Raw genomic sequence first — 47,795 nt, 5'->3', positions numbered from 1 at the left:
TGCCATTGCGCTCGGCGTCCGATTGTGGTGGCTTTGTGTGCGAATTCGCACACAAAGCCACCATCCAGTCCAACATCAGCTTTGCGTGACCTTGCCTCCCGTCAATTCGGTCACTCGCACTGACTCGGTGCCGTCGGAGCTGTGCCGCGTCGACCAGTTCTCCAGGGCCACGCGGCAGGCATGGTCCAGGTGGTGCAGGCCGGAGAGGTTCAATTCGATGGGCCGGTCCCTGGGCAGCGCTTCGAGGCTGTCGAGGATCTTCGGCAGCCTGAGGAAGGTCGCATTGCCCGACAGGTGCGCCTGGACGGGTCCGGCACCCTTGTCGATGACCTCCAGTTTGACGTGTGAGCCGTCCCAGGCCGTCTTGGCCACGGACAGGGCCAGACCGATCAGCACGCCCTCGAACATGTTCACCGCGACGATGGCCACTGCCGTGACCAGCAGGATCAGTGCCTCGCCCCGGTGTTCGCGCCACAGCGACGCGATCGTGCGCAGCGGGATCAGCCTCCAGCCCGCGTGGATGAGGATGCCGGCGAGGGCGGGCAGCGGAATGAGTCCCAGGACGGACGGGAGCAGTGCCGCGAACAGCAGGAGCCATACGCCATGAAGGATCCTGGATGCCTTGGTCTTCGCGCCGGCCTGGACGTTGGCGGAACTGCGTACGATGACCGCGGTCATCGGCAGCGCGCCCAGCAGCCCGCACACGGCGTTGCCGGCGCCTTGGGCCATCAGTTCCTTGTCGTACTCGGTGCGTGGCCCGTCGTGCAGGCGGTCCACGGCCGCGGCGCTGAACAGGCTCTCGGCGGAGGCGATCAGGGTGAAGGCCAGGACGGTTCCGAGCATGCTCACGCTCGCCAGTTCGCCGAACGCGTCGGGCCCGGGCGCCTGGACGGCACCCAGCAGACCGCGCACCTCAACGGTGGCGATCGGCGGGCTGAACACCAGCGAGGCGAGCGTGGCCAGGACGACCGCCGCCGGCGCACCGGGAACGGCACGTACCCGGCTCGGCATCCGCTTCCACAACACCAGCACGGCGATGGTCCCGGCTCCGACCGCCAGCGACACCAGGGCCCTGGTGCTGAAGGCAGCCTCGACCAGCACCTCGGGAAGTCCGGCTATCTTGCCCAGGCCGGAGACCGGGGCTTTCAGACCGGCCGCCGCGTAGAGCTGGCCCGCGATGATCATGAGCCCGATACCGGCGAGCATGCCCTCGACGACCGCGACCGAGATGGCCCGGAACCAGCGCCCCAGCTTCAGCGCGCCCATGGCGAGTTGAAGCAGCCCGGCGGCCAGCACGATCACGCCGAGCGCCGGCAGGCCGAAGGTCTGGACAGCCTCGAATACCAGCACCGTGAGACCGGCGGCCGGGCCCGACACCTGGAGACTGCTGCCACGCATCATGCCCGTGACGAGACCGCCCACGATGCCGGTGATCAGTCCCAGCTCCGCCGGAACACCGGAGGCCACGGCCACGCCCACGCACAGCGGCAGGGCGACGAGGAAGACGACTACCGAGGCGGCGAAGTCCTGCCGCACATGAGGGAGTTTCGTTCGGTGGTCCATCGTGGTCCTCACATCCGCGCACTGCTGGTGGAAGGACCGGGCGTGATCGATGAGGGATTTCATTGTGGTAATTCCTCCTGGCGCGCCCATGGGGGCGCGTCGGCGTACGTTGCGAGAGACGGGAGCACGGCGAGCACAGCGGTACGACTTCGCATCGGCGTCCTCGGCAATGCGGAGCGGGAGCAGCAGGTCTGTGCGCGCCGCAGGTCCGCTCAGCAGCGGAACACCTGAAGTACGTCCGGAGAGTGGGAGGTTGAGGAGCCCCCTGCCGGACCGGCACGGCACTGCGCGGGGAGAACCGCTGGTGGGCGCTTCCCCGCGTGGTCGCCTGTCAGCAGGGAACGTGAGAGCGGGACGGGCACGGAGCCAGCCGCAGCGCGAGGCCTCTCGTGCGGGCGAAGCAATCCGTCCGGGGTGCTGTCACGGTCGGGTGCGTCGCAGGTGACGTCATCCCAATCCGTCTCGTGCACGCTCTCCGCCGCGTATGTCGCCTGCGGTCCGGCAGTGGACACGGGGATGTACTCAGATTCCGGCGATGCGGTCGGGGCGAAGAACCGCAGGGCCAGCAGGAGGACGGTCGTCAGGGTCGTCACGAACCGGGTCGCCGTCTTGCGCACTCCGCTTCTCCTCTCCTGCTTCGTCCGCACCGCCGGCGCATCTCGGTCTGCCCGTCGGCTTCCCGGGTTGTCATGCGACCGCCTGCGTGGCCGCTCCGACGCCGACCGGGTCCGGATGATGGATGGGACCAGCGCCTCGGGACAAGGGCAGGCCGGTTCCCTTGTTGGCCTGGGCGACGATCTCGGCGGTGATGGAGACCGCCGTCTCCTGCGGGGTGTGCGCGCCCAGGTCGAGTCCGATCGGGGAGTTGAGGCGAGCGAGGTGCTCTTCGCGTACGCCGGCCTCGCGCAGGAGTCCCAGCCGGTGGTCGTGGGTGCGTCGCGAGCCCATCGCGCCGATGTAGCCCACCGGCAGGCCGAGCGCCAGCCTCAGCAGGGGAATGTCGAATTTGACGTCGTGGGTGAGGACGCAGATGGCGGTACGGGCGTCCACGTCGCAGTCAGCCAGGTACCGGTGCGGCCAGTCGGTCACGACCTCGTCCGCGTGCGGGAAGCGCGCGGGGGTGGCGAAGACGGGCCGGGCGTCGCACACGGTGACCCGGTAGCCCAGGAAGTGGCCTGCCTCGCTCAGCGCGCCCGCGAAGTCGACGGCGCCGAAGATCAGCATCCGGGGCCGAGGAGCGTTGGTGTGCACGAGCACGGACAACCGCTCGGGGCACGTATCGCTGTCTCCGCCGACCTCGATACGGCCGGTGCGGCCTGCCCGTAGCAGCGCGCGGGTTCGCGACGCCACAGTCTGGTCCTCGCGCTCCCCGCCCAGGCTCCCGTCGTACGGTCCGTCGCCCGGAACGTGGAGGGTACGGCCGAGAAGGTCTTGCGGGCCGTCCACGACCTGGGCCACGGCTGCGGGACGGCCTGCCGCCACCTCCGCGAGGGCTGCGGTGAGGTGGGGCTGATGCGTGGGTTCCACGCGCTGTACCAGGATCTCGATCTCGCCGCCGCAGGTCAGACCTACGGCGAAGGCATCGGAGTCGGAGTAGCCGAAACGCGTCAGCACAGGAGCGCCATCGGATTCGAGAGTCTCCTGGCACAGTTCATAGACGGCTCCCTCCACGCATCCGCCGGACACACTGCCGATCACGTCACCGTTGGAGCCCACGGCCAGCGCGGTGCCGGGCGGCAGCGGCGCGCTGCCGCTGACGCCCGCGACAGTGGCGAGCGCGAAACGACGCTCCTCGCGGCACCAGTCGTACAGCGTGCCCGCGATGTTCAGCATGGAATGGTCTCCCTGGGGCGGTGTGAACAGGCCGCCGCCGCACGTGCGGAGGCGCGGAGTGAGCGGCGGCGGCCCTGATGCACGGCGCGGCGTGTCATCCTGCCGGACGGAGATGAGGAACCTGGTTCTCCGAGCGGGGCTTCCGCGACGATGGGTAGTTCGCGGGTTCGGCGGTCAGTGGGGGTGGCGGACCGCGTGGGCGATGGGTGATCCAACGCCCCGTACCGAACAGGCCCTTCGTCGCGAACCCGTTGGTGACTCGGCTGCTCGGGGGGCTGTTCACGCTGGATCTTCAGCGTCCCTCAAGCGTGGTGGCTTCGCACGTTCCGTGGCACGCCGCCTTGTGCCAGGCAGTGGTGTTCCATGGTGTGACAGGGCACCCCTCCCGCCTGCCTCTGAGTACAGGAGGGAGGGGCCGACATACATGGTTACCGGCGGAAGGCGGACAGATCGAACTGTGGGTCCCCGATGGTGGTGAACCAGGTGCGGATCCGCTCCCGCTTGTCGCTGAAGGTCAGACCCAGTTGCAGCAGGATCCGTGCCTTCTGCGGGGAGAGGTCGGCGGCTCCGATCACTCCGGGTGTTCCGTCGTCGTACATGCCCTCGCCCCCGGTCCGGGTGGCCGAGACGAAGAGCACGCCCTTCTTGATCGCCTTAACCTCGGCCGCGCTCTGGGCGGTCGAGATGCCGCCCGGGCCGTGACCTGAGGTCACGATGCCCTTGTTGCCGGCGGCCACCAGGGCGTCGATCGGAGCCGGGGAGGAGTCGATGTACCCGCCCACGATGTCCACCAGGGGCAGGTCTGCCGCCTTCTTCTTGGACAGGTCGAACGGCGTCTTCCAGGAGGTCTTGCCACACTCCATCACTCGGGCGGGCGCCCGCATCGTACGGATGTGGTCTTCGTTGACGACGCCCAGCGCACCGTAGTTGCCGCCGCCGAAGGTATCCATCCGGTAGCCGTCGGTCCTGGTGACCTCCCGGGCGGCAAAGAACTGGTCGTTCATCAGCATGACGGTGCCGTAACAGGTCGTCCTGCCGCTCGCGGCCAGCCGGATCGAGCTGAACATGTTGGTCGAGCCGTCGGTGGTGAAGGTCTTCGACTGATGCATCGACCCACTGATCACGACCGGCTTGTCGGAGCGCCCGGTCAGGTCGAGGTAGCGATTTCACGCAACTTCGGGTTCCGGTCGGTCGGCGGAACCGGCTTGACCGTGACCTTCGGTGTGCCCGCCGTCGCGGCGACGGCGGCGGCACGGGCGGACTGGGCTGCCGTACTGGCACCGGCGGTTGACGCCGAGAGCACCGCCACTGCGACACCGGCTGCCGCCACTGCGGCTGCTGGGGTCATGTAGTGCTTTTTGAGACCGGGATACATCTCGCTCCTTGTCGGAGAGATCCCTCATGGCGCCGCAAAGTGAACCAATCCAGATAATTCCGGTCACAGTCACTCAAGTTAACGATCTTTAAACGCTCCGCCGAGGCGTGCCTCAGGGGGCGTCCCCGTTTCGCGCGTGGACGCGTCGGCCCACCCCGCAACAATGAAAGACCTGGTGAGGGAAGGAAGGCGCCGTGAGCCGACCAACTCGGGCTGCGGCCTAACTTGTCGCACGGCATCGCACAGCGACGGGGCCACCGGCACGAACGGTAACCGCACCCATCCGGGCTACGTCACACGCGGCCACGCGGTGAGCGCGGACTCAAGGCGAACAGCGGGCTGCTGGCACCCGGGCACAGCCACGACGGAACTCACCGCTCCGGCCCTGATGCAGGGCGCTCGGAGGTGGATGGCGACGCCTCGTCCGGCACGTCCGCCGACTGCCGGCGCTGCGACTCGGCCTCCCCCTCCGACGGCTCGTACGCGGCCATGTCGAGGAGTACGAGCGCGTCGTGGGCGGGGGTGGCGGGCTCGGCGTAATAGGTGACCAGGCGGTGGCCGGGGGTCCCTTCCACGTGCATGCTCTGGTAGTTGAGGGTGAAGGTGCCGACGTCGGGGTGGTGATAGGTCTTTTGACCGTGTGCGTGCGCCTTGACGTCGTAGCGCTCCCAGAGACGGGCGAAGTCCGGGCTCTTGAGGAGGAGTTCTCCGACGAGGCGGGCGAGGTCCGGGGCGTCGGGGTCGGTGCCGGCCAGGGCCCGCAGTCGGGCGATGCAACCGAGGAGGGTGTGTTCCCAGTCGTCGAAGAGTTCACGAGCGGCGGGGTGGAGGAAGGCGTAGCGCGCGATGTTCCGCTGATTCGCCGGCCAGTCCTCGATGCCGGTGAACAGTCGCAGCCCGGCGGGGTTCCAGGCCAGCAGGTCGTTGGTACGGCTGGTTATGTAGGCGGGACCCGGTCTCAGGCTGTCCAGGAGAAGACTGACGCCCGGCCGCAAGGTTCCGCGGGCCGCGATCGACGGTTCGTACCCCGTCCGGGTGGCGAGGACGGCGAGGCTGCGCAGGTGCTCGCGCTCGTGGCCCTCCAGCCGAAGCGTACGGGCGAGAGCATCGACGACCGACGGGCTGGGGTTGGTCTCCTTGCCGCGCTCCAGGCGTGCGTAGTAGTCGATGCTGATACCGGCCAGAGTGGCCAGCTCCTCACGGCGTAGCCCAGGCGTACGGCGCAGCCCGCCACCCGCCGCGAGGCCGACATCCTGGGGAGTCACCTGGGCGCGGCGGGCCCGTAGGTAGCGCCCCAGCTCGGTGCCCCCGCCGACAGGCTGCTGCTCACTTCTCATACCGTCCAGTATGCCGGGCATGTGACCTGCGAGGCAGGCGCGTGGGGTGCCCTGTCACAGCACGGAACACCGCTGCCCGGTACGACGCGGCCTACCAGACGGCGTACGAAGCGCAGATGCTGGGGGATGTTGACGACATCGCCCCCGTACCTGGCACCAAGCGCGTCGCGCGCGTCGAGGAGAACACCGCCGCCGACGGCATCACACTGACCGCCGAACAACTGGACAAACTCAACCACCTCACCCCGACCGCGGGCGAACGTCTCGAAGAGGAGATGAGCCGGCTCGTCAACCTCTGACGCGGCCATCGCACCGGAACTCGGGTGCATCGGAGTCGTCAAGGACAAGCCGGACGAGGCCCTGGCCCACTTGGCGATCTACGCCGGATGGCCGAGCTCGACAAGCGTGGCTTTTCGGCTCAAGGACATCATCTACGGCCGGGGATACGGACGACAGGAGGTCGAACAGCAGATATGCGTGCCACCACATTGAGCCTGGGCGGTCCCGAGGCCGGTGTCCTGGGTCTGGGCTGCATGGACATGACCCATAGGTACGACCTGAACACTCCACGCGACGGTCGAACGTCGGTCGCGGTGCTTCACCAGGCCCTCCACCTGGGCATGACCCTGATGGACACGGCTGACGTGTACGGGCCCTACGCACCAACCTCGCCATCGTCGGCCGGGTCCGGGATATCGCCGAGCGGATCGGCACCACCCCTGACCAGGTGGCGCTCGCGTGAGTGCCGGCCCAAGGCGAGTACGTCATCCCGATCCCCGGGACCAAGACCCCGAAGTACCTCGCGGACGACGCGAGCGCCGCGGACATGGAACCGAGCGCGGCGGACCTGGCCGACCTGGACGCCCTGCCCACACCGGAGGGCGGCCGCTACTGAGTGGTGGCTCCCCACCAACCTCACACCATTTCAAGGAAGATCGGAAGATTCTCATGCGAGCAACAGTGATGTACGCCGCCGGTGACGTCCGTGTGGAGAACGTCCCTGACCCGAAGATCCAGAATCCCACTGACGCCATCGTCCGGGTGGTACTCGCCTGTGTCTGCGGCAGCGATCTGTGGCCGTACGCCTCCATGCCGGCCTCGGAGCAGGGCAGGCGTATGGGGCACGAGTTCCTCGGCATCGTCGAGGAGACCGGCTCCGAGGTGTCCGGGGTGAAGGCCGGTGACCTGGTCGTCGCCCCCTTCCTCTGGGCGGACAACACCTGCGTCTTCTGCACGGAAGGTCTCCACACGGTCTGCCCGCACGGCGGTCAGTGGGGCCCAAACGGAGTCGACGGCGGCCAAGGCGAGGCCGTACGGGTGCCGCAGGCCCAGGGAACGCTGGTCAAACTCCCGGTGGCCGAGGACTCCGCCCTCCTGCCGTCACTGCTCAGCCTCTCCGACGTCCTCTGCACCGGCCACCACAGCGCGGTGAAGGCCGGAGTCGGCCCGCGCACGGCCGTGACGGTGATCGGCGACGGCGCGGTCGGCCTCTCCGCGGTACTCGCCGCGAAGCGGCTCGGGGCCGAGCGGATCATCCTGATGGGCCGCCACCAGGACCGTACCGACCTGGGTCGCGACTTCGGCGCCACCGACATCGTTCCGGAGCGGGGCGAGGAAGGCATCGCACGTGTACGGGAGCTGACCGGCGGCCTGGGCACCCATGCCGTTCTGGAGTGCGTGGGCGCGCTGTCCGCGTTCGAGATGAGCTTGGGCGTGGTTCGCGCAGGCGGTGCGATCAGCCGGGTCGGCGTACCGCAGTACGCCGAAATCCCCTTCGGCTTCCCGGACTTCGCGAAGAACGTCACCCTCACCGGCGGTGTGGCCCCGGCCCGTGCGTACATGGAGGAGCTGCTGCCCGATATCCTCGAAGGGAAGATCGAACCGGGTCGGGTCTTCGATCGGACCATCGCCCTGGACGACACCCCTGACGCCTACCGCGCGATGGCCGACCGCGAGGCGCTGAAGGTCCTCATCAAGCCCTGACCACGCGTATACGTGTCACAGCGGCGACGGCCGGCACTCCCATGTCCGTCTTCGCGGGAACTGCCGTCCGTCGTCAGCTCCGCTTCCTCCTTGCGCCTCTCGAAACGGCTTCGGTGACCTCCGTGTCGAGGAGGACCATCTTGTCGTAGGCGGGCGTGCCGGGTTCGGCGTAGAACGCGACGAGGCGGTGGCCCGGGGTACCTTCCAGGTGCATGGACTGGCATCCGAGGGTGAGATCGCCGACCTGCGGATGGTGGAAGGACTTGTCACCGGCGGGGTGCGGCTGCACGTCGTAGTGGTTCCATCGGCGCGCGAACTCCGGGCTTTCGAGAATGAGTCCCTCGATGAGCCGGGCGAGGCCGGGGGTGTCGGGTTCGGTACCAGCCAGTGCGCGCAGACGGCCGACGCAGGTGCGGACCTCCTCGCCCCAGTCCGCGAACAGCTTGGGCGCACGCGAGTCGAGGAAGAGGTACCGCAGCACATTGCGTTCCTCGGGCGGCTGTTCCTCCGTCCCCGCGAACAGCCGGAGCCCGCCGGGGTTGGTGGCGAGGATGTCCATGGTGCGGCTTACCACGTAGGCAGGGTTGGGGCGCAGCCTCTCCAGCATCAGCTCGATGTCGGGCCGTACGGTCCGGTCGGCCGAGACCGACGGTTCGGGATCCGGCCTCCTGCCGGCGTGCACCACCAGTTCACGCAGGTGGTCACGTTCGTGCGCCTCCAGCCGGAGCGCCCGGGCGAGGGCATCGACAACGGATGGGCTCGGGTTCGTCTCCTGGCCGCGTTCGAGACGCGCGTAGTAGTCGATGCTGATACCGGCCAGGGTGGCCAGCTCCTCACGGCGAAGCCCGGGCGTACGACGAAGCCCTGCGCCGGGCGTGAGGCCGACGTCCTCGGGAGTCACCTGTGCCCGGCGGGTTCGCAGGAAGGTCCCCAGCCCGCTACCGCCGACGTTCCGCTGCTCGCGTGCCATGCAGTTCAGTATGGCAGGCGAGGCATCCGAGGCCCGCGTGGTGATCGATCACGTCGTTGCCCACGTCGCCGAGCGCTTCACCGGCGTGCCACTGCCATGTTCGCGTAGCGGCAGCACAGCAGCCCTGAGGCGCGAGACCTCAGGGCCAGGGTGCGGAAGAGCGTGTCTTACCTGCGGTCGTATTCCTCGTCGCCGACGAGTTCGCCCCACTCGGTCGCGCCGTCCCCGTCTCCATCGGTGTCCACCATGGCAAGGTGGATCATGAAGTCCTCGCGGGTGGCACCGTGCCAGTGCCACTCCCCCGGGGGCGTGAAGATCGTGTCGCCGGGGCGCATGACGATCAACTTGCCACCGCGTGCCCGGACCAGCCCAATGCCCTCTGTGACGTGCAGGGTCTGGCCGAGGACGTGCCGGTGCCAGGCCGTGCGGGCACAGGGTGAGAAGCGCACCATGCTGGCGCGCAGCCGGGAGGGCTCCACACCAGCCGTGATGTTGTCGACCCAGACGTCACCGGTGAACCTCTCCGCCGGCCCCTTGCCGGTCGGCTGCTTCGGCAGCTTCTCCGTTGTAGGGCGCGCGCCGGACGCGGCTGCGCCTGCCTCGGCGGCGTGGGCGGAGGAGCCGCCAAAGGTGAGTCCCGTCAGCGCTACGGGTGCGGTGATTCCTGCGGAGGCACGTAGCACGGAACGGCGGTCCCAGTTGCTGCTCATTGCCGACATGACTGTCGTCCTTTCTCCTTCGGATGCCACCGCGGTCTTCACTGCCGCGGCGGTCGTGCGTGGGGAGGGGCAGGTCGGTTGAGGGGGATCCAGGGACCGTGGTCAGCGAAGTCGTCTGTCCTCGGTAGCGACGGGGCCGCTATCCGGCTGGCCCGCTGATGAGGAGAATTCCATTCCGAGTGGAGAAGATCCAGGCGCGTGGGGTGTCCTGCCACAGCGCGGAACACCAGTCCCTGGCACAGCACAGCCTCCCGTGCAAACTTGAGCGGCGCGCCCGCGGTGCTCTGCGACCATGCCTCGCCCATAGCAGATAAATGATCAGCCCGGCCGAAATGTTGGGTGCCCTGTCACTACGTCGATCGGCACTCCCTGGCAGTACACGGCCTGTCACAGGGTGAGTCCGTCCGGCAAGGTGGTTGCGGAAGGCGAAGGTTCCGCGCGGTCGTGGTTGGGCGCCCCATCCGTGGGAGCGGCCGGCGGGCGCGACCGAACAGCCAAAGCCAGTACGACCGCTCAGCGGCGTACAGCCTTCCGGCACCGGGGATTTCCGGGGCGCCGCTTTGGGGAAGGTGCGCTTCCGCTCCCCCCGGGACGAAAGCCGAGTGAATGGGAACGGCCGGAGGGAGCCGCATGCCGCGCGAGAAGACAACCCGATTCGGGCTGGCTCTGGCGGCTCTCCTGGTCGTCCTGCAGTTCGTCGGCCTGATGGTGCCCGGCACGACCGGGCACGACAGGTACAGTCCTGCCACGGTGACGACGGCGCCGTCCGCGAACATGGTCACCGCCGACCTGGTAGACGAGTTCGCCACCTGCGGCGACGGCGAGCGGACCCTTGACCCGGCCCCCTGGCTGGGGGGCCGCGACCGCCACCGCCCCTCCCCCGAGCCCGACACCAAGCCTTGCGCCGGCGGCATCTGGGCAACCGAGTTCACGGCCCTGCCTCCTGGCGGCCTCACGGTGTCGCGCCTCAAAGCGAAATCCTCGGTTTCGCACTCGCTCACATCACTCCAGGTCTTCCGCTGCTGATCTGTTCAGCAGCTACGGCGATTCTCGGGGCTCCCCTCCGCTGGTGAGCGGCATCTGCTGGTGAGCTCTTCGGGGCCGCAGCCCACAGGCCTCACGCGACCTATGGCTCCCGCGAGTTGCGCGGCTGTCGAGCTCCGGCGCCGTCGGCAGTGGTACGCGGTGATGTCCCGGCCTGTGTGCGGCAGCGACACGCACGCTGCTTCCCCCTGTGGGGAGGACACTGCCTACCCGGTCGACGCCGAGGGCGTACGCACCGGTGCTCTGAAGCAGTGGCCGGGACCGCGCGTACTCGAAGACCGAGGCATGTCGGACCGTGAACTCACCGACCCCGCGCGGCCGGTTCCGCGAGTGCACACGGGATCCGTACTCGCCCATGTCGCGGCTTCCGATACCTCCCAGGTGCGGCGACGGCGCCCTGGGCCACCGAACGGAAACGTCCGTCCACGCCATGGTCTTGCAGACGGCCCGGACGCACGAATAGGCAGCACACGCAACGCAACAGAAAGAACACTCGATGAGTCAGACCTCAACATCGATCGATCGCAAAAAGTCCGCTGCCCGGGCAGGGAACCAGTGCGAGTCCTCACGCAAGGAGGCGCGCGCGTGAAGCCGAAGCACAAGGTGATCGTCCTGGTTTCCGTTGCCTTCTTGGCCCTGGCGGCACTCGCCTACGTCAATCTGCAGCACGTGCGGGAAACAGGCCGGCGAGGGATTTCCTTGGCGAGCGAAGGCAGAGGGCCTGACGTCGGCCACCAGTCGAGCGAGTTCAACCTGACAGCTGAGGCGGATCTTTAGCCATGCTACGCAAACTGCTCTTCTGGAGCATCGCGGTCGTATTCCCCCTCCCACTGGTACTCACCTACGATTACCAGGCCACCGAACCCGACTCCCTGAAGTTCTACATCTTCCTCGGTCTGATTGCTTATACATGGTGGCTGCTCTCCATCCTGCTCAGCGTGAGACCGTCCTGGCTGGACCGTTCCGTTGGGCTGCCTTCCATTTACGGCCTTCACGGGATGCTTGGTGTGCTGGCGATCGCCACGGCCTATGTGCACCGCGATTACGGCTACTCACCGAGCCGCCTGGCGCGAGACCTGGGAGATTGGGGGTTCTACGGGGCACTCGGAGTACTGTGCTTCTCGGTGTTCTTCATGAGCGGATGGTTCGTCGACAGATCGAGTCTGCTACTGACCGCCAAGCGGATTCTGGAGGTTGTATTCCGTCGCCAACTCTCCGTGTGGGTCCACCGACTCAACCTGGTGGTCGTGGCGATGATCTGGCTGCACGTACACCTGCTCTTGAGGGTGAACCAGCATTTTGCGTTCATGATGCTCTTCGACTTGTACACAGTCGTAGTGATGGGCATCTACACCTGGAAGAAATGGATCGCACCCGACACCTATCCGACGGGTACCGTCATAAGCAATGAGATGCTCGGTGGGGCAACGCGACGGGTTTCGGTGAAGGTCGACAGGAAGGCGTCAACTCTGCAACCGGGTGACTTTTTCTTCCTCAGCTTCGAGGGATCTCCTTCCGTAAGCCGAGAATGGCATCCTTTCTCGGTGACCGACGACAACCCGGAGACCTTGACCTTCACAATTCGCCAGCACGGAGACTTCACTCGCCGTGTCGAAGATGTCGAGGTGGGAACCCGCGTGCGCTTGGAGGGACCATTCGGCCGCTTCGAATCGATCATCCAGGACCGAGACCACGAAGCTCCGCTCGTATTCCTCGGGATGGGCGCGGGAGCAGCGCCATTGATCAGCTTGACAGCAGCCCACCACACCACACGAAAGATTCACCTGCTGTGGGCCGTGCGGAACCCGGAAGACGCCTATTACCGTGACGTCCTCAAGGAATACCAGGCGGCATCCGGCGATCATTTGCAGGTCACCATCAGCATTGGCCGGTTCCGCCGTGAAGATCTCACCAACGCGCTCTCCGCGCAGGAAGTCACGAAGGGCTCATTCTTCATCGTGGGCCCGAACCCCGCCGTATTGGCAAACCAGCGCCTGCTGCGGCGAATTGGAGTCCCTGCGCGGCGAATACACCAAGAACGACTGACCATGTAGGCGGCGCACCACTCACCGCCCGGGTCGGGTACATAAAGACAACTTTACGTCTCAGAATTCCCGAGACCACAGCCTCGTGCAGTCTCAGGGATAACGAGACATTCCACACGCCACAGATACGGAGTTCAAAGAGATGAAATCCACGACACGCCGTCATTTTCTCGCACTGGCCACCTCCACTCTGGCCGGGGCAGCCGTGGCCGGCTGTTCGACAGGAGGGTCGGGTAACACGTCCAGCGGTTCCGCCCCCTCGAAGCCTCTCCCTCCGCTGAACGAATCACGCGCTTTGGTCACCTATTTTTCGGTGCCAGAGACCGATGACCCGAACAACATGTCCGATGACGAAGAGAACAGCACTCACGTAGTTGACGGCAAAGTTCTCGGCAATACCCAGCACGTCGCACAGATCATTTCGGAACGCACTGGCGCCGAAATGTTCCGCATTGAGACGGCAGAAGAACTTCCCCTTGACCACGAAACGCTCGAAAATCTCGCACTCGAACAGCAGGAGGCCAACGCAAGGCCGAAACTGAAATCCCCGATCCCGGATCTGGAAAAATATGACACCGTGTTCATCGGCTACCCGATCTGGTGGTACGAGCTACCGATGCCCATGCATACATTCCTTGAACAGAATGACTTCAGCGGAAAGAACATCGTACTGTTCAGCACTCATGGCGGAAACCGCCTGTCGGGAACCGTTGAAACCATCACCGATAAGCTTGCCGACTCCAACGTGATAAGTAACGCTTTGACGATATCGCGCGATGACATGGACGACGCCGAGGACGAAGTGGTGAAATGGCTCGACGGCCTCGACTGAAGATCGGCGAGGCGCAGGGAGTGCTCTGTCGCACTACGTAAGGCCGGCGTGCGGCACGGCTCTTCCCCGATCACGTTCCGAAATGTTCAAGTCTCCGACGTCATGCACTGGCGTCTCATCAGGAAGACGTCTCCGCTGTGGTCATAGGCTCCATCTTGGTTTACCTCGCCGTGCTGGCCGCGTTCGGCGCGCTCCACTGGTATGTGTGGTGCCGTGCCGTCCGCGACACGGCACCCCCGGGCTCTGTCCTCCGCCGCATCGGAAGCGTCATTCTCGTGGTGGGACCGCTGCTCACGGTCGCCACCCTGGTGGCCGGCCGTACAGAGGCCCCGTTCCGGGTCGAACAGATCCTGGCCTGGCCCGGATACCTGTGGCTGACGGTTTGGATGTACTTGCTGCTCGCACTGCTGGCAGGGGAGGCGATCCGTCCCCTGCTCTTGCGTTGGATCGCACGACGGGACACAGGGGAAGTGGAGGGCGAGGGCACCCTGGAGCAAGGGGCCGAACCCGTGCCGGTCAGCGAGTCCCAGTCCCTGACCGAGGCTCGGGAAGCCTCCGATGCCGAAGCGGGTACGGGGGCCAGGCCCGTCGCTGCGGCGGAGCACCCGCCCGCCGCGCGGGCCGGTGCGTTCTCCGGGGCCGGTCCCGCTGCCCCATCACGCCGCTTGTTCGTCGCCCGGGTCGTAGGGGGTACCGCTGCGGCGGTCGCCGTCGGCACGGTCGCCAACGGCGCGTACGGGGTCCTTCGCGGCCCAAAGGTGAAGCGGGTCACTGTCCCCCTGGCCAAGTTGCCGCGCAGTGCACACGGATTCCGGATCGCCGTGGTCAGCGACATCCACCTGGGTCCGGTTCTGGGACGTGGCTTCGCTCAGCGGGTCGTCGACACCATCAACTCAACCCAGCCCGACCTGATCGCGGTCGTCGGCGACCTGGTCGACGGCAGTGTCGAAGACCTCGGCCCGGCTGCGGCTCCGCTCGCGCAACTACGCGCCCGTCACGGCGCGTTCTTCGTCACGGGCAATCACGAGTACATCTCGGGTGTCGAGCAGTGGGTCGAGAGGGTGAGGGAGTTGGGGCTGCACCCGCTGGAGAACGCGCGTACCGAGCTGCCGGGCTTCGATCTGGCCGGGGTCGACGATGTCCGCGGCGAGCGCGTGGGCAAGGGGCCGGACTTCCACAAGGCCCTCGGGGACCGGGACCGCTCCCGCGCGGCTGTGCTCCTCGCTCACCAGCCCGTCGTCATCCACGACGCCGTCCGGCACGGCGTCGACCTCCAGCTCTCCGGCCACACCCATGGCGGGCAGCTCTGGCCGGTCAACTACGTCGCCGAGTTGGCCAATCCGACCGTCGCCGGGCTTGAGCGCTACGGCGACACCCAGCTCTACGTGAGTCGCGGCGCAGGAGCCTGGGGGCCACCGGTTCGGGTGGGCGCCCCGTCCGACATCACCGTCGTCGAACTCGCCTCACGACAGGCATAGTCACCCGAGCCCCGAACACGTCACGCTGCGGCTTCCTCCCTGATTTCCCGGAGGGCGTCGTTGAAGCCATCGGTCGTGACGCTGGAACCGGCGAGAAGGTCGAGGTGGACTTCATCGAGGCGCTTGCCGGTGGCCACACCGGGAAGCGCCTCGGCGAAGCGCTTCTGGTACCAGCGTGAGACGAAGCCCCTGGCGCAGGGTCTGCCGGTCAGGCGAAGAGCTCCCCGGCGAAGTCCGGGGACGCGTCGACACGACCGTCCGAACCCATACGAACATAGGTGAAACGGTATGCGGTAGCGAGCTGATGAGGTTCGGTGAAGAACAGGGCAGTCGCCAGGGCGTCGGCCACGGCCGTGTCGTCTGCGACGACCCAGGTGGCGAGGGTTTCGCCGGTCGGCCGGCCTGTGCGGCCGTCGAGAATGTGATGCAGGCCTGCGCCCCACGCACGCCGGTTTGTCGCGGAGGCGCACAGAGCTTGCTGGTGGAGATACGCGATGCCGATCACGCGGCCGGGGTCCTGTGGATGCTCCAGGCCGACCCGGAGGGTGTTCTCGCCGTCATGGCGCAGGTCTCCGCCGGCGTCGACGACGAACCGGCTGATGTCCGCTTCCCGGAGCAGCGAGGCCACGAGGTCGACAAGGTGCCCCTTGCCCGCAGCACCGACATCGATCACCAAGGGACCACGGGTGGTGAGCACGGCGCCGTTCCGGGCCACATCCGTGCTCCAGGAGGGCCGGACGCCGGCGTGCAGCGCCCGCACGGAAGCGGGCGCCGGGGTGAGAGTGTAGGTCCTGTCGTAGCCGAGAAGTTCGAGGTCACGGCCGACGAGTGGGTCGACGGCCCCGTCGGTGAGGTCGGCCAGCCGGTCGTACAACTCGAAGAGGAGACGACTGTTGTCCGGGAAGGTGAATCGGCCACCAGCGGGGGCTGTGGCTACGCGTGAGATGAGCGAGTCGGGCCGGAACCGGGAGTACACGGCATCGAAGCCGTCGACGCGGCCGAGCAGTTCGCGGCGCAGATCAGTGTCCAGCGGGCGGTCCGTCTCGATGCTCCAGTGCGTACCGATGACATCGAAGGTGAATGTCGGGCGGCTGCCGCACCCAAGCGTGGCCGGGGCTGCGTCACGGTCGGAGTGGATCACGGGCTCGCTTCCGTCGGATACGGCGGCAGGCATCGGACGGTGATATCGGCCACTGGGCCGCCGGCCCCACATGCCACCGTTCCTGCTGGTCGGGTACGCGTGCGGAGCTTGGAGGCCGTCGACCGCGCGCACTCGCTCGCTTGCCGTCGGCCACCAACCTTCAGCTCTGCAGCGTGACCGCTACGCCAGTCACGTGCCAGGCAGCGTTGTGCCAGGCAGCAACATTCCGTGTTGTGACAGGGCGCCCTACGTGCCTCCCCCGCAGGTCACCCGTGGCGCCGAGGCACTACACGCGGCTTCCCTCGCCGGTCGTCCCGCACCGTTGACCATCGCCGAAATGATCACGCCCGCGTTTCACCCAGGGCCTGCTTCGCCGTCTCCGGTCCCCACAGGAGCCCGATGGCGCCTCCGATGATCAGTAGCACCATGCATGAGCCAAGGGCCGTCGCGATGCCGTACGTGCCGACGACGACGGGCATCAGGAAGGTCGTGACTGCCGAGCCCATCCGGCTCGCGGCGACGGCGAGGCCCACACCGCGGCCGCGCAACTGGGTCGGGAAGAGTTCGGCGGGATAGACGTACACGACGTTTCCGGTGGAAACGATCACGAGCGCGAAAATCCCGAAGAGCAGGACCGAGACAACAGGGTTGGGAGCGGCCACGAAGGTCATGGGGATCAGCAGCACCGCCGCCAGGAGGAAACCGCCGAAGAGCAGCGGCCGGCGCCCGAAGCGGTCGACGAGGAAATAGCCGAGGAGGGCGCCGACGGCCACGCAGCAGTTGTAACCGAGAGCACCCGCGTAGGGATCCTTTACGCCCAGGGTTTCGAGCACTCGCGGCGAGAAGGTACCCAGAGCGAAGTTCGGCATGACGGCGACCGCGTAGGACATGCAGGCGATGAAGGTCCGGCGCCCCATGCCCGCGACGAAGAGATCACGCATGCGCCCGGTGACATGGGGTTCCGCGACGTCAATCGTCGGCAGGGCGATCTCCGGGCCGAGCTTCGTCGTCACGATCTCCCTGGCCTGCTCGACTCTCCCGTGCTGCATGAGCCAGCGCGGGGACTCCGGTATCCGCATACGCAGCAGGAAGACCACGACGGCGGGAATCGCCGAGCTGACCAGGGCGAGCTTCCACCCGTAGTCGGGGACGGCCCTCAACGCGAGGCCGGCGACGTACGCCGTCGCGAAGCCCGCGGCCCAGGCGATGCCGAGCATGCTCAGCGCCCTGCCCCTCCAGTGCGCGGGTACGTACTCGGCCAGGAGCGCCTTGGAGGCGACGTAGTCGCCGCCGAGCAGAATGCCGAGCACCAGCCTTACGGCGAACAGCGACCACCCCGGTTCGGCCCAGAATTGCGCGAGGGACGCGAGTGCGAACACCAGCATGAGGGGGCCGTAGAACGGCTTGCGTCCGAACTTGTCGACGAGGCGTCCGCAGGTGAGAGCTCCGAAGAATAGACCGATGAGCGTTGCCGAGGCGAGCAGCCCCATCCAGACGTCGTCGATGCGGATGGTCTCCGAAGCGGTGGTGAGCGCGATCCCGCTCACACCGAGCACATAACCGTCCGAGAACGAACCTGTCGCGGACGCAATACTCACGCGCCAGTGGAACCGTTTGACCGGTGCCTCATCGAAGGCAACCGTGCGTATGGAGGATGACTTCATCGTCATTTTTCTGTTCTTTCGTAAGGCCGGAGGCCGATTTCCCCCGTCCGTGACGACGGGGACACCGACAGCGAGGAGGCCTCACACGAACGCCTCGGCGCAGTCGACGGAACCCGAGTTACGGGCCTGCTGAGTCAAGCCACGAGACCGTCGAAGCGTCCAATATCTATTCCCGAAGACCGCTATATCGAGGTCGTATAGCCGATTCCTCCCGTTCAACCGCACGTCATGGAACTCTCGTGGACGGTGCCTGCGAGAGGCGGGCTCCGTACTCCCGGCGAACCCACACCGACACAGAGGTCGACGATGCTCCAGCAGTCCCATTGCACCTACCGCGGGTACCGCACCGCCGGGATCCGTCTCACCGAGCCGCTGCTGAAGGACCTGGAGTTCCACCGCACCGAGAGGTTCGGTGTGACGCTCGACGCGATCCACTCGTTCGACAAGGCACACCTCGTGATGCTCGTCGAGCAGGGGCTCATCGGCGCTTCGGACGGTCGCGCGATGCTCAGGGAGATCAGGCGTATGGAGTCGATCGGCGTCGAGGAGGCGCGATTGCAGGCACAAGGCGGCGAGCATTCCTGCGAACAGTTCCTCATTCGGTCGCTCGGCGAGGAGATCGGTGGCCAGCTCAACCTGGCGAGAAGCTCCGGGGACCTCGGCGAGGTCTCCCGGCGGATCACGCTCAGGACCAGGATCACCACCGCGCTGACCACATTGCTCACTCTCCGCAGGGCGGTGATCGAACTCGCGGAGCGGCACACCGACGCCGTCTTCCCAGCCCAGACATTCCTCCAGCACGCGCAGCCGACCTCCCTCGGACACTGGTTCGCCATGTGGGCGGCAGTGCTCTCCCGGGACACGGACCGCCTGCTCGCGCTCTACGAACGGGTCAACGAGTCGCCGGCGGGAGCGGGCATCCTCACCGGCAGCGACTTCGCCATCGAACGCCACCGCACCGCGGCGCTGCTCGGCTTCGACGCCCCGATGGCGAACACGTACGACGCCATCATGAGCCACGACGTGAGCGTCGAGGCGCTCAGTGTGATCGGTATCGTCTGGAGCGGCCTCGCCCGCATGAGCGACGACATCGAGCTGTGGTTCTCCAGCGACGCCGGGTTCATAGACGTCCCCGACCGCTTCTGCGACACCTCCAGCGTCATGCCTCAGAAGCGCAACCCCGGTCTGCCCCAGCAGATCAAGGCGCAGTCCGCCAAAGCGCTCGGCGCACTCACGGCAGGCTATCTGGCGGAACGCGGGGCCTCCGGGCAGCCGATGCTCGAACGCCTGGAGGCGGAACGGTCGTTGTGGGAGCTGTACGACGATCTCGCACCACTCACGCACAACCTGGGTCTCATGCTCACCGCGCTCACTCCCCGGACCGAGCGGATGCTTGACGCGGCGGCAGCGAGCTGGTCGACAGCGAGCGACCTCGCCGCCCTGCTCGTACGCGAAGCCGGGCTCCCCTGGCGCTCCGCCCACCAGATCACGGGCATCGTCGTCCGGCTGAGCACCGAACGGAAGATCCCGCCCAACGAGGTCGGTCAGGAACTCGTGGACGAGGCCGCCGGCCTCTACTTCGGAAAGAAGCTCCCGCTCGATCCGGCAGCGCTCGCGGACGCGCTCGACCCCGTGGCCTCGGTCGCCCGGCGGACCGTGTACGGCGGACCGGCCCCGGCTGCCGTCGTCGCGGCTTGCGAGGAGACGCGTGCGAAACTGGACGATGACGGCGAACGCGTGCGCCGGCGCAGTGATCGGGTCGGCCGGGCGGCGCTGGACCTGGAGTCGGCGATCGACACGATCATCGCGGCGGCCTGACGCTCCAGCCGCACGGTAGGTGCCATCGACCGGGATGGAGGGAACGAACCCGTGAGCCTCACTCGACTCGGCTACTTCGTGGCCGTCGCGGAGGAACTGAGCTTCACCCGGGCCTCCGCCAGACTCCACATCTCCCAGCCCCCACTCACCCAGCAGATACGCCGACTGGAGCAGGAACTGGGCGAGGAGCTGATCGTCCGGACCACGCACAGGATCTCCCTGACCCGGGCAGGCCGCGCGCTGCTGCCCGAAGCACGCCGGATACTCGAACAGCACAGGAAGCTGCCGGCGCTCGTACACGAGGCCGCACGAAGCCGCTCGGACGTGTTCTCCCTCGGATGCGTCCCGTCCGGAATCATCGGACTCGTGCCACAGCTCCTCGGCGCCTTCGCCGAAGCGGAGCCGGGCGTCTCCCTACGCGTCCAGGAACTGCACATCGAGGATCAGCGCCACATGCTCCGCACCGGCGACCTCGATGTCGGTGTCTTCCGCAGCTACCAGCCGCCGGAGGACTGGATCTCGTCCGAACTCACCCCCGACGACTACGTGGTCGCGCTGCCCGCCGGCCATCCGCTGGCCCAGCTTCCGACGGTGGAGTGGGGTGCTCTGGCGGCGGAGCGGTTCATCACGACCGACCGTGCGGGAGCGGTCATCGAATTCGACTCGGTCGCCGCCGCTTGCGTCGCCAGCGGTTTCAGCCCGAACGTCGTCGTCGAGGACGTCTCCGGCTACAACCGTCTCGCGCTCGTCGCCTCCGGGCTCGGCATCACCGTCGTGCCCGGCCGTGTCACCGCGCAGCGCCAGGAGGGGGCCGTCTACCGCCCGCTCCTGCCGCGACGCCCCGCGGTACCCCTCCGCATCGCCGTACGCCCCGAACGCTTCGACGAGCACGCCGAACGTCTTCTGGAGACCGCCTGCTCCGTACCGACGCCGCCGCTGTAGTCGCCGGGGACACACAGGCTGCGGCCGAGAAGCTCGTCGGAACCCTGCACGATCTGGGCCCCGGCGGCGGCCCGGTCGCTCGCCTCGCCGAGGGCGGTGATCAGGTGGCAGGGTGGCCAGCGGGCCTGGCCAGGACAAGGACGTCGATCTTGTCGACACAGGGCAGGCCGACGGAGAAGGCACTGTCGTCGGACAAGCCGGAGCGGGCTTGCGCCGAAATACCGTCGTGGTCGGCACATGCCGGCCCAGCTCGTAGAGGGCGGCCTCCGCGCGGCCGAGGGAAGAGTGGACCGCCGCCGAGCCGTTGAGACATGGGGGGGTCTCGGCGGCGGCCCTGGTTGTCCGACGGCGCCGTCCGCCGGACAGTCGAAGGCACCCGGGGGTGCTCAGAGCAGGGCGTCGGCGGTGATGGGCAGTTCGCGTACTCGGCGCCCCGTGGCGTGGAAGACGGCGTTGGCGATGGCGGGTGCCACACCGACCAGGACGACCTCACCCAGGCCCTTGACGCCGAGCGGGTCGGCCTCCATGTCCTCGCCCTGGAGGTAGATCGCCGTGAGGTCGATGATGTCGGCGTTGACAGGTACGAGGTAGTCGGCGAGGTTGGCGTTGACGATGCGGCCGTCGCGGTGATCGGTGACCGTGTGCTCCAGCAGCGCCTGTCCGATGCCGCCGACCATGCCTCCGATGGCCTGGCTCTCGGCGAGTTTCGGGCTGATGATCCGGCCCGCGTCGTAGACGCCGAGCATCCTCCGTACCCGGACGAGGCCCAGCCGCGCGTCGACGGCGACCTCGGCGAACACCGCGGCGTAGGCCTCGATGGTGAACCGGTTCTGTACCGGGGTGTACGTGCCGAGCACCTCCAGACCGGCGCGGTCGTCACGCCCCAGGAGCTGCTGGTAGGTCTCCCCGCGGGACGGGTTGTCCGGCAGGTGCAGCCGGCCGTTCCGTACCACGACGGTGCCGGGGTCGGCGGCGTACAGCGGCGATCGCTCGTCCTCGACGGCGAGCCGGATCGCCTGCTGTCGCAGTTGGTCGGCGCCGTTCAGAACGGCGGATCCGACGCTCGCCATGGTCAGGGAACCACCGTGCAAAGGGGCGTTGGGCATGAGGGAGTCGCCCAGCCGGAAGGTCACCCTGCGCATGGGCAGGCCCAGGGCGTCGGCGGCCACCTGGGTCATGGAGGTGTAGGTACCCGGCCCCATGTCGATGGTCGCGGACTCGACCACCGCGGTGCCGTCGGTGTCGAGCCGGACCCGCGCCTGGGCCGCGTTCCGCAGCGTGTGGTAGACGCCGGTGGCCATGCCGGTGCCGATCAGCCAGTCGCCGTCGCGGGTGGCGCGGGGCTTCGGGTCGCGTCGGTCCCAGCCGAACTCGCGGGCCCCGGTGGTGAAGCACTCGCGCAGCCTGCGCGTCGAGAACGCGTTCCCGTTCGAAGGGTCCGTCTCCGGCTCGTTGCGCAGGCGCAGTTCGATCGGGTCGACGCCGAGCTCGTAGGAGAGTTCGTCCATCGCCGACTCGATGGCGAAGGCGGCGGTGGCGAACCCTGGCCCGCGCATGGCCACCGGGGTGTTCACGTCCAGCCGCGCCGTCCGGTACGTCTGGCTGACGTTGGGTGTGTCGTAGAGCACCTGTCCCAGCGGCATGATCCCGCGCTCGCCGAACGGCTCGTACATCGAGGTCTCGGTCCGCATGGTGTGGGTCATGGCACTGACACGCCCACCGCGATCGCTGCCCAGGCTCAGCTGGTACTCGCACGCGGGCCGGAAGCCCGTCCCGAAGTACTGCTGCCTGCGGCTCAGTACGAGTTTGACCGGTCGGCCCGTCTCACGGGCGGCGAGGGCGGCGATCGTGGTGTGCGGCCAGGTCCGCAGACCACTGCCGAAGGCGCCGCCGACGAACGGCGCGATGACCCGTACGGACTCCAGGGGGATCCCGAAGACCGCGGCGAGTTCCGTCTGGGTGCCGCCGATGACCCACTGGGTCTTGTCCCACACGGTGAGCCGGTCGCCGTCCCAGCGGGCGACGGTGGCGTGCGGCTCCATCGGATTGTGATGGTTGCGGGCGTGCCGGTACGTCATCTCCATGCGTACGGCCGCGGAGTCCAGGGCCGCCTGCGCGTCGCCGCGCGCGTAGGTCGTGGGGGTGTTTGTCGGGACGTCGGGATCGCTCAGGTCGGTCGACGGCGTCTGGGCGTCGTAGACGACCTTGACCAGGCTCGCCGCGTGCTGCGCGGCCTCCAGCGTGGTGGCGACCACGGCCGCGACGGGCTGCCCGTGGAAAAGGACCTGGTCGTCCTGGAAGACCCGCAGGCGCCGCCCGCCCGCCGGGTTGTTCGAGCCCGCGTTGTCGCGGTACGGCAGTGTGGGTGCGTTGCGGTGGGTGATGACCCTGATGACTCCGGGCTGCGCCTCGGCCGTACCGCTGTCGATGCCGGTGATCCGGCCCCGGCCGATGCCGCTGTCGACGATGACGGCATGGACCACGCCCACGGGGTGGTGGTCGGCGGCGTAGTCGGCACCGCCGGTGACCTTCAGACGTCCGTCGACGCGGGGCAGCGGGGCGCCGACGGCAGCTTGCGGCTGGGGGCTCATCGGCTTCCTCCTACGATGCGGAGCTGGCGTTCGACGGTGCGTTTGAGCAGGTCGACCTTGAACCGGTTGTGTTCCAGCGGGCGGGCGCCTTCGGCCGCCCGCTCGGCGGCGGCCGTCCAGAGCGCACCGGAGGGGCGTTCGCCGATGAGGTGGCGCTCGACGGCGGGCAGCTTCCACGGCACGGTGCCGACGCCGCCGGCGGCGACCTTCGCCTCCCGGATGACGCCGCCCCGGACATGCAGGGCGACGGCGGCGGAGGTGAGGGCGAACTCGTACGACTGCCGGTCACGTACCTTCAGGTATCCGGAGCTGAGGGGGCGGGAGTAGGCCGGAATCTCCACCGCCGTAATCAACTCGCCTCTACGCAAGGACTGTTCGCGGTTGGGGGTGCTGCCGGGTCGCAGCAGGAAGTCCGCGAAGCCGATGCTCCGTTCCCGCCCGTCCGAGCCGAGCACGTGGACGCGTGCCTCCAGCGCCGCAAAAGCCACCGCGGCGTCGGAGGGATGCGTGGCCACGCAGTCGCCCGAGGTGCCGAGGATCGCGTGGGTACGGTTGACGCCCTTCAGGGCGGCACAACCCGAGCCGGGTTCACGCTTGTTGCAGGTTGCGGTCACATCACGGAAGTACGTGCAGCGGGTGCGCTGCATGATGTTGCCGCCGATGGTCGCCATGTTCCGCAGCTGGGCCGAAGCGCTCAGCTCCAGCGCTTGCGAGATCACCGGGTAGGTGGTGCGCACCTTGCGGTCGGCGGCGGCCTCGGCCATCCGTACCAGGGCGCCGATACGCAGACCGCCGCGCCCCGTGACCGTGATGCCGCGCAGCGGAAGGCCGCTGATGTCGACGAGCGTGCCTGGACGTTCGACGGTCTCGCGCATCAGGTCGACGAGCGTGGTACCACCGGCGATGTAACGACCGCCGCTGCGAGCCTCGTTGAGGGCTTCACGAGTGCTGGAGACCTTGGTGAAGGAGAAGGGATGCATGACGGTGAGCCCTCATTTCCCGCGTGCGGCGTGGTCGACCGCGCGGACAATCCTGGTGTAGCAGCCGCAGCGGCAGATGTTGCCGCTCATCCACTCCCGGATCTCGTCGGCGGAGCCGGTGTGGCCCTCCTTGATGCAGCCGACGCCGGACATGATCTGGCCTGGCGTACAGAAACCGCACTGGAAGGCGTCCTGGTCGATGAATGCCTGCTGCAACGCGTGCAGGTCCTCGCCGTCGGCGAGCCCCTCGATCGTGGTGACCTGGGCTCCGTCCAGCCGTACCGCCAGCGTCAGGCAGGAGTTGACCCGCCGGCCGTCGACCAGGACCGTACAGGCGCCGCACGCCCCGGCGTTGCAGCCCTTCTTCGATCCCGTCAGATCCAGGTGCTCGCGCAGCAGGTCGAGCAGAGAGGTCCGGTTGTCGACCGTGACGGTGTGCCGCACACCGTTGACGGTCACCGAGACGCGACCATGGGGTGGTTGGGCAGCGGACTCGTCACCGAGGGCGTCCGGTCCCGCGAGCAGACCGCCGGCGACCACGGCACCACCGGCGAGGGTGGTCGTCGCGATGAAGGTTCGTCGCGACGTGGTGAACGGGGGCCCGGTGGAGGGAGAAACAGGTGACTCGGGAAGTTCGGTAGACATGCCCACTCTCTCGATTTCGCTGTCCAGGAATAGACGGGTTCCGCTCATGGGCGTGCGGCGCATGGACGTGCGGCGCGTCAGCCGGTGGCTTCCTCCTTGATCCGCCGGAGCGCGGCGTTGAACCCGTCGGGCGTGAGGCTCGAACCCGCGATGTGGTCGAGCCTCACGTCATCGATGTCCTTGCCGACGACGAGGCCCGGTACCGCGTCGGCGAAACGCTCCTGAAAGTCACGTGACGTCGGATCCGTCGCCTGCGGGGTCACCGCGACAGAAGTGATCGCGTCGTCGTCGAGGGTCAGGGACACCCTGATGGTCGATGGCCCGCTCCCGTACTGTCCTGCCGCGGTGTAGTCGCCGTTCTCGTACGTCGGACCCCTGCTCGATGACGATCTGGAGCCGGCGACACCATCGCTCCGGCCGGGCGGCGCCTCCTGCCCGTCCGCGGCCGTCGCCGAGCATCCGGCGACAGCCGCGGACACGGAGATTCCCACCATCGTCGCCATCGCGATCTTCTTGCTCAGAGCTGTCATGTCTTATGCCGTCCCTTCCACAGGCTCGATTGACCGACTCGATACGAGCGACGGCCGGAAGACGGACACGGTCCGGGCCGACGAACCTGACGCGCTGGGCTTCAGCGACGTTCTCGGCGGCGCGAGGCCCCGACGACGCTTCGGTGCCGAGCGGCATCAGGCTGACAACGAGGCGGGCCCGGCCGGTTGCCCGTCATGCTCTCCATCCTGCGTTCAGCCTGTTGGTTCGGCGTGCCGGATGGCAGGCCGTGTTGTGCCAGGCAGTGATGTTCCACGGTGTGATACGGCGCCCCTGACACCTGTCCATCAGGTCAAGAAAATGCAAAACTGAGGGGCTTGACAGGAGCAACGGAGCGGCAGCAGTGAGGCACTGCTACCCGCTGTGCGTCTCTTCGTGGAGGTCAGAGCGGTGCCCAAGACAGTGCGGGGCACCTGACGCACAGGACGGCAACCAGACTGCCCGGTGTGTTGGTACCGCTGAGGGACGCCCTTCCCAGCGCCCCGTCGTCACGGCACCAGGGCAGAGACGGTCTCGACGACGCAGGCGGGCTTGTTGGCACCGTCCCGCTCAATGGTGACCTGCGCCGCCGCCAGGTAGCCGCCGCCACCGGGCAGCAGCGACAGCAGTTCCACCCCCGCGCGCACCGTGACATTCACCGGGACCGGAGACGGGAAGCGCACTCCGTTGGCACCGTAGTTGATGCTCATCTCCAAGCCCGCGAAGGTTTCGATCTGCTGGTGGGTAACCTTGTGCCGGTCGGAGTGCCCGAGGTGGGTGCCGACCGCGTGCGTCAGTTCCTCGATGCCGTCGAAGATCCGCATCGTCATCTCGGTCTCGATGAAACCGGGGGCGATCGCGTTGGCCGTGACGCCGAACCTGCCCAGCTCAAGGGCGAGGGTTTTGGTGAAGCCCTGCAGGTGTACATGGGGTTCAACTCCTCCTTCTTTCCGGGCCTTCGCGTGCGATCGGTGCACGAGCAGGGGCGGGGAGGGCTTGATCGGGTCACTCTGCGATGGGTTGTCCGGTTGTTCGGCCGCTGCCGTTCAACGAACGTGTTGAACGGCAGCGGCTTCGACGTGCGCCTCGTCCAACGCGCGGCCTCGGGTCTCGCTGACGTTCAGCGTGCAGACGAGGGCGACTACGCCCAGAACCGCCAGCATCAAGCCGAAGGCGAGTCCACCGTAGGAGGAGATGACAGTCGTGGCGACCAGTGGAGGAACAGCGCCGCCGACCACGCCCGCAAGGCTGTACGCGAGGCCCGCCGCAGTGCAGCGGAAACGAGTGTGGAACAGCTCCGACAGGAAAGAACCGGATACCCCGAAGGCGTGTCCCGCTATGAGGAAGGTGATCGAGAGTCCGACCCAGAAGGTGCCAAGGCTCTTCAGATTCAGCAGCGGGAACAGAACCACCGCCCACGGGATACTCACGACGTTTGCGGCGATCAGCACTCGGCGACGGCCGAAGCGATCGGACAGGATGCCGCCCGAGATGATGCCGACAGCAAGCATCAGCCCGCCGAAGACTCCCGTCCCGAGGACGGCGGACTTGCCGAGTGACAGTGTCGTGGTCCCGTAGTTGGTGAGGTAGGACGCCCCCATGTAGTTGAAGGCGAACGCCATGACCAGCGTTCCGGCACCCAGCAGAATGTGCTTCCACTGGGTGCGGAGGGCTTCCTTGAACGGGAGGCTGCTGGCGCCTCGTCGCTCGACCTCGTTCTGGAACACCGGGGTCTCGTCGAGCCGCAGACGAACCCACAGGCCGAAGATGACGAACACGATGCTGATCAGGAACGGGATACGCCAGCCGTAGGAAATGAAGGCCTCGTCCGTCATCACCAGGCTGGTGATGAAGAAGGTCGACAAGGCCAGCATGTTCGCCACGGCTCCGCCGAGATTGTTGAACATCGTCCAAAAGCCCCGACGTCCCGTCGGCGCGTGCTCGGAGAGGAGGAGCGCCGCGCCGGCCCACTCACCTCCGGCGGCGAGCCCCTGGCCGACGCGAAGGACGACGAGGGCGACAGGAGCGATGATCCCGGCCGTGTCGGCGGTGGGCAGGAGACCGATCAGCACGGTCGCCAGTCCCATCGTGGTCATCGTCGCGATGAGTGTCTTCTTGCGCCCCAGACGGTCGCCGAAGTGGCCGAAGAGCACCGCGCCTACCGGCCGTGCGACGAATGCGACTCCGAGGGTGGCGAAGGAGACCACCGTGCCGGACGCCGTGCCGAGCGCGGGGAAGAACGCGTGCGCGAAGACCAGGGCCGCCGCCGTTCCGTAGATGATGAAGTCGTAGAACTCGATCACCGTGCCCACGAGCCCGGCGAGGGCAACCCTGGGCATCGTGTTCGACGGAGGGCTCGACACAGCGCCCGCTTCCGTCGAGACCTGCGCGCCTGACGGTGCGGGTGGGTTTGGTGCGTTCATCGGACCTTCTCCTCCGTGCTCGTCGTTGAGTGAGGAATGGATCGGGCGCGCTGTCGCATGCGGGTGGCCGGTCCCGATCGGCTGACGCCGGAGTCAACCGCCGGACAGGTACCCGTGTGCGCGTCAGGCTCCCTGACTGCCGACACGATGCTGCGGCCTGCACTGCTGTCGATGGGCTTGTGACGCATGACGATCCGAGCCGTTCCGAGTCCGCGCGGCACCGCAGCAAGAGGCCCTGAACCGCGGAACGCGTCGCATACCCGCACGCCGGGTCCGGAGCAGAGCGGCACGTTCGGTCCCACCTGGCGCCACCGACGGCCGCTCGGTCGGCGTCAGCGCGGATTCCTTGGGTGGGCGCGGCCAGAGCAAGACTGTTCGTAAATCCGTACCGTTGGTCGGTATTGCGAATGTAGACACCGCGTGAGCCGACTGTCAACGGCCGGGAACGTCCTTATCCCGAGCCATTGACGGTGACCGGACGAGCGAGTAACTTGCGGTCGTTTCGAGATCCGCAGTTCGGGTGTACGGCGATAATCACCACAGGCTCGCCCTCCCGCGCCGACCACCTGTCCGCGCTCCTGAACGAGGTCGGCAGTTCCAGCCGCTGCTACTTGCGATACCAAGGCGTTGCTGGACACCGGGTGTACGAACGCTGTCGTCGAGTACGGCACCCGCCTGAACATCGATGTGGAGATCGTCCAGCGGTCTCGGGACGCGAGGCCGCGAAGCGCGCAGACTCAGGGCGCCTGGAGCGGCTCTGTCCGGGCCGGTTGCGGGGCGCGGTGGGCGTGGCGGTAGGCCAGGGGGACAGGCCGAGGTGGGTGTGGAAGTGCTTGCGCAGCGCGACCGGGTCGCCGAAGCCGCAGGCGGTGGCGACCCGTGCGACGGTCAGGTCGCTGGACTCCAGCAGGTGGCGCGCCTGGGTCAGCCGGCTCTGCACCAGCCATTGGAGGGGGCTCGTGCCCACCTCGGCGCGGAACCGCCTGGTGAAGGTGCGTTCGCTCATGTGGGCGTGGCGGGCCATGGCCTGGAGTGTGACCGGCTCTGACAGCCGGTTCAGGGTCCACCGGCGGGTGGCCGAGGTGGAACGGTCGGCGTCCTCCGGCACCGGGTGCTCGATGAACTGTGCCTGTCCGCCGTCGCGCCAGGGAGCGACCACGCATCGTCGCGCCGCCGAGCCGGCCACGGCCGCGCCGTGGTCCCTGCGGACCAGGTGGAGGAAAAGGTCGATGCCGGCCGCCCCGCCCGCGGCGGTCAGGACGCGTCCGTTGTCGACGAAGAGCACGTCCGGATCGACCTCGACACCGGGGAACAGCCGGGTGAACCGTTCGCACAGTGCCCAGTGGGTGGTGGCCCGCAGTCCGTCCAGCAGGCCGGCCGCCGCGAGCAGGAACGCCGATGTGCACAGGCTGACGATGCGGGTTTCGGGCGCGATCCGGGCGAAGGCCGCGGTCAGTTGGGCCGGCAGCTCGCCGGTGGTGAGCAGGTGGTCACCCGGCTCCTGGGTGGCGATCACCACGGTGTCCGCGCTCTCCAGGAGTGACTCGTCGTCGTCGACAACGATCCGGAAACCCTCGTTCGTACGGACCTGACGGCCGCCGAGCGAGCAGGTCGTCACGGTATAGAGGCGTGCCCCGGTCGGGTCGAGGGCCTCGTTGAGCACCCGGGCCGCGATGCCCAGGTCCATCGGTATGACCCCGTCCAGGGCGAGTACGGCGACACGGTGCGGCATGGCTGGAATGGTACGACAGGTGGCCGTCCGGCCACTCACGGCGCCTCCGCGCATCAAGGAGGCTGGAGGCGCCCCGGGGCCCTGGCGGGCCCGGGGCGATGAACGTGCGAAGCGAAGACGAGCGAGGAGAACATGAGCGAGCAGACGATGCGTGCCGTCACCGTCGAGGAGTTCGGCGGGCCGGAGGTGCTGACCGCCGGGCGGGTCGCGCGCCCCGAGCCGCTGCCGACCGAGGTACTGGTGCGTGTGCACGCCGCGGGGATCAACCCGGTGGACTGGAAGACCCGTGCGGGCCACGGTATGGCCGGGCTCCAGACACTGCCGCTGATCCTCGGCTGGGACGTCTCCGGCGTCGTCGAGGAGGTCGGCTTCGGGGTCACCACGCTCGCGCCCGGCGACGAGGTGTACGCCATGCCGTGGTTCCCGCGCCCGGCCGGCGGGTACGCCGAGTTCGTCACGGCACCGTCCCGCCAGTTCGCCCGTAAGCCGGCCTCGCTCTCGCACGTCGAGGCCGCGGCTCTGCCGCTGGCGGCGCTCACCGCCTGGCAGGCCCTGGTCGACACGGCGCACGTCACCGCCGGGCAGCGGGTGCTGGTGCACGCAGCGGCCGGCGGTGTGGGGCACCTGGCGGTGCAGTTCGCCAAGCACCTCGGCGCCGAGGTGATCGCGACGGCCCGTGAGCCCCGGCACGCCTGGCTCAAGGAACTGGGCGCGGACGAGACGATCGACTACACGCGGCAGCGGTTCGAGGAGGCCACCGGCCAGGTCGATGTCGTCATCGACCTGATGGGCGACGCCGACGGCACGGATGTGCGATCGGTGCCGGTGACCCGGCGAGGCGGCCTGATCGTCTCCGTCCCGAGTGGCGTCTCGGACGCCCTGGCCGCGGCGGCAGGAGACGTCGGCGTACGCGTCAGCCCGCTTCTGGTCGAGCCGGACGCCGCCGCGCTGACGGCCGTCGCCGCTCTGGTCGACTCCGGCGCGGTGCGGGTCGAGGTGGCAGGCGTCTTCGCGCTGGAGCAGGCCGCCGACGCGCACCGGCTGGGCGAGACCAACCGCACCCGCGGCAAGCTCGTCCTGGAGGTGACGCGGTGACGCCGACGACCGCCCTCGTGGTCGGGGGCACCGGGGCCATGGGCTCCCGCGTGGCGCGGGCACTCGCCGCCAGGACCGGCACCGCCGTACGGGTACTGACGCGCGACCCGTCCTCGGAGCGGGCCCGTGCCCTGGTCGAGGACATCCCCGGTGACGTACGGACCGTCCGCGGCGACCTGGACGACGAGCACTCCCTGGAGGACGCCTTCCAGGGGGTCGACCAGGTCTTCTGCAACACCGGCTTCTTCGCCACGGCCGACCCGGCTCCTCCGCCGCCGAACTCGTCACACCAGTGCGCGCGGCCGCTGAGAACATCGGAGTCGAAGCCGCCGTCGCGGTCACAGACGCAGGCGGCCATCTGAAGGCGTTCGAACGTGCCGACGACGTACCGCTCCTCGCCGCTGAGGTCGCCGTCGGCAAGGCATGGACGGCAGCCTCCTTGCGTGGCGCCACTCAGGCATGGAATTCCTACGTGCTGACACGGAGATCGCCCCTCTCGCCCATGGCCCTCGGCTCATGGGCATCGGCGGCGGCTGTCCAGTCATCGAGTTCGGCGAGGCCTTCGCGTAGGTAGCGGTAGGCAGCCGGAACCACATGCACCCCCGAGAGCCGCCGGGTGAGCCGGACAGCCGTGGACTCCCTGACCAGAATCGCGCCCCGGTGTACCGTCATGGGAGTAGGGGGGATATGTGACTCCGATGCGCTGGGCGATCCGCTGGGTCCGCTCCATCCATCGGGCTCCCGCACCTCCTCCTGACGACTCCACGCCGTCGGCGTGTCACACACCGGGCCGGCCCACGGCCCCAGGGAGAAAGGTTCACTGTGGCCGTGGCTGACGAGCAGAGCTCCAAATTCGAGCGCGCACCCCAGAACCACCGCACGATCGACCGGGTCACGCGCATCGTCGAGGAGGTCGCTTACAGCCCGGGAATGACATTTGCTGAGCTCACCCGTGCACTCGACGCCCCGAGAAGCTCCGTCCACGGCTTCATTCGTGGCCTTCTCGCCACGGGCTGGCTGCACCAGGACAGTCATGGGTTCTACGTTGGCCCTGCGCTGTACGGTCTGACGCTCGCCAGTGGCAGTTTCCGGGCCGGCCAGGTGACGGACGCCGACATCACCGCGATCCACCAAGCCTCGGGCGTCGCCACCACCCTCGGCGTCCAGGCCGGAGACGACCTCATCTACGTCGCGGAAGCCGGAACCAACACCCTCGCAGGATGGGCAGCACGCACCAACATCCGCCGCACCATGCTGGGCACCGCCGGCGGCAAAGCCCTACTCGCCGCACTCCCCCCAGCCCAACGCGACGCCTACCTACGACGCCGAGGACCCGACGAAACCGACCTCGTCGACCAATTCCTCGCAGAATACGACGACATCAAAAAAACCCGCATCGCCCGCAACACACGACACGCAGGCAAACGCTTCGCCATCGCCACCGTCGTACAGGACCCGGAAGGCAAACCCACAGCCGAAGTAACACTCGTCGGCCCCGCCACCGAATTGCTGCCACGAGAACAGGAACTGACCAAGCTGCTACTGGAGCACGTCGACTCCTGGCGACAGCGGTCCGGCGACCCGCGTAGAGCCGACTGATACACCGATTCTTCTGGTGGGCCACGCCGGCCAGAGTCCTGCGGTCGGTTCGTCGTCGGTGGTTGCTCCGGTCAGCGGGGCATGCGCCGCCCCATCTCCCGTGCCTTCTCGCGTAGCCCCTCACTCCAGGCTCCGCCTTCCGCCGGAGCAGACATTCCCGCAAGAGCGGAAACGTTCACGTCTTCACGCGTGGCTTCCGGGGCAGCTTCGAGTTGTGCCCAGTCCAGCCTGATATCTGCGCGCTCCGCAAGAACCAGCACTGTGGCTGTGAAGCCCTCGGAAAGTGCGAGCAGGATGGCGTGGCCAGTCCTTCGGTGCCGTGCCAGCAGAGCATTGACGAAGATCTCGAAGAAGGCCGGGTCGATCTGGCACTCGTCGTTCTCCATCGGGCCTATGCCCGAGGAGAGTTCCAGTTCCGCCTCAAAGACCGCTACCTGGCGCTGGAACATCCGGGAGGCCCCATTGGACGGATTCCACAAGGTCTCAGCACCGATGTCGAAGTATTGGCTCATCGCGGCCACCTCTCGCTTGATCACGGCCGTCAGCGTATCCAGCCGGATCATTGCCGTCGCCCGTAATACGGGTCAGACGTCGCTGCGGGACAGCGCGCGGGCCGACTCGGGCCATCCGGCGAGAACCGCCCGGAGGGCAGTCACCAGGGACAGGGGGGCGGTCGAGCATGACGTGATGCCCCGCATCGGGGATCTCGATCACCGGAACCACGCTCCCCGGACTGCTGTGGATCATGTCGCCCATGGACACGGGTACCGACCCGTGCTCGCTGCGGATCAGCGCGGTCCGGCATGCGAACGGCTTCGGCAGGGGACTGGACATTCGTGGACTTGCGAAGATCCGCGGGTCGAACTTCCAGCCCCAGCCTGCGCGTGACCGCCGGAGTGATGTCTCGGCGAGGTGCTCGCGCACGTACGGAAGGACCACCTCCTGGGCTGGGACCGGCCGGAACCTCGCCGCTGGGGTGGACCAGGGACGTGCTGGAGGCCCTTCGCTCCCGTACGGCGAGTTGCTCCGAGGCCATCTCCTGGAGGACAGGAGCGTCGATGATGATCGCGCCTGCCAGCGACGCTCCGGTGTCGCGGTGCCGACCGCGGACGACAGGGCCGCTCATCGAGACTCCTGCGCGGGGGCGAGCAGGGTGCGGACACCGCGGCCGGCGGCGAGTTCATCGAGGGCGTGGTTGACATCGCTCAACCCACCGTGGCCGGTGACCAGGCTGCGCAGATCGAGCTTTCCGGAGCGGGCCCAGTCGAAGAACTGAGGCATGACTGCCGCGGCGTCGACGGATCCCGCGACACAGCCGCGCAGGGTGCGGGCGAAGTGGAACAGCTCCAGTGCGGAGAACGACACCATGTCGTCCTTGCCCCCGATACCGACCACGGTGGCCGCTCCACCGCGCCGCGTCAGCGACCACATGTCGCGGATCGTCCGGGAGGACCCGACACAGTCGAACGTGAAGTCCGCCCCGCGCCCCTCGGTCAGGGCCCGTACGGCCCTTTTGGTATCGCCGTCGGCGGCCACGAAGTGGGTGGCGCCGACGGTGATGGCCTGCTCGGCCTTGTCGGTGTTGCGGTCCACCGCGATGATCGTGGACGCCCCGGCGAGGCGGGCACCTTGCAGCACCGACTGCCCGACCCCGCCCAACCCGATGACCAGTACCGAGGAGCCTGGAGTGACCTGCGCGGTATGGGTCACCGCGCCCACGCCGGTGGTCACCGCGCAGCCGAGCAGAGCCGCGTCGGCCGTGTCGATGTCGTCAGGGACCGGAATGACCGCGCCACGGGGTACGACGGTCTGCTCGGCGAACGACCCCACGGTCAGCCCCGGGTAGACCGGCTCACCTTCGGAGGTGAGCGCATAGGGTTCCGCCGAGCGTGACGACCCGTTCTCGCACAGGTGCGGCTGCCCATGGGTACACGGGAAACAGTCCCGGCACGGGGTGATCCAGAGGAGAATCACCCGCTGCCCGACGGTCAGGTCGGTGACCTCGTCACCGGTCTCGACCACCGTGCCGCACGCCTCGTGCCCCAGCACCGCCGGCAGCGGCTGGGCGAGCTTTCCGTTCGCGAGTGACAGATCCGAGTGACAGACCCCGGTCTGCTCGATCCGCACTCGTACGTCACCCGCCTCGACGGCCTTGAGCCGGATCGTCTCCACCGCCATCGGCTCACCGACGGCGCGCAGCACGGCCGCCCGCGTCTCGTGCCGGAACCGTGCGGACTCGAATGCCTCGGTCTGTGTCCGGGCGCTCATCGCTGCACCGCCTTGATCTCGCACACGTCGGCGATGCCATGCTCGCCGATCTCCCGGCCGGTGCCGGACTGCTTGTACCCGCCGAACGGGGCCGCGGGGTTGAACGCTCCGCCGTTGACGTCGACCTGCCCGGTCCGCAACCTGGCTGCCACCGTCAGGGCTGTCTCGTCATCGCCCCAGACCGCGCCGCCGAGGCCGTAGATGCTGTTGTTGGCGATCATGACGGCCTCGTCGTCGGAGCCGGCGGCCAGGATGGACAGCACCGGGCCGAACACCTCCTCCTGGGCGAGCCGCGAGTCGGGGTCCACTCGCGAGATCACCGTCGGGCTCACCCAATGCCCACGCCCGGGCAGCTCGACAGGCGAGGTCACCGTGACGGCGGCCGGGCCGCCCGCGCCGGGCACGAGGAAGGAGGCGACCTCCTTTCGCTGTTCGGCGGAGATCAACGGTCCCAGCCGGGAGCCCGGCACGTACTTCGCAGCGGCCGCCGCGGCAAGTTCCTCGACCTGCGCGATCCGGTCCTCGGGGACGATCAGCCGGGACAGCGCGGTGCAGGTCTGCCCACCGTTGAGGAAACAGTTCCCCACGGTCACCTTCACGGCCCTGACCAGCTGCTCCTCGGTGGCGTCGGTGAGCACCACGCTCGCCGACTTCCCCCCGAGCTCCAGAGTCACCCGCTTGAGCGTCTGCGCCGCCACGCCGGCGATCGTGCGCCCCACCGGCGTCGACCCGGTGAAGGACACCTGATCCACGTCCCGATGACGCGTCAGCAGGTCCCCGACCACCCGGCCGCTGCCAGGAACAAGATTGAACACTCCCGCGGGAAGGCCCGCCGAATCGAAAGCCCGAGCCAGCTCGAACGCCGCCAACGGGGTCAAACCCGCCGGTTTGAGCACTACCGTGGCACCTGCCGCCAGAGCCGGAACCACCTTCACCACCACTTGGTGCAGCGGCAGGTTCCACGGCGTGATCGCCGCGACCACGCCCACCGGCTCCCGCCGGATCAGAGAGTTGCCCAGCTCCGTCACGAACGGGAACCGCTCCAGTGCCTCGATCGTCGCGTCGACGACAGCGATCGGGGTGTCCACATGCAGGCCCCGCGCCACCCTCGGGGGAGAGCCCTGTTCCCGGTTGATCAGGTCGGCGAAGACCTCGGCCCGGTCGGCGAGGATCTCCCGTACGCGCCGCAGGATTGCGGCACGTTCCCGCACCGGGGTGACGGACCAGGCGGGGAAGGCCTTCCTCGCGGCCGCCACCGCGTTCGCCACGTCCTCGGTCGACGCCTGGGTGATCACACCGGTGACCTCTTCGGTCGCCGGGTTCTCCACCTCCAGGTCCGCCCCGCCACCAGGCACCCAGCGGCCGTCGATATACAGTTCGGACTCGCGCTGCACGGGTTGATTCGTCGCGTTCGTCATCGATACTCCTTCACGTAAAGGTCGTCGTGCTACGGCGCGTTGGCGGGCGGGACGCGGAACTGACCGCCCTTCATAGTGCTGATGTCGATGACGAAGCGGTAGCGGACGTCACCGGCCGCGAGGCGCTCGAACGCCTCGTCTATCCCGTCTGCATCGATCACCTCGATCTCGGCGCCGATACCGTGCTCGGCACAGAAATCGACCATTTCTTGGGTTTCCTCGATGCTGCCGATCAGACTGCCTGCTATCGAACGCCGGTTGTGCAGCAGCGAGAAGGCTTCGACCGTGATCGGGTTCTTCGGCACGCCCAGGTTCACGAGCGTTCCGTCCACCGTCAGCAGACCGAGGTAGGCGTCCCAGTCCAGGTCGCCGGGAACCGTCGAGATGATCAAGTCGAAGGACTCCGCGAGGCCGGTGAACGTTGCGGGATCGGAGGTACTCCGACAGTCGTCGGCGCCGCGTCGCAGCGCGTCATCCCGTTTGTCCGTCGTCAGGTCGAGGACGGTGGTCCGGGCGCCGAGCGCCGCGGACACCGCGACGCCGATGTGGCCGAGGCCTCCGAAGCCGACGATGGCGACGTTCCGGCCCGGGCCCGCCTTCCAGTGCCGTAGCGGGGAGTACATCGTGATCCCGGCGCACAGCAGCGAAGCCGAGTTCTCCAGCGGGAGGGTGTCGGGGATCCGTACGGCGTAGCGCTCGTCGACGACGATCTTCTCGCTGTAGCCACCGTGGTTGGGCCGCCCGTCCCTGCCGATCGCGTTGTACGTCTTGACGTGACCTCGGCGGCAGTACTGCTCCAGCCCGGCCGCGCAGTTGTCGCACTCCCGGCAGGAGTCGACCATGCAGCCGATACCGGCACGGTCCCCGACCGCGAACTTCCGCACCTCGCCGCCGACGGCGGAAACCGTGCCGGCGATCTCGTGTCCCGGGACCAGCGGGTAGATCGTCGAGGACGCGCGCTCGCGGCGCGCGTGGGTGATGTCGGTGTGGCAGACACCTGTGTAGGCGATGTCGATGAGGACATCGTGAGGGCCGACTTCGCGGCGCTCGATCGTGGTGGCCTTGAAGGGGTCGGTCGGCCCTGCGGTGGAACGTGCGTTGACGATGGTCATGTCTCTCCTCCGCGGTCAGCCGATCGACTTGTACTCAAGGAACTCCTCGATGCCGTACCGACCGAACTCGCGTCCGATCCCGGACAGTTTGAACCCTCCGTGCGGGGCACGCTGGTTCAGCGGCGAGCCGTTGATCCGGATCCGTCCGGTACGCAGGTTGCGCGCTGCGGCCCTGGCACGGTCGGCATCGGCCGCCCAGATGGCGCCCGCGAGCCCGTACTCCGTGTCGTTGGCAATGCGAAAGGCGTCCGTCTCGTCCTCGTACGGAATGATCACGACGACGGGCCCGAAGATTTCCTCGCGGGCGACCCGCATCGAGTTGTCGCCGGAGAAGACCGTCGGTTGGACGAAGTAGCCCCGGTCCAGCCCGTGCGGCGCCTCCGGTCCGCCGGTGAGCAGGCGTGCTCCGTCGGCGGTGCCCGAGCGGATGTACTCGCGGACGCGTTCCCGCTGGGTCGCGTTCGCGACCGGCCCGAGCGTGGTCGCCGGGTCGAAGGGGTCGCCCATGACGTAGCTCTGTGCCTTGCGGACCGCGATCTCCTCGGCTTCGGCGAGCCGGGCACGTGGAACGAGCACCCGCGAGAGGCCACCGCACACCTGCCCGGAGTTGCGGAAGGCGTCCTCGATGCCGTCGTTGATGGCGAGCTCCAGGTCGGCGTCCTCAAGGATGACGTTGGCCGATTTCCCTCCGAGCTCCAGCGCCACCCTCTTGACGGACCGTGACGCCAGCTCCATGACCCTGCGCCCCGCTCGGACGGAGCCCGTGATGGAGATCATGTCGACGAGAGGGTGAGTCACCATGGGCTCGCCCACCTCGGTCCCGGTCCCTGAGACGAGGTTGAACACCCCGCCGGGCAGGCCCGCTTCCTCGGCGATCTCGGCGAAGATGAACGAGCTGAGCGGCGCCACCTCGGTGCCCTTGAGCACCACGGTGCATCCGGCGGCCAGGGCCGATCCGACCTTCATACAGACCATGTGCATGGGCGCGTTCCACGGTGTGATCGCCGCGATCACCCCTGCCGCCTCTCTGCTGACCAGAGTGGGTCCGACCTGCTCGTCCCAGGTCATGGTCCGCAGACTCCCGGCGAGGGTCATGAAGTCCTGGACCGCGATGGCGGTCTGCGCCGTCTTCGCGATCCGCTCGGGCTGGCCGATCTCACTGACGATGGCCCTGGTGATCTCGTCGGCGTATTTCTCGGTCAGCCGGGCGAGCTTCTCCAGAACCTCGACGCGTTCGTCCACCGACGTCCGGGACCACTCCGGGAACGCGTCGGCCGCGGCCTGGGCGGCTCGATCGACGTCGTCCGCGTTCCCCGCCGGGATGGTGGCGACCGGCTCCTCGGTGACCGGGTTGATCACGGGGATGACACCGTCACCGGACGATTTCCGCCATGTTCCGTTGATAAAGATCTGATCGCGTTCGATCATCACATTGCTCCTGTATTCACGGTGTCCGTGCTTACCTGCCGGTGAAACGCGGGGTCCGTTTCTCCACCGAGGCAGCTACGCCCTCGGCGAAGTCGGCCGTATCCATCAGTGCGGCTTGTGCGTTCAGTTCGTCGTCGAGTGCGGCCGAGATCCGGGCGACCATCCCGCGTCGCATCGTTGCCCGGATCGCGGGCACCGACAGGGGCGCGGACGCGGCGATCTGTGCGGCGAATTCGATCGCGACGGCGCGCGGATCCTCGGCGACCCGGTCGCACAGGCCGAGTTCGACCGCTTCCTCACCGCGCACCGATCGACCGGTGTACAGCAGATCCAGCGCGCGTTGGTGGCCCAGCGCACGGGGCAGCGTCACCGTCAGGCCGAATCCTTGGTGGAAACCCAGCCGGGCGAAGTTCGCGGCCATGCGCGCTCCCGGTGCGGCGACCCGGAAGTCGGCGGCCATGGCCAGGCCTAGGCCGCCACCGATCGCGGCGCCTTGGACCGCGGCCACCACCGGCTTACGGCAGGAGAAGATCCGGTATGCCTGACGGTAGACACGGCGGGTGCCGGCCAGCCCGACACCGCGGAGATCCGCCCCGGCGCAGAAGTGCTTGCCTTCGGAGCAGAGCACCACGCAGGAGACGCTCTCGTCGTCGTCGGCCGACTGCAGTGCGTCGGCCACGTCTGTCAGGAGGGCCTCGTCGAAGAAGTTGTTCGGCGGGCGCAGCATCTCAAGAAGGACGACGCGTTCGGCTGCCGGGACAAGGCGGACGTCACTCACGGCCGGCCTCCTTCCACGGTTCCGGCGAGTTCACGGCGAGCCTGGGCGGCCAGTGCGTTCTTGTCGATCTTCCCGGCATGATTGGTGGGCAACGGATCGTGTTCGAGTCGCCACCGGCCGGGGATCGCGAAGGAGGCGAGGCGGGACCGCAGTTGGTGCCGGAGCGCCTCGGCGTCAAGTCCGGAATCGACGACGACCACCGCCATCACCTCTTCGCCCAGGTCCGGATGCGGCACCCCGAACACCGCGGACTCGACCACGCCGGGAACGGCCGCCAGCGCCTCCTCGACGGCGGCGGGGGCGATGTTCTCCCCTCCGCGGATGATCACGTCCTTTGCCCGGCCCGTGATCCAGAGGTGGCCGTCGTCGTCGATCCGTCCGAGGTCACCGGTCCTCAGCCATCCCTCACCGTGGATCGGGGACTCGTCGGACCCGAAGTAGCCGAGCATCTGTGTGGGGCTGCGCACCAGAACCTCGCCGTCCTCAAGTCCGGTCGCGCCGAAAATGGTCAGCTCGACGCACGGCAGGGGGCGGCCGGCGGACCCTGGGCGTTCGGTGGTGTCGCGCCCGGAGGCCGCCGTCGCCTGGCCGCCGTTCTCCGTCAAGCCGTATCCGGTGGCAACCCTCGGCTCGACGCCTGGCAGCCCCGCGCGCAGGCGGGCGAGGAACTCGGAGTGCACCGGTGCTCCGCCGACGGTGATCGAGCGCAGCGAGGAGAGCTCCCGCTTGTGGACGTCGGGGTGCTCCAGCACTCGGGACACCATCGTGGGAACGGCGCTCCATCGGGCGATCTTCCATTCCTCGATCAGCCGCAGGGCCTCCCCCGGCTCGAACTTTCCGGTCGGCATCACCAGGGTGTCGCCCACCGTGATCGCCCTGATCAGCGTCTGGATCCCTCCGATGTGGAACAACGGCCCCGTGTGCAGCCCGGCGTCCCCGGTGGATTCGTCGACCATCTGCGGCAACCGACGGGTGATGTGCAGCAGCATGTGCAGCCCGGCCAGGAGCGACCGGTGCGAGAGGACCACTGCTTTCGGGCGGCCTGCGGTCCCCGAGGTGAAGACGATGACAACAGGCGCGTCCTCGTCGTCACGGTTCTGGTCAGAGGAGGCGTCCTCCTCCCGGCCTCCGCGAGAGACGTCGCAGGCCCAGCGGCCCAGTGGCACTCCGTCCGGAGCCTTGTCGGCGCAGCGCGCGTCGGCGAGAACCAACCTGAGCGCCAGGTCCGCGCAGGCGTCGGCGATCTCGGCCCGGCCCCACCACGCGTTCCCGAGCACGGGCACCGCGCCGACCGTGACAGAGGCCCAGAAGTTCGTGATCCAGTCGGGGCTGTTCCAGCCGAGCAGCAGCACCCGGTCACCGCTGCCGACTCCTGCCGCGGCGAGTTCGTCCGCCTTGGCTCTGACCGCGCTCCGCAACTCAGCGAAGGTGACCGTATTCCGGCCCTGCACGATGTACGGGCGGTCGTGCCAGCGGTCCGCGAAGGCCAGGAGGCCGCGGATGTCCCGGGGCCGACGGGTGTAGGTGCGGAACGGGATGCCGCGCACCTCCTCGGTCCCGATCTCGTCGCCCCACCCTGCCGTCGCTGTACTCATGGTTCCTCCTTGGGCCCGGTCGCGCGGGTCTGTGGTGGGCTACTGGCCGTTGTCACGGTGAGGAAGGGCGATGACGGCTGAGCCGGGCATACAGTTCTGCTCCCGCTGGTTGAAGGCCCAGGTTTCGAGCCTGACGATGTGGTCGCCGTCCTCGTCGATCTCCTTGGCCAGCACACGGCCACCGAGACGGATGACGTCCGAGAGGTAGACGTGCGCGCGGTACTGGCCGTGGATCGCTTTCAGGGTTCCCTGGTCGCCGGCCCAGTGGGTGAGGGAGTGGATCTGCCAGCAGGTTCGCTGGATGCCTACGTCGTAGGCGAGTTGGGCTCCCTGGAGCTTCGCGGCGTAGTCGTTGTAGTGGACCGAGTACACCGGTTCGAGGGCGCTGGTAGCCGGGTCGCGATAGGCCCACCGGGGGTGCTTGCGGTAGCGGCGCAGAGCGATGCCGTGGGCGGAGAGGCGGGGGATGGGCGCCGCGCCGGAGGCGATGTAGGCGATCTCGTCGGTCAGGCCGATCGGCCCCTTGGTGATGACGCCGATCTCGTCGCCGACCGAGACGTCCTCCCAGTACCGGGGCTCGGCACCACGCGGCGTCTCGGCGAGGATGTCGCTCTCGATCTTCTCGATCTCCGGCTCGGTCCATGGGTGCGGCAACTCGATCTCGCGCGCCTGGCGCCGGGCCTGTGCCTCGGTGCGCTCGAATCGGATGCGCGAGCAGATGAAGCTCGCCACGAGTTCGTCGTGCTGGTTCCAGTACTCCTGACGCAGGTAGTCCTTGATGCGCCGACCGGCGAATTTGCTGGCGTCGGGGCCGTCGAAGCCGTCGAAGAAGACCCTCGCCTTGATCTTGTCGTCGACGCGGATCGGCCGGTGGAAGGTGATGTCGGTCTCGGCGTGGAAGCCGCCGAGACCGCGCCATCCCACCTGCACGCCACCGAGGCAGGCGAAGATGAAGCTCGGTGGGGCGACGATCTCGCCGAAGGGGCCGTGCGCGGCGTACTCCTCGTCGGCCCACAGCGGATTGTCGTCGCCGACACCCTCCGCGAAGCGCAGGATGGAGAGCCGTGTGGCGTACTCGTTGTTGACGCAGGCCTCGGTCCGCAGCTCGGTACCGATGAGATCACGCATCCCGGTCAGCATCTCTTCGGTGAACTTGCCCGCTGCCAGTTCATTCGTGATCCCGGCGTCGGACGCCGTCTGTGAAGTCGTCATCGCAGTTCCTTCTTGGTGTGCTCGTGCGGATCGGTCGGCGGATGGCTCCGGCGGGCATCGCCTACCAGGCGTTGGCCAGAAGCTCCGCGATGTCGTCCCGGCTCGGTACCCGAGGGCCGGTGGTAACGGCCCAGTCCTCCATGGCGTGGTCAGCGGCCTCTTCGAGCAGGTCGTGCGGTACGCCGATGTCACGCAGGCGCGTGGGTACCTCGAAGAGAGTGAGGAGCCGTTCGACCTCAGCGGCGGTGCCCGCTGGGCTACGGTCCGAAAGGTTGAGGAGATCTGCGAGCAGGGTCAGCCGGGGGCCCGCCGCGGCGGCGTTGAAGCGCATCGCGTGCGGTACGAGCAGGGCCTCGACGACACCGTTGGCGGCCGACGACCGCGGTCCGATCGCATGGGAGAGCGCCTGCGCCAGTCCGCCGCCGGTGTGATCGCTCCCCTGACCGCTCATCAACGCCGCCAGCATCAGGTGCAGCCTGTGCTGAGCCCGGTCCGGTTCCTTCCGAACGCGCGGGAGCCATGTCACGACTGTGCGGAGGGCGTGGGCGAGCTGGGCGTCCGCGAGAGGGTCGATGTGGCGTGACTGGAGACCCTCCACCGCCACCGCGAACACGTTGAGCGCGGCGGACCGGACCAGTGAGGGGGGAGCGGTCAGTGCCAACGCGGGGTCGAGGACCAGACCTTGCGCGCGCGTCTTCGGGTCGTAAAGAGCGAGACGTTCTCCCGTGACCGGGTCCCGGACCGCGCTGCCGGCTTTGGCGTACGCCGTCGTTGGCGTGGTGGGAACGACCCACTGGGGGATCTTCGGGGCGGTGAGCTTCGGGCTGATCAACCTGCCGTCCGTGCCGCGCCGGGTACACAGCTCGCGGATGTCCCGCTTCTCCGCGAGGAGGATGGAGGCGGCCCGGGCGGTGACCACTGACGACCCGCCGCCGACGGCGACCACCGCATCCGCCCTGTGTTCGTCGAGGAACCGTCGGGCCTGCTCCACCACGGGAAGCGGGCTGTGTTCGGTGACTCCGTCGAACTGGCCCGCCAGGTGATCGCCGAGAGCATCGTGCAGGTCCCGCAGGGCATCGGGATGCCTGGTGATCGCCCGGCCGCACACGATGACGGCACGCCGCGCGCCGAACCGTGCGAGCTCGCGGGGCAGGGCGCGCAGGGCGTCATCGCCGCAGAAGGTCCGGTATGCGGGGCTGGTGTGACGCAGGTTGAGGTCGTTGTCCTCGCTCATCGATCAGCGCTCCTTCCACGCAGGCAGGTCGTCATTCGCCGTTCGGCCCTTGTAGCTCGACGACGGCCCGGCCCCGCACACGGCCACTGCGAAGGTCATCGACCGCCGTGTTGATCTGATCGAGGCGGTACCGGTTGGTCACCAACCTGGTGGCGTCGAAACGCCCGTCCAGGCTCCAGCCGATGAACGTCGGGAAGTCACGCTCCGGATCGCTGCTCCCGCCCTCGCAACCGATCAGGCTCTTCCCTCCCCCGACCAGGTCCATCCCGGTCAGCTCGAAGGGAACCCGCGGGATGCCGACGAGCACGTTCGCTCCCCCGCGCCGGCCGGAGCCCTTGGGCGCCGGGCGCACCGAGGCGAGACCGACCGGGATGTTGGCACCGATCCCGGTGCAGTCGAAGGCGAAGTCGACTCCGCTGGTGCCGTCCGGGTGCGGGGTGAGCGCACGGATCGCGTCGACCGCGTCGACGTTCTTGACGTTGACCGTGTCCGTCGCACCGAACTGCCGCGCCAGCTCCAGCTTGTCGTCGTCGACATCGACGGCGATGAGCGTATCGACACCCACGATGGAGGCGGCGGCGACGGAACAGAGCCCCACACCTCCGGTGCCCCACACCGCAACGCTCTGCCCGGCCCGGACATCGGCACTGTTCACCACGGCACCGGCCCCGGTCATCACGGCACAGCCGATCACCGTCCCCAGGTCGAGCGGGATGTGCTGCGGGACCTTCACGACGTACTGCTCATCGATGACGGCGTGGGTTCCCCAGGTGAAGGAGTTGTGGGTGGACGCGACCTCGCCGTCGCCCAAGACCACCCGGGAGGGGACCGGTGCCCGGCCGGCCAGGGGTGTGCGCGGAACCCAGGACGTGCTCACCTCGTCCCCGGGCTCGACGTAGTCGACCCGGTGGCCCACCGCCACGACCGTGCCGATCGACTCGTGTCCGAGCACCATCGCCTCGGTCCGGCCTGCCCGATCAACGCGGTCGAGCTGGCTGTGGCAGACCCCGAAGGCCTTCTGTTCCACGATGACCTCGTAGGGCCCGGGAGCGTCGAGCGTCACGTCGCGGACGTCGAGCTCCCGCCTTCCTGGAGGAAGGACCGCGATCCTCGCCTGAACTGCCATGGCGTCTCTTCCTTCCACTCAGATGGCGCCCGCGGCGCGCAATTCGGCGATCTCGTCGGGCGACATACCCAGCTCTTCGACGAGGACGGAGTCCGTGTGCTGACCGAGGGAGCCGGAGCGGGTAGGTTCGACCATCGGCGAGTCGGACAGGAACAGCGGGCTGCCCAGCGTCAGGAAGTCACCCTGCTCGTCGGAGACGCCGCGCACGACACCGCGAGCGCGGACGTGCGGGTCCTCCAGCAGTTCGGGCAACGTCAAGACCGGAGCGCACGGAATGTTGGCGCCCTTCAACATCACCGCCAGCGCGTCCTTGGGATGGCGCCGGGTCCACTTCCCCACGAGGGCGTCGACCTCGTCCATGTTCGCGCAGCGGCCACTCACCAGGGCGAAGCGTTCATCCTCGGCTGCCGGATCCTTCATGAGCTCGGCCAGGCGCTTCCAGTGCACGTCCGTAGGACAGAGCAGGGTGACCCATCCGTCCTCGGCCTCGTAGGCGTTGTACGGGGTGACAGCCATTCCGCCGTGGCGGTTTCCGGTACGTTCCGGGCTCGCTCCCGCGCTGTTGATGTAGCCGGCGATGTTCGACGTCAATGCGGGGATGATCGCGTCCTGGAGGGAGACCTCGACATGCTGCCCCCGGCCGGTGCGAGTGCGCTGGTAGAGGGCGGCCAGGACACCGGCGAGCAGGTGGGTGCCGGCCATGAAGTCGACGACCGACGGACCGGTCCGTACTGGAGCACCGTCTTCGAAGCCCGTGGTGCTCATGACCGCGGTCCGCGCCTGGATCGTCAGGTCCATGGCGGGCTCACCCGCGTAGGGCCCAAAGGACCCGAAGCCGGTTCCCGAGGCCATGATGAGCCGCGAGTTGACGGCGCTGAGCTGCTCGTAACCCAGGCCGAAGCGGTCCATCGCCCCGGGCGAGAGGTTCTGGACGACGACGTCGGCCTGCCCGGCGAGCTTGCGCAGCACTTCCTGGCCCGCGGGGTTCTTCAGGTCCAGTCGCATCGTCCGCTTACCCGAGTTCACGAAGCGGAACTGGACGGACGTGCCGTCCTTGTCGACAGCGGGCGACCGACGGTAGGGGTCGCCGGCCATCGATTCGATCTTGATGACATCGGCGCCGAGCCGGGCCATCAGCATGCTGCAGTAGGGCGCGAAGTAGAACTGCCCCAGGCAGATCACCTTCACGCCTTCGAGCGCGTTCATCAGTTGCCTCCGTCATCCGTCCCGGCACACGTGGTCTCATGCCTGCGGCTGTCAGCCGATCGACTGGTACTCAAGGAATTCCTCGATGCCGAAGCGGCCGTTCTCCCGGCCGACGCCTGACAGCTTGAAACCGCCGTGCGGGGCAAGGGAGTTGACGGGGGAACCGTTGAGCCGAACGCGGCCGGTCCGCAGACGCAGAGCCACCTCCCGGGCGTGCTCCGTACGCGCCGCCCAGACGGCGCCGGCGAGTCCGTAGGCCGAGTCGTTGGCGATGGCTATCGCTTCCTCCTCCGTATCGAAGGGGAGGATGGTCACGACCGGGCCGAAGATCTCCTCACGGGCGATGCGATGCCCGGGGGCGCCCGTGAAGACCGTCGGCCTGACGAAGTAACCCTTCTCCAGCCCCTCGGGCTGCTCGGTACCGCCGGTGATCAGCCGCGCGCCCTCGTCGATACCGGACTGGATCAATTCCCGCACCCGGTCCCGCTGCGACCGCGTCACGACCGGGCCGAGGGTTGTCTTCTCGTCGAACGGGTCACCGAGGACGTAGGCCGAGGCCCGAGCGGCGGCGATCTCCTCGGCCTCCGCCAGCCGCGACCGGGGCACGATCATCCGTGTCAGGCCGCCACAGACCTGACCGCTGTTGCGGAGCGCGTCCTCGACCCCCATGACGACGGCCCGCTCCAGGTCGGCGTCCTCAAGAATGACGTTGGCGGACTTCCCGCCGAGCTCGAGTGAGACTCGCTTGACCGAAGCCGAGCCCAGTTCCATGACGCGCCGCCCGGCACGTACGGATCCGGTCAACGAGACCACATCGATCCGCGGGTGCCTGGCAATGGCCTCCCCGATCTCCGGGCCATTGCCCGAAACCAGGTTGAACACCCCCTTCGGGAGACCCGCCTCGACAGTCGCCTCGCCGAAGAAGAACGAGCTCATGGGGGCGACCTCGGTGCCCTTCAGCACCACCGGGCACCCCGCCGCCACGGCGGCACCCACCTTCATCGCGATCATCAGCAAGGGAACGTTCCACGGAGTGATGGCTCCGACCACGCCCGCCGGTGCCCGGTGCACCACCGTCGTCCCGACCTGCACATCCCAGTCGACATCCTTGAGCGCGTCGGCGGTACGGCGCAGATGCGCCGCGGCCGAGAGCGTCTGGTGTCCCGTCGCGATCGACCGCGGCTCACCGATCTCGCTCACGATCGCGTGGGTGATCTCCTCCGCACGACTCTCGATGACCTCGGCGATGCCGCGCAGCACCTCGGACCGCTGTGTCAAAGAGGACCGGGACCACTGGTCGAAAGCTGCTGTCGCCGCCCCGGCCGCCTTGTCGACGTCCCGCACGTCGCCCCGCGGGATCGTCGCGTAGATCTCCTCAGTGACCGGGTTCTCGACCTCGATACTCCCCTCTCCCATCGAGGGCACCCATTCGCCGTCGATCAGCACGTGCTGGCGCTCGAGCAAGACAACCTCCCAGGTTGCACGGCACACCCGCGAGGCCGACTCCCACGCCGAGCGTTCCGTAGCGACGTAACCCGGTTGTTCATAATTACGAACAACCATACGTATTGGCGAAACTCAGGCTAGGTCGCTCCCCACCCCTCGTCAATAGCCCCAGGCAGGCACGGGGGCGCGCCACCACCGGCCCATCGCGCCTCTGCCGACAGCGGCGCGGAGTCCTTCGCGGCCTCGGCGGTCTCGCTCGGTGGAGGGCATCGTCACCGCAGCCCGATCACGCCGTCGTCGGCCGTACGCTTCAATGTGGCGGTGACTGACGAACAGGGTGCCAAGTTCGATCGCGGACCTCAGAACCATCGAACAATCGACAGGGTCACGCGCATCATCGAAGAGGTGGTGTACAGCCCAGGGCTGACCTTTGCCGATCTCCACCGGTCACTCGACGCGCCGCCGAGCTCCGTTCACGGCTTCATACGCGGTCTTCTCGCGGCAGGCTGGATCCATCAGGATGGCAACCGCTTCCACGCCGGCCCTGCGCTGTACGGTCTGACGCTCGCCAGTGGCAGTTTCCGGGCCGGCCAGGTGACGGACGCCGACATCACCGCGATCCACCAAGCCTCGGG

41 protein-coding genes and 3 pseudogenes are annotated in these 47,795 nt (G+C 68.0%); 15 read left to right on the top strand and 29 right to left on the bottom strand.

From position 1 onward, the window contains the following. Nucleotides 1-75: 75 nt before the first annotated feature. The 5 genes from ACFXPL_RS23900 to ACFXPL_RS23880 form a co-directional block, all read right to left on the bottom strand. Nucleotides 76-1,563 carry a SulP family inorganic anion transporter gene (locus ACFXPL_RS23900; protein ID WP_384923087.1) on the bottom strand — a complete coding sequence of 496 codons (1,488 nt, stop codon included), beginning with the start codon at nucleotides 1,561-1,563 and terminating at the stop codon, nucleotides 76-78. A gap of 687 nt (nucleotides 1,564-2,250) precedes the next feature. After that, on the bottom strand, nucleotides 2,251-3,396 hold the full coding sequence (locus tag ACFXPL_RS23895) for an XdhC family protein (protein ID WP_384923042.1): 1,146 nt from the start codon (nucleotides 3,394-3,396) through the stop codon (nucleotides 2,251-2,253). A gap of 428 nt (nucleotides 3,397-3,824) precedes the next feature. Further along, complete coding sequence (locus ACFXPL_RS23890; RefSeq protein WP_384923039.1) at nucleotides 3,825-4,505, bottom strand: asparaginase domain-containing protein; 681 nt, start codon at nucleotides 4,503-4,505, stop codon at nucleotides 3,825-3,827. 38 nt (nucleotides 4,506-4,543) lie between these two features. After that, complete coding sequence (locus ACFXPL_RS23885) at nucleotides 4,544-4,771, bottom strand: hypothetical protein (protein ID WP_384923036.1); 228 nt, start codon at nucleotides 4,769-4,771, stop codon at nucleotides 4,544-4,546. Nucleotides 4,772-5,142: 371 nt separating this feature from the next. Beyond that, nucleotides 5,143-6,108, bottom strand: a complete 966-nt coding sequence (locus tag ACFXPL_RS23880; protein ID WP_384923033.1) for a helix-turn-helix transcriptional regulator — start codon at nucleotides 6,106-6,108, stop codon at nucleotides 5,143-5,145. 110 nt (nucleotides 6,109-6,218) lie between these two features. On the opposite strand from ACFXPL_RS23880, the pseudogene ACFXPL_RS23875 reads away from it, so the two are divergent. The 3 genes and pseudogenes from ACFXPL_RS23875 to ACFXPL_RS23865 all read left to right on the top strand — a co-directional run. Next, nucleotides 6,219-6,407: pseudogene (locus tag ACFXPL_RS23875) on the top strand (aldo/keto reductase); the annotation flags it as partial. A gap of 443 nt (nucleotides 6,408-6,850) precedes the next feature. Continuing rightward, nucleotides 6,851-7,003 carry a hypothetical protein gene (locus tag ACFXPL_RS23870; protein ID WP_384923031.1) on the top strand — a complete coding sequence of 51 codons (153 nt, stop codon included), beginning with the start codon at nucleotides 6,851-6,853 and terminating at the stop codon, nucleotides 7,001-7,003. Between the two features lie 53 nt (nucleotides 7,004-7,056). Then, nucleotides 7,057-8,091, top strand: coding sequence for a zinc-binding dehydrogenase (locus ACFXPL_RS23865; RefSeq protein ID WP_384923028.1), 1,035 nt, complete (start codon nucleotides 7,057-7,059; stop codon nucleotides 8,089-8,091). A gap of 73 nt (nucleotides 8,092-8,164) precedes the next feature. Here the strand turns inward: ACFXPL_RS23865 and ACFXPL_RS23860 are convergent, their stop codons facing one another. Then, nucleotides 8,165-9,061 carry a helix-turn-helix transcriptional regulator gene (locus ACFXPL_RS23860; protein WP_384923025.1) on the bottom strand — a complete coding sequence of 299 codons (897 nt, stop codon included), beginning with the start codon at nucleotides 9,059-9,061 and terminating at the stop codon, nucleotides 8,165-8,167. Nucleotides 9,062-9,228: 167 nt separating this feature from the next. Continuing rightward, complete coding sequence (locus ACFXPL_RS23855) at nucleotides 9,229-9,780, bottom strand: cupin domain-containing protein (RefSeq protein ID WP_384923022.1); 552 nt, start codon at nucleotides 9,778-9,780, stop codon at nucleotides 9,229-9,231. Between the two features lie 630 nt (nucleotides 9,781-10,410). On the opposite strand from ACFXPL_RS23855, the gene ACFXPL_RS23850 reads away from it, so the two are divergent. The 5 genes from ACFXPL_RS23850 (at nucleotide 10,411) to ACFXPL_RS23830 (ending at nucleotide 15,179) form a co-directional block, all read left to right on the top strand. Continuing rightward, a complete protein-coding gene (locus ACFXPL_RS23850; RefSeq protein ID WP_384923019.1) occupies nucleotides 10,411-10,806 on the top strand; it encodes a hypothetical protein in 396 nt (131 codons plus the stop codon). A gap of 603 nt (nucleotides 10,807-11,409) precedes the next feature. After that, nucleotides 11,410-11,601 carry a hypothetical protein gene (locus tag ACFXPL_RS23845; protein WP_384923016.1) on the top strand — a complete coding sequence of 64 codons (192 nt, stop codon included), beginning with the start codon at nucleotides 11,410-11,412 and terminating at the stop codon, nucleotides 11,599-11,601. A gap of 2 nt (nucleotides 11,602-11,603) precedes the next feature. Further along, complete coding sequence (locus ACFXPL_RS23840; RefSeq protein ID WP_384923013.1) at nucleotides 11,604-12,878, top strand: FAD-binding oxidoreductase; 1,275 nt, start codon at nucleotides 11,604-11,606, stop codon at nucleotides 12,876-12,878. Between the two features lie 133 nt (nucleotides 12,879-13,011). Then, nucleotides 13,012-13,701, top strand: a complete 690-nt coding sequence (locus ACFXPL_RS23835; RefSeq protein ID WP_384923010.1) for a flavodoxin — start codon at nucleotides 13,012-13,014, stop codon at nucleotides 13,699-13,701. A gap of 155 nt (nucleotides 13,702-13,856) precedes the next feature. Beyond that, the gene (locus tag ACFXPL_RS23830; RefSeq protein WP_384923007.1) at nucleotides 13,857-15,179 is read left to right on the top strand and encodes a metallophosphoesterase; all 1,323 of its coding nucleotides are present in this window, start codon (nucleotides 13,857-13,859) and stop codon (nucleotides 15,177-15,179) included. A 208-nt stretch (nucleotides 15,180-15,387) separates the two neighbouring features. On the opposite strand, the gene ACFXPL_RS23825 is transcribed toward ACFXPL_RS23830, so the two are convergent. Together ACFXPL_RS23825 and ACFXPL_RS23820 are read right to left on the bottom strand one after the other, a co-directional pair. Then, a complete protein-coding gene (locus ACFXPL_RS23825; protein ID WP_384923004.1) occupies nucleotides 15,388-16,353 on the bottom strand; it encodes an FAD:protein FMN transferase in 966 nt (321 codons plus the stop codon). Between the two features lie 308 nt (nucleotides 16,354-16,661). Continuing rightward, nucleotides 16,662-17,918 carry an MFS transporter gene (locus ACFXPL_RS23820; protein WP_384923001.1) on the bottom strand — a complete coding sequence of 419 codons (1,257 nt, stop codon included), beginning with the start codon at nucleotides 17,916-17,918 and terminating at the stop codon, nucleotides 16,662-16,664. A gap of 372 nt (nucleotides 17,919-18,290) precedes the next feature. On the opposite strand from ACFXPL_RS23820, the gene argH reads away from it, so the two are divergent. Next, on the top strand, nucleotides 18,291-19,802 hold the full coding sequence (gene argH / locus ACFXPL_RS23815) for an argininosuccinate lyase (protein WP_384922998.1): 1,512 nt from the start codon (nucleotides 18,291-18,293) through the stop codon (nucleotides 19,800-19,802). A 51-nt stretch (nucleotides 19,803-19,853) separates the two neighbouring features. Next, nucleotides 19,854-20,744, top strand: a complete 891-nt coding sequence (locus ACFXPL_RS23810; protein WP_384922996.1) for a LysR family transcriptional regulator — start codon at nucleotides 19,854-19,856, stop codon at nucleotides 20,742-20,744. 386 nt (nucleotides 20,745-21,130) lie between these two features. On the opposite strand, the gene ACFXPL_RS23805 is transcribed toward ACFXPL_RS23810, so the two are convergent. The 7 genes and pseudogenes from ACFXPL_RS23805 to ACFXPL_RS23775 all read right to left on the bottom strand — a co-directional run bounded on the left by ACFXPL_RS23805 (nucleotide 21,131) and on the right by ACFXPL_RS23775 (nucleotide 29,643). Next, on the bottom strand, nucleotides 21,131-23,335 hold the full coding sequence (locus ACFXPL_RS23805; RefSeq protein WP_384922993.1) for a xanthine dehydrogenase family protein molybdopterin-binding subunit: 2,205 nt from the start codon (nucleotides 23,333-23,335) through the stop codon (nucleotides 21,131-21,133). Continuing rightward, the gene (locus tag ACFXPL_RS23800) at nucleotides 23,332-24,315 is read right to left on the bottom strand and encodes an FAD binding domain-containing protein (protein ID WP_384922990.1); all 984 of its coding nucleotides are present in this window, start codon (nucleotides 24,313-24,315) and stop codon (nucleotides 23,332-23,334) included. Before ACFXPL_RS23800 ends, ACFXPL_RS23805 begins: the two co-directional genes overlap by 4 nt. Nucleotides 24,316-24,327: 12 nt before the next feature. Next, nucleotides 24,328-24,960, bottom strand: coding sequence for a (2Fe-2S)-binding protein (locus tag ACFXPL_RS23795; RefSeq protein ID WP_384922988.1), 633 nt, complete (start codon nucleotides 24,958-24,960; stop codon nucleotides 24,328-24,330). A 77-nt stretch (nucleotides 24,961-25,037) separates the two neighbouring features. Further along, nucleotides 25,038-25,490 (bottom strand): hypothetical protein, encoded by a 453-nt coding sequence (locus ACFXPL_RS23790; protein WP_384922985.1) that lies wholly within the window; start codon nucleotides 25,488-25,490, stop codon nucleotides 25,038-25,040. Nucleotides 25,491-26,258: 768 nt separating this feature from the next. Next, a pseudogene (locus tag ACFXPL_RS23785) lies at nucleotides 26,259-26,408 on the bottom strand (SDR family oxidoreductase); the annotation flags it as partial. Between the two features lie 126 nt (nucleotides 26,409-26,534). Continuing rightward, nucleotides 26,535-27,911: an MFS transporter gene (locus ACFXPL_RS23780; protein WP_384922982.1), complete on the bottom strand. Its 1,377-nt coding sequence runs from the start codon at nucleotides 27,909-27,911 to the stop codon at nucleotides 26,535-26,537. 607 nt (nucleotides 27,912-28,518) lie between these two features. Beyond that, on the bottom strand, nucleotides 28,519-29,643 hold the full coding sequence (locus ACFXPL_RS23775; RefSeq protein ID WP_384922979.1) for a GlxA family transcriptional regulator: 1,125 nt from the start codon (nucleotides 29,641-29,643) through the stop codon (nucleotides 28,519-28,521). A gap of 132 nt (nucleotides 29,644-29,775) precedes the next feature. On the opposite strand from ACFXPL_RS23775, the gene ACFXPL_RS23770 reads away from it, so the two are divergent. The 3 genes and pseudogenes from ACFXPL_RS23770 to ACFXPL_RS23760 form a co-directional block, all read left to right on the top strand. Next, a complete protein-coding gene (locus ACFXPL_RS23770; protein WP_384922976.1) occupies nucleotides 29,776-30,738 on the top strand; it encodes an NADP-dependent oxidoreductase in 963 nt (320 codons plus the stop codon). After that, nucleotides 30,735-31,100 carry an NmrA family NAD(P)-binding protein gene (locus tag ACFXPL_RS23765; protein WP_384922973.1) on the top strand — a complete coding sequence of 122 codons (366 nt, stop codon included), beginning with the start codon at nucleotides 30,735-30,737 and terminating at the stop codon, nucleotides 31,098-31,100. Before ACFXPL_RS23770 ends, ACFXPL_RS23765 begins: the two co-directional genes overlap by 4 nt. Then, nucleotides 31,052-31,156 (top strand): annotated as a pseudogene (locus tag ACFXPL_RS23760) (heme-binding protein); the annotation flags it as partial. The gene ACFXPL_RS23765 and the pseudogene ACFXPL_RS23760, both read left to right, overlap by 49 nt. Before the next feature lie 50 nt (nucleotides 31,157-31,206). On the opposite strand, the gene ACFXPL_RS23755 reads toward ACFXPL_RS23760, so the two are convergent. Beyond that, complete coding sequence (locus ACFXPL_RS23755; protein ID WP_384923093.1) at nucleotides 31,207-31,410, bottom strand: hypothetical protein; 204 nt, start codon at nucleotides 31,408-31,410, stop codon at nucleotides 31,207-31,209. 156 nt (nucleotides 31,411-31,566) lie between these two features. Here ACFXPL_RS23755 and ACFXPL_RS23750 point away from each other — a divergent pair, with 156 nt between their 5' ends. Continuing rightward, nucleotides 31,567-32,337, top strand: coding sequence for an IclR family transcriptional regulator (locus ACFXPL_RS23750; protein ID WP_384922970.1), 771 nt, complete (start codon nucleotides 31,567-31,569; stop codon nucleotides 32,335-32,337). 71 nt (nucleotides 32,338-32,408) lie between these two features. Here ACFXPL_RS23750 and ACFXPL_RS23745 read toward each other — a convergent pair whose 3' ends face one another. The 12 genes from ACFXPL_RS23745 to ACFXPL_RS23690 all read right to left on the bottom strand — a co-directional run bounded on the left by ACFXPL_RS23745 (nucleotide 32,409) and on the right by ACFXPL_RS23690 (nucleotide 47,178). Then, entirely contained in the window at nucleotides 32,409-32,849 is a 441-nt protein-coding gene (locus ACFXPL_RS23745) for a DUF6086 family protein (protein ID WP_384923084.1), read from the bottom strand. A gap of 610 nt (nucleotides 32,850-33,459) precedes the next feature. Next, complete coding sequence (locus ACFXPL_RS23740) at nucleotides 33,460-34,605, bottom strand: Zn-dependent alcohol dehydrogenase (RefSeq protein WP_384922967.1); 1,146 nt, start codon at nucleotides 34,603-34,605, stop codon at nucleotides 33,460-33,462. After that, nucleotides 34,602-36,023: an aldehyde dehydrogenase family protein gene (locus ACFXPL_RS23735; protein ID WP_384922964.1), complete on the bottom strand. Its 1,422-nt coding sequence runs from the start codon at nucleotides 36,021-36,023 to the stop codon at nucleotides 34,602-34,604. The genes ACFXPL_RS23740 and ACFXPL_RS23735 overlap by 4 nt, the downstream gene beginning before the upstream one ends. A 29-nt stretch (nucleotides 36,024-36,052) precedes the next feature. Next, complete coding sequence (locus tag ACFXPL_RS23730; protein WP_384922961.1) at nucleotides 36,053-37,135, bottom strand: NAD(P)-dependent alcohol dehydrogenase; 1,083 nt, start codon at nucleotides 37,133-37,135, stop codon at nucleotides 36,053-36,055. A 15-nt stretch (nucleotides 37,136-37,150) separates the two neighbouring features. Next, a complete protein-coding gene (locus tag ACFXPL_RS23725; RefSeq protein WP_384922959.1) occupies nucleotides 37,151-38,563 on the bottom strand; it encodes an aldehyde dehydrogenase family protein in 1,413 nt (470 codons plus the stop codon). Between the two features lie 31 nt (nucleotides 38,564-38,594). Beyond that, entirely contained in the window at nucleotides 38,595-39,341 is a 747-nt protein-coding gene (locus ACFXPL_RS23720) for an enoyl-CoA hydratase/isomerase family protein (RefSeq protein WP_384922956.1), read from the bottom strand. Next, nucleotides 39,338-40,936, bottom strand: coding sequence for a class I adenylate-forming enzyme family protein (locus tag ACFXPL_RS23715; protein ID WP_384922954.1), 1,599 nt, complete (start codon nucleotides 40,934-40,936; stop codon nucleotides 39,338-39,340). The genes ACFXPL_RS23720 and ACFXPL_RS23715 overlap by 4 nt, the downstream gene beginning before the upstream one ends. A gap of 39 nt (nucleotides 40,937-40,975) precedes the next feature. After that, on the bottom strand, nucleotides 40,976-42,148 hold the full coding sequence (locus ACFXPL_RS23710) for a MaoC family dehydratase N-terminal domain-containing protein (RefSeq protein WP_384922951.1): 1,173 nt from the start codon (nucleotides 42,146-42,148) through the stop codon (nucleotides 40,976-40,978). A 61-nt stretch (nucleotides 42,149-42,209) separates the two neighbouring features. Then, the gene (locus ACFXPL_RS23705; RefSeq protein WP_384922948.1) at nucleotides 42,210-43,382 is read right to left on the bottom strand and encodes an iron-containing alcohol dehydrogenase family protein; all 1,173 of its coding nucleotides are present in this window, start codon (nucleotides 43,380-43,382) and stop codon (nucleotides 42,210-42,212) included. A gap of 31 nt (nucleotides 43,383-43,413) precedes the next feature. After that, nucleotides 43,414-44,508: a zinc-binding dehydrogenase gene (locus ACFXPL_RS23700; protein WP_384922945.1), complete on the bottom strand. Its 1,095-nt coding sequence runs from the start codon at nucleotides 44,506-44,508 to the stop codon at nucleotides 43,414-43,416. Nucleotides 44,509-44,526: 18 nt separating this feature from the next. Further along, nucleotides 44,527-45,714, bottom strand: coding sequence for a CaiB/BaiF CoA transferase family protein (locus ACFXPL_RS23695; protein ID WP_384922942.1), 1,188 nt, complete (start codon nucleotides 45,712-45,714; stop codon nucleotides 44,527-44,529). A gap of 51 nt (nucleotides 45,715-45,765) precedes the next feature. Continuing rightward, complete coding sequence (locus tag ACFXPL_RS23690; RefSeq protein ID WP_384922939.1) at nucleotides 45,766-47,178, bottom strand: aldehyde dehydrogenase family protein; 1,413 nt, start codon at nucleotides 47,176-47,178, stop codon at nucleotides 45,766-45,768. A 303-nt stretch (nucleotides 47,179-47,481) separates the two neighbouring features. Here ACFXPL_RS23690 and ACFXPL_RS23685 point away from each other — a divergent pair. Continuing rightward, on the top strand, nucleotides 47,482-47,795 hold a 314-nt coding region (locus ACFXPL_RS23685; RefSeq protein ID WP_384922936.1), incomplete at its 3' end, for a helix-turn-helix domain-containing protein.

The sequence above is a fragment of the Streptomyces sp. NPDC059092 genome (assembly GCF_042756365.1).
Classification (GTDB): Bacteria; Actinomycetota; Actinomycetes; order Streptomycetales; family Streptomycetaceae; genus Streptomyces.
The sequence above is the reverse complement of the archived record's forward strand: the minus strand, read 5'-3'. Positions and strand labels throughout refer to the sequence as shown.

Bases quoted from the DNA above. Each gene is read 5' to 3' on its own strand.
- ACFXPL_RS23900 (WP_384923087.1), bottom strand. From the start codon at position 1,563: ATGGACCACCGAACGAAACTCCCTCATGTGCGGCAGGACTTCGCCGCC.
- ACFXPL_RS23895 (WP_384923042.1), bottom strand. From the start codon at position 3,396: ATGCTGAACATCGCGGGCACGCTGTACGACTGGTGCCGCGAGGAGCGT.
- ACFXPL_RS23890 (WP_384923039.1), bottom strand. From the start codon at position 4,505: ATGCATCAGTCGAAGACCTTCACCACCGACGGCTCGACCAACATGTTC.
- ACFXPL_RS23885 (WP_384923036.1), bottom strand. From the start codon at position 4,771: ATGTATCCCGGTCTCAAAAAGCACTACATGACCCCAGCAGCCGCAGTG.
- ACFXPL_RS23880 (WP_384923033.1), bottom strand. From the start codon at position 6,108: ATGAGAAGTGAGCAGCAGCCTGTCGGCGGGGGCACCGAGCTGGGGCGC.
- ACFXPL_RS23865 (WP_384923028.1), top strand. From the start codon at position 7,057: ATGCGAGCAACAGTGATGTACGCCGCCGGTGACGTCCGTGTGGAGAAC.
- ACFXPL_RS23860 (WP_384923025.1), bottom strand. From the start codon at position 9,061: ATGGCACGCGAGCAGCGGAACGTCGGCGGTAGCGGGCTGGGGACCTTC.
- ACFXPL_RS23855 (WP_384923022.1), bottom strand. From the start codon at position 9,780: ATGTCGGCAATGAGCAGCAACTGGGACCGCCGTTCCGTGCTACGTGCC.
- ACFXPL_RS23850 (WP_384923019.1), top strand. From the start codon at position 10,411: ATGCCGCGCGAGAAGACAACCCGATTCGGGCTGGCTCTGGCGGCTCTC.
- ACFXPL_RS23840 (WP_384923013.1), top strand. From the start codon at position 11,604: ATGCTACGCAAACTGCTCTTCTGGAGCATCGCGGTCGTATTCCCCCTC.
- ACFXPL_RS23835 (WP_384923010.1), top strand. From the start codon at position 13,012: ATGAAATCCACGACACGCCGTCATTTTCTCGCACTGGCCACCTCCACT.
- ACFXPL_RS23825 (WP_384923004.1), bottom strand. From the start codon at position 16,353: ATGCCTGCCGCCGTATCCGACGGAAGCGAGCCCGTGATCCACTCCGAC.
- argH (WP_384922998.1), top strand. From the start codon at position 18,291: ATGCTCCAGCAGTCCCATTGCACCTACCGCGGGTACCGCACCGCCGGG.
- ACFXPL_RS23805 (WP_384922993.1), bottom strand. From the start codon at position 23,335: ATGAGCCCCCAGCCGCAAGCTGCCGTCGGCGCCCCGCTGCCCCGCGTC.
- ACFXPL_RS23800 (WP_384922990.1), bottom strand. From the start codon at position 24,315: ATGCATCCCTTCTCCTTCACCAAGGTCTCCAGCACTCGTGAAGCCCTC.
- ACFXPL_RS23795 (WP_384922988.1), bottom strand. From the start codon at position 24,960: ATGTCTACCGAACTTCCCGAGTCACCTGTTTCTCCCTCCACCGGGCCC.
- ACFXPL_RS23790 (WP_384922985.1), bottom strand. From the start codon at position 25,490: ATGACAGCTCTGAGCAAGAAGATCGCGATGGCGACGATGGTGGGAATC.
- ACFXPL_RS23780 (WP_384922982.1), bottom strand. From the start codon at position 27,911: ATGAACGCACCAAACCCACCCGCACCGTCAGGCGCGCAGGTCTCGACG.
- ACFXPL_RS23775 (WP_384922979.1), bottom strand. From the start codon at position 29,643: ATGCCGCACCGTGTCGCCGTACTCGCCCTGGACGGGGTCATACCGATG.
- ACFXPL_RS23770 (WP_384922976.1), top strand. From the start codon at position 29,776: ATGAGCGAGCAGACGATGCGTGCCGTCACCGTCGAGGAGTTCGGCGGG.
- ACFXPL_RS23755 (WP_384923093.1), bottom strand. From the start codon at position 31,410: ATGACGGTACACCGGGGCGCGATTCTGGTCAGGGAGTCCACGGCTGTC.
- ACFXPL_RS23745 (WP_384923084.1), bottom strand. From the start codon at position 32,849: ATGAGCCAATACTTCGACATCGGTGCTGAGACCTTGTGGAATCCGTCC.
- ACFXPL_RS23740 (WP_384922967.1), bottom strand. From the start codon at position 34,605: ATGAGCGCCCGGACACAGACCGAGGCATTCGAGTCCGCACGGTTCCGG.
- ACFXPL_RS23735 (WP_384922964.1), bottom strand. From the start codon at position 36,023: ATGACGAACGCGACGAATCAACCCGTGCAGCGCGAGTCCGAACTGTAT.
- ACFXPL_RS23730 (WP_384922961.1), bottom strand. From the start codon at position 37,135: ATGACCATCGTCAACGCACGTTCCACCGCAGGGCCGACCGACCCCTTC.
- ACFXPL_RS23725 (WP_384922959.1), bottom strand. From the start codon at position 38,563: ATGATCGAACGCGATCAGATCTTTATCAACGGAACATGGCGGAAATCG.
- ACFXPL_RS23715 (WP_384922954.1), bottom strand. From the start codon at position 40,936: ATGAGTACAGCGACGGCAGGGTGGGGCGACGAGATCGGGACCGAGGAG.
- ACFXPL_RS23710 (WP_384922951.1), bottom strand. From the start codon at position 42,148: ATGACGACTTCACAGACGGCGTCCGACGCCGGGATCACGAATGAACTG.
- ACFXPL_RS23705 (WP_384922948.1), bottom strand. From the start codon at position 43,382: ATGAGCGAGGACAACGACCTCAACCTGCGTCACACCAGCCCCGCATAC.
- ACFXPL_RS23700 (WP_384922945.1), bottom strand. From the start codon at position 44,508: ATGGCAGTTCAGGCGAGGATCGCGGTCCTTCCTCCAGGAAGGCGGGAG.
- ACFXPL_RS23695 (WP_384922942.1), bottom strand. From the start codon at position 45,714: ATGAACGCGCTCGAAGGCGTGAAGGTGATCTGCCTGGGGCAGTTCTAC.